Origin of the sequence: Pigmentiphaga sp. (assembly GCF_033795525.1) — a bacterium.
GTDB lineage: Bacteria > Pseudomonadota > Gammaproteobacteria > Burkholderiales > Burkholderiaceae_B > Pigmentiphaga.
Map to the genome: position 1 here is coordinate 1 of NZ_JARYGM010000010.1, position 56,310 is coordinate 56,310.

General features: G+C 64.4%; 53 protein-coding genes, 1 other RNA gene and 1 pseudogene (1 of these 55 only partly in view). 35 read left to right on the forward strand and 20 right to left on the reverse strand.

Annotated features, from left to right (window positions below; all coding sequences use genetic code 11):
• A pseudogene (locus tag QHC78_RS17560) lies at positions 1–465 on the reverse strand (transposase); the annotation flags it as partial.
• Between QHC78_RS17560 and QHC78_RS17565 the strand changes: the two are divergent.
• Together QHC78_RS17565 and QHC78_RS17570 are read left to right on the forward strand one after the other, a co-directional pair.
• Complete coding sequence (locus QHC78_RS17565; protein ID WP_319746843.1) at positions 453–1,409, forward strand: DUF4238 domain-containing protein; 957 nt, start codon at positions 453–455, stop codon at positions 1,407–1,409. The pseudogene QHC78_RS17560 and the gene QHC78_RS17565 sit on opposite strands and share 13 nt — an antisense overlap.
• Positions 1,410–1,412: 3 nt before the next feature.
• Positions 1,413–2,408 carry a DUF4238 domain-containing protein gene (locus tag QHC78_RS17570; protein ID WP_319746845.1) on the forward strand — a complete coding sequence of 332 codons (996 nt, stop codon included), beginning with the start codon at positions 1,413–1,415 and terminating at the stop codon, positions 2,406–2,408.
• Positions 2,409–2,662: 254 nt separating this feature from the next.
• Here QHC78_RS17570 and QHC78_RS17575 read toward each other — a convergent pair whose 3' ends face one another.
• Positions 2,663–3,763: an NAD(P)-dependent alcohol dehydrogenase gene (locus tag QHC78_RS17575; protein ID WP_319746848.1), complete on the reverse strand. Its 1,101-nt coding sequence runs from the start codon at positions 3,761–3,763 to the stop codon at positions 2,663–2,665.
• A gap of 290 nt (positions 3,764–4,053) precedes the next feature.
• Here QHC78_RS17575 and QHC78_RS17580 point away from each other — a divergent pair, with 290 nt between their 5' ends.
• A complete protein-coding gene (locus QHC78_RS17580) occupies positions 4,054–4,830 on the forward strand; it encodes a ferredoxin--NADP reductase (protein ID WP_319746850.1) in 777 nt (258 codons plus the stop codon).
• A gap of 89 nt (positions 4,831–4,919) precedes the next feature.
• Here the strand turns inward: QHC78_RS17580 and QHC78_RS17585 are convergent, their stop codons facing one another.
• Positions 4,920–5,408 carry an SRPBCC family protein gene (locus QHC78_RS17585; RefSeq protein ID WP_319746852.1) on the reverse strand — a complete coding sequence of 163 codons (489 nt, stop codon included), beginning with the start codon at positions 5,406–5,408 and terminating at the stop codon, positions 4,920–4,922.
• Positions 5,409–5,465: 57 nt separating this feature from the next.
• Complete coding sequence (locus QHC78_RS17590; RefSeq protein ID WP_319746854.1) at positions 5,466–7,436, reverse strand: APC family permease; 1,971 nt, start codon at positions 7,434–7,436, stop codon at positions 5,466–5,468.
• Positions 7,437–7,635: 199 nt separating this feature from the next.
• Here QHC78_RS17590 and QHC78_RS17595 point away from each other — a divergent pair, with 199 nt between their 5' ends.
• The 10 genes from QHC78_RS17595 to edd all read left to right on the forward strand — a co-directional run bounded on the left by QHC78_RS17595 (position 7,636) and on the right by edd (position 19,365).
• Positions 7,636–8,025, forward strand: coding sequence for a Rid family detoxifying hydrolase (locus QHC78_RS17595; protein ID WP_319746856.1), 390 nt, complete (start codon positions 7,636–7,638; stop codon positions 8,023–8,025).
• A gap of 69 nt (positions 8,026–8,094) precedes the next feature.
• Positions 8,095–10,101, forward strand: a complete 2,007-nt coding sequence (recG, locus tag QHC78_RS17600) for an ATP-dependent DNA helicase RecG (RefSeq protein WP_413816486.1) — start codon at positions 8,095–8,097, stop codon at positions 10,099–10,101.
• Between the two features lie 13 nt (positions 10,102–10,114).
• Positions 10,115–11,059 (forward strand): LysR substrate-binding domain-containing protein, encoded by a 945-nt coding sequence (locus QHC78_RS17605; RefSeq protein WP_319746858.1) that lies wholly within the window; start codon positions 10,115–10,117, stop codon positions 11,057–11,059.
• 96 nt (positions 11,060–11,155) lie between these two features.
• Positions 11,156–11,698 (forward strand): Dps family protein, encoded by a 543-nt coding sequence (locus tag QHC78_RS17610; RefSeq protein ID WP_319746861.1) that lies wholly within the window; start codon positions 11,156–11,158, stop codon positions 11,696–11,698.
• A 212-nt stretch (positions 11,699–11,910) separates the two neighbouring features.
• Positions 11,911–13,545, forward strand: coding sequence for a benzoate-CoA ligase family protein (locus QHC78_RS17615; RefSeq protein ID WP_319746863.1), 1,635 nt, complete (start codon positions 11,911–11,913; stop codon positions 13,543–13,545).
• Between the two features lie 82 nt (positions 13,546–13,627).
• Entirely contained in the window at positions 13,628–14,512 is an 885-nt protein-coding gene (gene ubiA, locus QHC78_RS17620; RefSeq protein WP_319746864.1) for a 4-hydroxybenzoate octaprenyltransferase, read from the forward strand.
• 61 nt (positions 14,513–14,573) lie between these two features.
• On the forward strand, positions 14,574–15,272 hold the full coding sequence (locus tag QHC78_RS17625) for a YggS family pyridoxal phosphate-dependent enzyme (protein ID WP_319746867.1): 699 nt from the start codon (positions 14,574–14,576) through the stop codon (positions 15,270–15,272).
• 41 nt (positions 15,273–15,313) lie between these two features.
• Positions 15,314–16,144: a pyrroline-5-carboxylate reductase gene (proC, locus tag QHC78_RS17630; protein WP_319746870.1), complete on the forward strand. Its 831-nt coding sequence runs from the start codon at positions 15,314–15,316 to the stop codon at positions 16,142–16,144.
• A complete protein-coding gene (locus tag QHC78_RS17635) occupies positions 16,128–17,357 on the forward strand; it encodes an MFS transporter (protein ID WP_319746872.1) in 1,230 nt (409 codons plus the stop codon). The genes proC and QHC78_RS17635 overlap by 17 nt, the downstream gene beginning before the upstream one ends.
• A gap of 136 nt (positions 17,358–17,493) precedes the next feature.
• On the forward strand, positions 17,494–19,365 hold the full coding sequence (gene edd, locus QHC78_RS17640; protein WP_319746873.1) for a phosphogluconate dehydratase: 1,872 nt from the start codon (positions 17,494–17,496) through the stop codon (positions 19,363–19,365).
• Positions 19,366–19,376: 11 nt separating this feature from the next.
• Here the strand turns inward: edd and QHC78_RS17645 are convergent, their stop codons facing one another.
• Together QHC78_RS17645 and QHC78_RS17650 are read right to left on the reverse strand one after the other, a co-directional pair.
• Positions 19,377–20,669, reverse strand: coding sequence for an NCS2 family permease (locus QHC78_RS17645; protein ID WP_319746874.1), 1,293 nt, complete (start codon positions 20,667–20,669; stop codon positions 19,377–19,379).
• A 342-nt stretch (positions 20,670–21,011) separates the two neighbouring features.
• The gene (locus tag QHC78_RS17650; protein ID WP_319746875.1) at positions 21,012–21,350 is read right to left on the reverse strand and encodes a BON domain-containing protein; all 339 of its coding nucleotides are present in this window, start codon (positions 21,348–21,350) and stop codon (positions 21,012–21,014) included.
• A 284-nt stretch (positions 21,351–21,634) separates the two neighbouring features.
• On the opposite strand from QHC78_RS17650, the gene QHC78_RS17655 reads away from it, so the two are divergent.
• On the forward strand, positions 21,635–22,492 hold the full coding sequence (locus QHC78_RS17655; RefSeq protein WP_319746876.1) for a 23S rRNA (adenine(2030)-N(6))-methyltransferase RlmJ: 858 nt from the start codon (positions 21,635–21,637) through the stop codon (positions 22,490–22,492).
• 40 nt (positions 22,493–22,532) lie between these two features.
• On the opposite strand, the gene QHC78_RS17660 is transcribed toward QHC78_RS17655, so the two are convergent.
• Positions 22,533–22,988 (reverse strand): carboxymuconolactone decarboxylase family protein, encoded by a 456-nt coding sequence (locus tag QHC78_RS17660; RefSeq protein WP_319746877.1) that lies wholly within the window; start codon positions 22,986–22,988, stop codon positions 22,533–22,535.
• 182 nt (positions 22,989–23,170) lie between these two features.
• Between QHC78_RS17660 and QHC78_RS17665 the strand changes: the two genes are divergently transcribed.
• Positions 23,171–23,854, forward strand: a complete 684-nt coding sequence (locus QHC78_RS17665) for a GntR family transcriptional regulator (protein WP_319746878.1) — start codon at positions 23,171–23,173, stop codon at positions 23,852–23,854.
• Positions 23,855–23,910: 56 nt separating this feature from the next.
• On the opposite strand, the gene ahpF is transcribed toward QHC78_RS17665, so the two are convergent.
• The gene (ahpF, locus tag QHC78_RS17670) at positions 23,911–25,500 is read right to left on the reverse strand and encodes an alkyl hydroperoxide reductase subunit F (RefSeq protein WP_319746879.1); all 1,590 of its coding nucleotides are present in this window, start codon (positions 25,498–25,500) and stop codon (positions 23,911–23,913) included.
• Positions 25,501–25,653: 153 nt separating this feature from the next.
• Complete coding sequence (ahpC, locus tag QHC78_RS17675; protein ID WP_319746881.1) at positions 25,654–26,217, reverse strand: alkyl hydroperoxide reductase subunit C; 564 nt, start codon at positions 26,215–26,217, stop codon at positions 25,654–25,656.
• Positions 26,218–26,559: 342 nt separating this feature from the next.
• Between ahpC and QHC78_RS17680 the strand changes: the two genes are divergently transcribed.
• Together QHC78_RS17680 and QHC78_RS17685 are read left to right on the forward strand one after the other, a co-directional pair.
• Entirely contained in the window at positions 26,560–26,805 is a 246-nt protein-coding gene (locus tag QHC78_RS17680; RefSeq protein ID WP_319746884.1) for a hypothetical protein, read from the forward strand.
• Between the two features lie 65 nt (positions 26,806–26,870).
• Positions 26,871–27,410, forward strand: coding sequence for a DUF4142 domain-containing protein (locus tag QHC78_RS17685; protein ID WP_319746885.1), 540 nt, complete (start codon positions 26,871–26,873; stop codon positions 27,408–27,410).
• 9 nt (positions 27,411–27,419) lie between these two features.
• On the opposite strand, the gene QHC78_RS17690 is transcribed toward QHC78_RS17685, so the two are convergent.
• The 9 genes from QHC78_RS17690 to QHC78_RS17730 form a co-directional block, all read right to left on the reverse strand.
• Complete coding sequence (locus tag QHC78_RS17690; protein ID WP_319746888.1) at positions 27,420–27,974, reverse strand: methylated-DNA--[protein]-cysteine S-methyltransferase; 555 nt, start codon at positions 27,972–27,974, stop codon at positions 27,420–27,422.
• Between the two features lie 54 nt (positions 27,975–28,028).
• Positions 28,029–28,949 (reverse strand): catechol 1,2-dioxygenase, encoded by a 921-nt coding sequence (gene catA / locus QHC78_RS17695; RefSeq protein WP_319746890.1) that lies wholly within the window; start codon positions 28,947–28,949, stop codon positions 28,029–28,031.
• A gap of 285 nt (positions 28,950–29,234) precedes the next feature.
• Positions 29,235–29,561 (reverse strand): ArsR/SmtB family transcription factor, encoded by a 327-nt coding sequence (locus QHC78_RS17700; RefSeq protein ID WP_319746892.1) that lies wholly within the window; start codon positions 29,559–29,561, stop codon positions 29,235–29,237.
• On the reverse strand, positions 29,539–30,063 hold the full coding sequence (locus QHC78_RS17705) for an SRPBCC family protein (RefSeq protein ID WP_319746894.1): 525 nt from the start codon (positions 30,061–30,063) through the stop codon (positions 29,539–29,541). Before QHC78_RS17705 ends, QHC78_RS17700 begins: the two co-directional genes overlap by 23 nt.
• A gap of 162 nt (positions 30,064–30,225) precedes the next feature.
• Positions 30,226–30,648: a transfer-messenger RNA gene (gene ssrA, locus QHC78_RS17710) on the reverse strand.
• Positions 30,649–30,755: 107 nt separating this feature from the next.
• On the reverse strand, positions 30,756–31,421 hold the full coding sequence (gene gph / locus QHC78_RS17715; RefSeq protein WP_319746896.1) for a phosphoglycolate phosphatase: 666 nt from the start codon (positions 31,419–31,421) through the stop codon (positions 30,756–30,758).
• A complete protein-coding gene (gene ubiG / locus QHC78_RS17720; protein ID WP_319746898.1) occupies positions 31,418–32,146 on the reverse strand; it encodes a bifunctional 2-polyprenyl-6-hydroxyphenol methylase/3-demethylubiquinol 3-O-methyltransferase UbiG in 729 nt (242 codons plus the stop codon). The genes gph and ubiG overlap by 4 nt, the downstream gene beginning before the upstream one ends.
• Positions 32,147–32,254: 108 nt before the next feature.
• Positions 32,255–32,896: an outer membrane protein OmpA gene (ompA, locus tag QHC78_RS17725; RefSeq protein WP_319746900.1), complete on the reverse strand. Its 642-nt coding sequence runs from the start codon at positions 32,894–32,896 to the stop codon at positions 32,255–32,257.
• 98 nt (positions 32,897–32,994) lie between these two features.
• Complete coding sequence (locus QHC78_RS17730; RefSeq protein WP_319746902.1) at positions 32,995–34,347, reverse strand: TRZ/ATZ family hydrolase; 1,353 nt, start codon at positions 34,345–34,347, stop codon at positions 32,995–32,997.
• 199 nt (positions 34,348–34,546) lie between these two features.
• Here QHC78_RS17730 and gyrA point away from each other — a divergent pair, with 199 nt between their 5' ends.
• The 5 genes from gyrA to aroA are packed head-to-tail and all read left to right on the forward strand — an operon-like array spanning position 34,547 to position 41,667.
• Positions 34,547–37,180 (forward strand): DNA gyrase subunit A, encoded by a 2,634-nt coding sequence (gyrA, locus tag QHC78_RS17735; protein WP_319746905.1) that lies wholly within the window; start codon positions 34,547–34,549, stop codon positions 37,178–37,180.
• 12 nt (positions 37,181–37,192) lie between these two features.
• Positions 37,193–38,323 (forward strand): 3-phosphoserine/phosphohydroxythreonine transaminase, encoded by a 1,131-nt coding sequence (gene serC, locus QHC78_RS17740; protein WP_319746906.1) that lies wholly within the window; start codon positions 37,193–37,195, stop codon positions 38,321–38,323.
• Positions 38,316–39,398 (forward strand): prephenate dehydratase, encoded by a 1,083-nt coding sequence (pheA, locus tag QHC78_RS17745; protein WP_319746908.1) that lies wholly within the window; start codon positions 38,316–38,318, stop codon positions 39,396–39,398. The genes serC and pheA overlap by 8 nt, the downstream gene beginning before the upstream one ends.
• 14 nt (positions 39,399–39,412) lie before the next feature.
• Positions 39,413–40,330: a prephenate dehydrogenase gene (locus QHC78_RS17750; protein WP_319746910.1), complete on the forward strand. Its 918-nt coding sequence runs from the start codon at positions 39,413–39,415 to the stop codon at positions 40,328–40,330.
• A 5-nt stretch (positions 40,331–40,335) separates the two neighbouring features.
• Positions 40,336–41,667, forward strand: a complete 1,332-nt coding sequence (aroA, locus tag QHC78_RS17755) for a 3-phosphoshikimate 1-carboxyvinyltransferase (RefSeq protein ID WP_319746912.1) — start codon at positions 40,336–40,338, stop codon at positions 41,665–41,667.
• Here the strand turns inward: aroA and QHC78_RS17760 are convergent.
• A complete protein-coding gene (locus tag QHC78_RS17760; protein ID WP_319746913.1) occupies positions 41,643–41,867 on the reverse strand; it encodes a DUF2061 domain-containing protein in 225 nt (74 codons plus the stop codon). The two genes, aroA and QHC78_RS17760, sit on opposite strands and share 25 nt — an antisense overlap.
• Before the next feature lie 103 nt (positions 41,868–41,970).
• On the opposite strand from QHC78_RS17760, the gene cmk reads away from it, so the two are divergent.
• From cmk to cysM, 9 genes are all read left to right on the forward strand, one after another.
• The gene (gene cmk / locus QHC78_RS17765; RefSeq protein WP_319746915.1) at positions 41,971–42,648 is read left to right on the forward strand and encodes a (d)CMP kinase; all 678 of its coding nucleotides are present in this window, start codon (positions 41,971–41,973) and stop codon (positions 42,646–42,648) included.
• Positions 42,649–42,786: 138 nt separating this feature from the next.
• Positions 42,787–44,496 (forward strand): 30S ribosomal protein S1, encoded by a 1,710-nt coding sequence (gene rpsA / locus QHC78_RS17770; protein ID WP_319746918.1) that lies wholly within the window; start codon positions 42,787–42,789, stop codon positions 44,494–44,496.
• A 135-nt stretch (positions 44,497–44,631) separates the two neighbouring features.
• A complete protein-coding gene (locus tag QHC78_RS17775) occupies positions 44,632–44,934 on the forward strand; it encodes an integration host factor subunit beta (RefSeq protein WP_319747037.1) in 303 nt (100 codons plus the stop codon).
• Between the two features lie 150 nt (positions 44,935–45,084).
• Positions 45,085–45,402, forward strand: coding sequence for a LapA family protein (locus QHC78_RS17780; RefSeq protein WP_319746921.1), 318 nt, complete (start codon positions 45,085–45,087; stop codon positions 45,400–45,402).
• Positions 45,403–45,415: 13 nt separating this feature from the next.
• Positions 45,416–46,690, forward strand: a complete 1,275-nt coding sequence (gene lapB, locus QHC78_RS17785; protein WP_319746923.1) for a lipopolysaccharide assembly protein LapB — start codon at positions 45,416–45,418, stop codon at positions 46,688–46,690.
• A 171-nt stretch (positions 46,691–46,861) separates the two neighbouring features.
• A complete protein-coding gene (rfaE1, locus tag QHC78_RS17790; protein WP_413816487.1) occupies positions 46,862–47,809 on the forward strand; it encodes a D-glycero-beta-D-manno-heptose-7-phosphate kinase in 948 nt (315 codons plus the stop codon).
• A gap of 15 nt (positions 47,810–47,824) precedes the next feature.
• Positions 47,825–48,814 carry an ADP-glyceromanno-heptose 6-epimerase gene (rfaD, locus tag QHC78_RS17795; RefSeq protein WP_319746927.1) on the forward strand — a complete coding sequence of 330 codons (990 nt, stop codon included), beginning with the start codon at positions 47,825–47,827 and terminating at the stop codon, positions 48,812–48,814.
• Between the two features lie 151 nt (positions 48,815–48,965).
• Positions 48,966–49,361 carry a ComEA family DNA-binding protein gene (locus QHC78_RS17800; protein ID WP_319746929.1) on the forward strand — a complete coding sequence of 132 codons (396 nt, stop codon included), beginning with the start codon at positions 48,966–48,968 and terminating at the stop codon, positions 49,359–49,361.
• Between the two features lie 29 nt (positions 49,362–49,390).
• Positions 49,391–50,296 carry a cysteine synthase CysM gene (cysM, locus tag QHC78_RS17805; RefSeq protein ID WP_319746932.1) on the forward strand — a complete coding sequence of 302 codons (906 nt, stop codon included), beginning with the start codon at positions 49,391–49,393 and terminating at the stop codon, positions 50,294–50,296.
• Here the strand turns inward: cysM and mltB are convergent.
• Positions 50,269–51,549 carry a lytic murein transglycosylase B gene (gene mltB, locus QHC78_RS17810; RefSeq protein ID WP_319746935.1) on the reverse strand — a complete coding sequence of 427 codons (1,281 nt, stop codon included), beginning with the start codon at positions 51,547–51,549 and terminating at the stop codon, positions 50,269–50,271. The genes cysM and mltB overlap by 28 nt on opposite strands.
• Before the next feature lie 84 nt (positions 51,550–51,633).
• Between mltB and QHC78_RS17815 the strand changes: the two genes are divergently transcribed.
• The 4 genes from QHC78_RS17815 to QHC78_RS17830 all read left to right on the forward strand — a co-directional run.
• Positions 51,634–52,554 carry a histone deacetylase family protein gene (locus QHC78_RS17815; protein WP_319746937.1) on the forward strand — a complete coding sequence of 307 codons (921 nt, stop codon included), beginning with the start codon at positions 51,634–51,636 and terminating at the stop codon, positions 52,552–52,554.
• 197 nt (positions 52,555–52,751) lie between these two features.
• Complete coding sequence (locus tag QHC78_RS17820; RefSeq protein WP_319746939.1) at positions 52,752–53,501, forward strand: electron transfer flavoprotein subunit beta/FixA family protein; 750 nt, start codon at positions 52,752–52,754, stop codon at positions 53,499–53,501.
• A gap of 2 nt (positions 53,502–53,503) precedes the next feature.
• Positions 53,504–54,433, forward strand: coding sequence for an electron transfer flavoprotein subunit alpha/FixB family protein (locus QHC78_RS17825; protein WP_319746941.1), 930 nt, complete (start codon positions 53,504–53,506; stop codon positions 54,431–54,433).
• A gap of 140 nt (positions 54,434–54,573) precedes the next feature.
• Positions 54,574–56,310: the 5' portion of an acyl-CoA dehydrogenase gene (locus QHC78_RS17830; RefSeq protein ID WP_319746943.1), read on the forward strand. The gene runs 60 nt beyond the window's last position; the window shows 1,737 of its 1,797 coding nt (coding positions 1–1,737); the start codon lies at positions 54,574–54,576; its stop codon lies off the right edge, out of view.

Consider the following 56,310-nt stretch of genomic DNA (forward strand, 5'->3'; position numbering starts at 1 on the left):
ATATGCTGATCCGCCGATACCCATACCGGGGATACTGCGCCGAGAGCGCCTTCATCCTCGCCACCACCGGCGCGTCCTTGTGTGCCTTGGTAGGCTCGTAGCGCAACCCCGAACGGGATACTTCATATAGCGTACAGGCTCGGCGCTGGGATACCCCCAGCGAGCAAGCCAGCCGGGCCTGCTCCTGCCGAACCTGTACGCTCACCACTTTCGGCGGCTGACCTCCTTCATCACCTCGATCTCCAGGTCCCGCTCGACTAGCAGCTTGCGCAGTCGTGCGTTCTCGGCCTCGACTTCCTTGAGCCGGCGCACTTCGTCCACGCCAAACTCCCCGAACCGCTTGCGCCAGCCGTAGATGCTCTGCTCGCTCACCCCGTGCCGCTTGGCCACATCGGCCACCGGGTCCCGGTCGGCCTCACGCAGTATCCGCACAATCTGCTCTTCGCTGTACCTTGCCTTCTTCATCTCGCTTCCTTCTCGCGTCGGAAGCTATTTTCTCAAACACCGTGTGGCGCGAATTTCTCAGAGCAGGTCACCACCAGCATCTGTACACCCGCCTGATTGGCCAGGAAGAAACGGACGAGTTCGAACGATGGCTTGCCCAGGAGTTTGAACACCCTGCTACAGAAGCCATACGACGGGCAGTCAATGATGAGCGGATGACCGCGGAACATTGGAAGGCCCTGATCCGTTTCACCGTTGCTCAGGATGTACGCACCCCAGCGAATTTGATGGACTTCTTGGCCAGACAGCAGGAGACTCTACCTGCACTCATGAACGAGACCCTTGAGAACTCCGTCAGAGATCTCGAAGAAGCAGTCAGGACTGGTACCAGGCTTCCGACGCCAGAACCCGATCCTTCGGGCGCCTTTCCAGTCAAGGTCATCACCGAAAAGAATCCGAATGGGGATGGAACCATCCGAACCGAAATAGTCGTTGGAAGAAGCCTCTGGCTGTGGAGCCTACGGCACCTCTTGACCGAAACGATCAAGAAGGTCCCAGATAACCGTTGGACTATCGTTCGCGCACCAGGCGACATCTCATGGCCGACGACCGACCAACCCGTCGTCAAGCTCAGATACATGAGTGCTGATAACTACACCTATGGCGGAGGCTGGGGGGTTCCCAAGTGCGATATTTTCATGCCGCTCAGCCCCAAACATCTGCTACACAACTTCGTAGGTCGAAGAAGTTGGCCGAGAGGCACGGTGCTCGATGTAGCCACTGCGCAGCAGATCCGAAGGATCATCATTGGACATGCCCACCGCTACGTTTTCGACAAAGAGGAAAGCGATGTTCCTCTTATCCTCCTCAGAAGGGTGAGCCTGGCCGACTACCAGCAAGAACAGGCCACTTGGAAAAACTGGCATCGAGAGCAGAGTGAGGCCGAGATGGATTTTTCGAGATAGAAAATGACACAGAAGAAAAGACACCATTTCGTTCCTAAAGCCTACCTCAAAGCGTTCTGCGACAATGCAGGACGGCTGCTCGTCTATCGGAAGGACAAGCCCGACGAGCCCCTACGGGTTGCACCAGACGCGACGCAGTTCCAGGGGTATTACTACTCCCAACCAACACCAGACGGCGGTGTGGACAACAATACCTTGGAGGACTTCTTCTCTGAGATAGAAAGCGACTGGCCGCAGATTGTCGCTAAACTCCATCGAAGGGAGAATGTCAACAATAGCTTGGAAGCCATCTTTCAATTCATGGCTTTGCAGCGGGCCCGAGTCCCAGCGAGCCGCGATGCTATCGAAGCAGCGCTCGCTTCGACTGTCAAAGCTACGATGAAGACCATGCTGGCTGCGGGCGCCCTTCCTCCCCCACCGAAGGGGCTTGAAAACCTCCCTGACCTAGTTAAGGTAGCCATTGATCCGCACCAAAGCATCCATGCCATGGGGACGATCATTCAAGGTATGGGCCCGATCTTTGACAAGATCGGCCTGGTAGCAATCCACAACGCAACGTCACGCGCGTTCTTGACGAGCGACAACCCCGTTGCATGGTTTGACCCATCCCAGCCCTTCGAAAACCAGCTCCCATACACGCTGAGTCCGGATGGGCCAATTACGCTTCAGTTTCCAATTAGCCCGACCCTGCTTTTGCTTGGAGGCACTCAGTACCAAGAGGCCTATGCAGCTAAAGGACTCCTACACGGTGATGCCCCTGACGACACGTGGGTGGAGCACGTCAACGCTCAAACATGCAGGTTTGGGTACAACGCCGTGATCTCACAAGGTCCGGGCCAAGAGTATCTGATTAAACAATTTGCCGAAGTCTCACCCGTGCATCAGGCTGTCTTGGTGCCATCCATCAACGGAGCCGTGTTGCATCGGCAGGTGTTCGGGCCGCGTACACCTAAGCCAAAATGGCGCACGGAGCCTCAAGCGGGGCCAAGGGCGTCCTGATAGTCTGCCCCCATAAACACCCAAGCAATAGTAGGAATTTTTCACTGCCAACTTTTCGGCAAAGTCATGCTTGATTCCGTTCCAATAGGAAAATTTATGCCTTAACGCGCCTGACGCTCATAAGGCACCGCCCTCAGGAACTAACCTTACCGACCGGCAAAGTTATGCCTTACTCCCCGGCAAACTTATGCTTAACGCCACAAACAAGGCGCTGCGTAGCCACACGCAGCGCCTTGTGTTGTTTTTGCGCCCGCTCAATGGGGCTTGATCGCCACCTTCAGGACGTTGTCTCGCTGGTGGCCAAACAGGTCGTAGGCCGCGACGATGTCATCGAGCTTGAACTGGTGCGTCACCAGGGGCCCCAAGTCAAGGCGTCCCGATTCCAGGACGTTGATCAGACGGCGCATGCGTTCCTTGCCGCCCGGGCAAAGCGCGGTATTGATCTTGTGGTCGCCAAGCCCGGCGGCAAACGCCGAGAGCGGAATCGTCAAGTCCTCGGAATAGACGCCCAGGCTGGAAAGCGTGCCTCCCGGCTTGAGTACGCGCAGGGCGGACTCGAACGTCGATTGGGTGCCCAGCGCCTCGATCGAGGCGTCCACGCCGCGGCCACCCGTGAGCTTCATGATTTCGCCGATGACGTCGCATTCCTTGAAGTTGAGCGTGACGTCCGCCCCCATCTGGCGCGCGATGTCGAGCCTGTGCGCGTTTCCGTCGACGGCGATGATGGTGGTTGCACCCAATAGCCGTGCGCCGGCCGTGGCGCACAGGCCGATGGGACCCTGGGCGAAGACGGCAATGGTGTCGCCAATCCGGATGTTGGCGTTTTCCGCGCCCTTGAATCCCGTCGACATGATGTCGGGGCACATGAGTACCTGCTCGTCGGTCAAGCCGTCAGGAATGGGCGCGAGGTTGGCCTGAGCATCGGGAACCAGCACGTACTCGGCCTGCGTGCCGTCGATCATATTCCCGAAGCGCCATCCTGCCGTGGCCTTATAGCCGTGGCAGCCGCAAAGTCCCTGCGGCACCAGGTAGCTCCCATCCTGCGAGGGCACGCCGTCTTGCGCCGCGTACGAATTGAAGTTGGGGCAGATCGCCCCGGCGACGACACGTTGCCCTTCCTGGTAGCCGCTCACGGCGCTCCCGAGCCTCTCGATGACGCCCACCGGCTCGTGTCCCACCGTCAGGCCCGGAGCCACGGGATATTCGCCTTTCAGGATGTGTATGTCCGTGCCGCAGATGGTCGTGGTCGTGATGCGCACGAGTGCATCGTTGGGTCCGACCTCGGGTATGGCCTTGTCCGCGATCTCGATACGGCCAGGGGCGACGAATACGGCGGCTTTCATCATGGCGGTCATCGTTTGGGCTCCCGAAGGGACGAGACACCGCGCTTGCGGGCTGCCGCCAGCATGGCACGCGACGTACCTCCGTAGTTTGAGCGATCTGTGCCATGTGCAACGATTTGCACCGGTGAATCTACCGTGCGTTCTCATCCATCCGCGGGAATAAGCTTAAAACGCCCATTCATAACCCGCCGCGATTTTCGCCGTACTGCCCGCTAATCCGCATAAAATCTAGGGTTTACGTTCTGAAGTCAGGTCACGGTTTGGTAAACTGGCCCGACTACCTAGATGGGATGCTTTAGGCTATGGCCGCTTTCAACACCGAACGCGTTACGAGCGTTCACCACTGGAACGACACGCTTTTCAGCTTCAGGACCACGCGCGATCCCGCGCTGCGGTTCCATAACGGCCACTTCGTCATGATCGGCCTGGAAGTCGACGGCAAGCCGCTCATGCGCGCCTACAGCATCGCCAGCGCCAACTACGAAGAGCACCTTGAGTTCCTCAGCATCAAGGTGCCCAACGGTCCGCTCACGTCGCGCCTGCAGCATCTGAAAGAAGGCGATTCCATCCTGGTCAGCCGCAAGCCCGTCGGCACGCTGGTCGTGGACGACCTGCTGCCGGGCAAGAACCTCTATCTGTTCGGCACCGGCACTGGCCTCGCCCCGTTCATGAGCATCATCAAGGATCCCGAGGTATACGAGCGCTTCGAGAAGGTGGTGCTGGTGCACGGCGTGCGCTGGATCAGCGAACTGGCCTACGCCGACTACATCAGCAACGAATTGCCGAACAACGAATACTTCGGCGACATGGTGCGCGATAAGCTCGTCTACTATCCCACCGTCACGCGCGAGCCGTTCCGCAACCAGGGCCGGATCACGGAATTGCTGACCAGCGGCAAGCTGGCTTCCGACGTTGGCCTGCCGCCCGTCAATCCCGAGCATGACCGGGCCATGCTGTGCGGCAGCCCCCATATGCTGGCCGATGTCAGCGCCATTCTGGACGGGCTGGGGTTCAAGGTGTCCGAGGCTACTGGCCACGCCGGCGACTACGTGGTCGAGCGCGCGTTCGTCGAGAAGTAACCAATTCGCCCACCGGCTGCGCCGGGAAAATGGAAACGGGGCCAACGGGGCCCCGTTTTCATGTCGGCTGGCTGCGGCGCCAGGCTGCCTCAGTGCAGCAGCTTGCCCGATTCGGCCAGTTCGCGGATACGCTGGACGGTATCCATGTCGGCCGCGATGTAGGCCTGTTTGCGCAGGTTGACCACCGTTTCGTCGAGGTCGCTGTGGCCTTCCGCCAGGTCCAGTTCATAGATGAAGCGCAGGAACAAGGCTTCCGGCTCGGGTTCCTCGATACGCACGGTGGCGGTACTGCGCGGCCACAGCTCCGTCGCCGAGGCCAGGACGCTCACTTCTTCCATCGGGATCAGGGTGACTTCGTCGTGGACCTGGAAGGGGCCGAAATCCAGCACACGCTTGAGCACGGTCTGGCCGGCGTGGACCATTTCGTCCTCGATGACGCAACTCTCCAGACCCATGACGAATTCGGTGGGCTGGTGGGCCCGTATGAAAAGCCCGCGCCAGATCTGCTCGCGGGTGAGCGGCGTCAACAGCGGGACCAGCGGGTCGTTGATCTGGATGAGGTGTTCGAATCGAAGCATGGGCAGGCGGTTCCTTGGGCCATGTGGGCGGCCAGCTGTAAGGATACCGCGCCCGGCCTAGTCGATCAGCATCGGTAGCACCATCAATTGCTGGCCGTTGATATGCATGCGCCGCTGCAAGGAATTGATGGCCTGGTTGTGCAGCAGGCGGGTGATGAAGTTCTCGCGCTTGAACACCAGTTTGCTGGCGAACACGATGGTGTTCGGATATTCCTGTAGGACTTCGGTTATCAGTTTTTCAAGGGTCTGCACGGCGTCGGTGCCGAATCCCAGTCTGCTGGTGGCCGCCATGCCGTAGCTGTTGCAGAAGCGCTCGAAGAACTTGAGCGAGGTCGTGGCCTGGAGCTTCATCGCCTCCATCGCTTCCTGGCCGCCGTAGACCTGCGCGTCCACGGTCCGGGCGTTGATGAAGACAAAATTCTTGAAGTGGTCGGGAAACATGCGCTGTACCCACAGCAGCGCATGCAGGCCCCCGCCGCGGCTCGATCCGACCAGGAACGCAGCGGTGGGCGCCTGGGGATCGAGCGAGGGTGGAGAACAGTCCGAGCCGAAGGTCTGGTTCGCGAAGATATCGTCGATCAGCGCGATGCGACGCCGGATTTCCCGGTAATGCGCGCGGATGCCCAGGCAGATGACGATCAGCACGCTGGTAATGAGCAGGGTGGCCCAGCCGCCCTCGAAGAATTTTTCGACGACCGTCACGATCAGGATGGAGCTGGTGATGGCGAGCGCCACCAGGGACAATGCCAATCTCCGGCGCCAGTGCTTTTTATGGGTGGGCTTGTGGCGGTTGCGGATCCAGTACCGTGAGAGTCCCGCCAGCGACAGCGTGAAGGTCAGGAATACGTTGATCGAATACAGCACCACCAGCACCGATACGTTACCCCCTGTCAGCAGAAGGATGGCGAAGGCCGCGATGCCCATCAGCAATATGCCGTTTTCCGTGACCAGGCGATTCGACAGGTAGCGGAAGCGGTGCGGCATCCAGGAATCGGCCGCCATGTTGGACAGTACCGACGGGCCGCCCAGGAATCCCGTATTGGCGGCGACGAACAGCAGGCCGGCCTCGAAGGCCAGCACGATGGTCAGCGCCGCGAACAGATTGCCGTCGTTGAATCCCATTTCCGCCAGCACGTTGCCAAAGACCACTGCATTCAAGGTCTGGCCTTCTACCGGCACCGCGTTCCACAGCAGGTAGAGCAGGATGATCCCGCCGGCGGTGAATGCCAGGCTCGTGGCCATGAGCAGCATGGTCAGCTTGCCGGTATGGACGACCGGTTCGGCCAGGCGGTCGACGTTGTTCGACACTGCTTCGATCCCGGTGTAGGTGCCGCCGCCCAGCGAATAGGCTTTCAGGAACACCGCCAGTACGACGAACCATCCGGCCTCTTGCGAGAAGTCCCGTACTTCGCGCAGCGTATCGGGAATCAGCAGGGGCAAGCCCTCGGCGTGGGCGAAGATGCCCCATGCGATCAGCGCGGCGTGCGTGACGACGAAGCCCGCGAAGATAGGCAACAGCACCTTGATGCTTTCTTTGGCGCCGCGCAGGTTGAGCCACAGCAACACGACCACCATGAAGCAGGCGGTCCACAGTTTGAACGGCTGCCAGTGCGTGGGCAGCAGGGAAAACAGTGCATCGGTGCCGCTGGCGACCGAAATGGCAATGGTCAGGACGTAGTCGACGATCAGGGCCGAGCCCGATACCAGGCCGGCGGTGGGGCCGAGCAGGGCAGTTGAGACCCGATAGCCGCCGCCACCGGTCGGGAACAGTTCGATGACCTGGTTGTAGGCCAGCGCCACGACAAAGACCGTGATGGCCGTGGCGATGGCCAGGAACAGCGCCAGATGCGTGTGGGTGCCGAGGGCCCGGAAGGCTTCTTCGGGGCCATACGAAGACGACGACAGGCCGTCCGCCCCCAGTCCGACCCAGGCCAGGAAAGCCGCAAGAGCGATGGAGTGCCGGGTGTCGGGCGACAGCGGATCGCGGGCCTTGCCCAGCAGCCGCTCGCGCCATGAGGATGCTTTCATTCAGAGGGTTCCTGCTGCTTGTTTCTTCGTTCTGCGGCGCGCAGCGTACGCTTACCCGGCAAATCGTGCTTTGAAACCCATTCTAGCAACAAGGGAAATTGTTACCCCTTCCCGCGGCTCGCCACTATTGCAATCGAATTTCTGATAGCTTTACACGCAGGGGCGCGGGCTGGCGTCCAACCGAGACCACGAGGCAAGCATGAGCAAGCACATCATCCATACCGACGCCGCGCCCGCGGCCGTCGGTCCTTATTCCCAGGCGGTGGCGGTGCCGGCCGCGGGCCGCACCGTTTATTTGTCGGGCCAGATAGGCCTGGTGCCGGCCACCGGCGAACTGGAGACCTCCAGCTTCGAAGCCCAGGTCCGGCAGGCCTTTGCCAACATGGAAGCGGTGGTGCGGGAGGCGGGCGGCACGCCGGAGCAGATCGTCAAGCTCACGCTGTTCCTCACCGACCTGTCCCGCTTTGGCACGGTCAACGAGATCATGGCGCAGCGGATTCCCCAGCCGTTTCCGGCGCGTTCCACGGTAGGCGTGGCGGCCTTGCCGAAGGGCGCCGAGTTCGAAGTCGAGGCCGTATTGGTCGTCTGATCGCCGGAGACCATGGTTTTGCGAGCCGTCGCGCCCGACGATGCCGAGCTGACGCCGCAGCAGCGCAAGATGCGCAAGCTGGGCCTGCGCGGTCCCGAGGATCTGATCCTGCACCTGCCCATCCGCTACGAGGATGAGACGCGGTTGACGCCCATCGGCCAACTGCTGCCCGGCATGTGGGCGCAGGTCGAAGGCGTCGTGACGCGATCCGAGGTGACCTATCGGCCGCGGCGGCAATTGATCGTCGCCATCCAGGACGACACCGGCGAGCTGAGCCTGCGTTTCCTGAACTTCTATCCCAGCCAGCAGAAACAACTGGCCGAGGGGAGGCGGATACGTGCGCGCGGCGAGGCACGGGGCGGTTTTTTCGGCATGGAGATGGTGCATCCGCGGACCACCGTCGCGGATGACGATACGCCGTTGCCGGATCGCTTGACGCCCGTCTACCCGACGACCGAAGGCCTGCCGCAGACGACCTTGCGCAAGGCCATCGCCCAGGCGCTGGAGCAGGCGGACCTGCGCGATACCTTGCCGCCCGGGCTTTTGCAGCGCTACGGACTCATGCCGTTCGAGCAAGCCGTGCGCCTGCTGCACGCACCGCCGCCCGAGGTCGAGACTCAGTCATTGATGGACCGTGCCCACCCGGCATGGCTGCGCATCAAGTTCGACGAGCTGCTGGCCCAGCAGTTGTCGCTGGCCCGGGCGCGTGCGGCGCGGCTGGAAAAGCGGGCTCCACCGCTGGCTCGTTCGACGGCGCGCGATGGGTTGGTGGCTCGCCTGCTGCTGGCGCTGCCCTTCGAGCTGACGGGCGCGCAACAACGCGTGCGCGAGGAAATCGCTGGCGATCTTGCGCGGCCGCATCCCATGCAGCGCCTGCTGCAGGGCGACGTAGGCAGTGGCAAGACCGTCGTGGCCGCGTTGGCCGCCGCCCAGGCCATCGACAATGGGTTCCAGGCGGCGCTGATGGCGCCTACCGAGATTCTTGCCGAGCAGCATTTCCGCAAGCTGGTGGATTGGCTGGAGCCGTTGTCGGTGAAAGTGGCCTGGCTGACCGGCAGCCTGACGGCGAAGGCGCGCCGGGAGGCCGTGGCCATGATAGAAAGCGGCGAGGCGCAATTGGCGGTAGGGACCCAGGCACTGATCCAGCAGCATGTGCAGTTCGCGCGCCTGGGCTTGTCCATTGTCGATGAACAGCATCGCTTCGGCGTCGGCCAGCGCCTGGCGCTGCGCAACAAAGGCGGCGGGGACGAAATCTTCCCTCACCAGCTGATGATGTCCGCCACGCCCATTCCCCGCACGCTGGCCATGACCTTCTTTGCCGATTTGGACGTATCGGTCATCGACGAACTGCCCCCCGGGCGTGTCCCGGTCATTACCAAGCTCCTGTCGGATACGCGGCGCGACGAAGTGGTGGCCCGCATACGCGCAGCGGTGAAGACCGGCCGCCAGGTGTACTGGGTCTGTCCTCTGGTCGAGGAGAGCGAGACGCTGGAGCTGCAGACGGCGGTCGATACCTTCGAGGCGCTGCGCCAAGCGTTGCCGGAACTGCGCGTCGGGCTCGTGCACGGGCGGCTGCCCACGTCCGAAAAGGCCGCCGTGATGCAGGCATTCAAGGACGGCGAGCTGGACCTGCTTGTCGCCACGACGGTCATCGAGGTGGGCGTGGACGTTCCCAACGCCTCGCTCATGGTGATCGAGCATGCCGAGCGCTTCGGCTTGGCGCAGCTGCACCAGTTGCGCGGGCGCGTTGGCCGTGGAGCGGCCGAGTCGGTGTGCGTCCTGTTGTACCAGGCGCCTTTGTCGCAGGTGGCCAAGGCGCGGCTGCGGACGATGCATGAAACCACCGATGGCTTCGAGATCGCGCGTCGCGACCTCGAGCTGCGCGGCCCCGGGGAGTTCCTGGGCGTGCGGCAGTCCGGGCTCGCGCTGATGCGCTTTGCCGACCTGGAGCAGGACCTCGGGATTGCCGAGCAGGCGCACGAAGCGGCAGCCGAATTGCAGGCGCATGCTGCGGACGTCGTATCGGACCACCTGGCGCGTTGGATGCGCGGGCGGGAAGACTTCCTCAAAGCTTGAAGAGAGGCGACTCATGACACTGACAGAACTGAAGTACATCGTGGCGGTGGCCCGCGAGCGGCATTTCGGCCGGGCAGCCGAGGCATGTTTCGTCAGCCAGCCCACGCTGTCGGTGGCCATACGCAAGCTGGAAGACGAGCTTGGCGTGACCTTGTTCGAGCGCGGCGGCACGGAGGTGGGCGTCACGCCCATCGGCCAGCGCATCGTCGCTCAGGCCCAGAAGGTCCTGGAAGAAAGCGCGAACCTGAAGGAGATCGCCAAACAGGGCCACGATCCCTTGTCCGGTGCATTGAGGCTGGGCGTGATCTACACCATCGGCCCCTACCTGCTCCCGCAGCTCGTGCCGAAACTGCTCGAGATCGCCCCGCAGATGCCGCTGTTGCTGCAGGAGTACTTCACTGTCAGGCTGCTGGAGCTGCTGCGGCAGGGCGAGATCGACTGTGCCATCATGGCGCTGCCGCTTCCGGACGCCGGCTTGGCGATACAGCCGTTGTACGACGAACCCTTCGTGGTGGCTGTGCCCAAGGACCATCCCCTGGCCAGACGCGGCAAGGTCGATGCCGAAGAGCTCAAGAGCGAGACGATGCTGCTGCTGGGCAGCGGGCATTGCTTCAGGGACCAGGTGCTGGAGGTATGTCCGGAACTGTCGCGCTTTTCGGCGACCAACGAGGGCATACAACGAACCTTCGAGGGGTCTTCGCTGGAAACCATCCGGCACATGGTCGCATCCGGCATAGGCATCACCGTGCTCCCCATATCCTCGGTGCCTGTCCAGCCCGACGAACGGGACCTGTTGCGCTATATCCCGTTCGAAGAACCGGTGCCCGACAGGCGCGTGGTGCTCGCGTGGCGCAAGAGCTTTCCGCGCACCGCCGCTATCGAGACACTCATCACCGCGATCCAGGCGTGCAGCCTGAATGGCGTGACCATGATCCACCAGGCCGAACAGGCGGACTGAGGCAAGGCAGTACCCGGGATGCGCTTGTAATGTCGCGATTCATCCCGATCTAGTATTCTGTGATTGTGGTTCCGACCTTGAAAGGGAGATATGGCAATGGCAAAGAAAGCAAGCCCCAAGAAAAACGGAAGCAGTGCAGGCACGGGTGCCGTTCGTTCGACGACGGGCGCCCCACGCATCGATATCGGCATCTCGGACAAAGACCGCGCCGCGGTGGCGGGAGGTTTGTCCAAGCTGCTGGCCGATACCTACACGCTCTACCTCATGACGCACAACTTCCACTGGAACGTGACGGGGCCGATGTTCAACACCCTGCATGCAATGTTCATGACCCAGTACACCGAGTTGTGGAACTCCATCGACGACGTGGCCGAGCGCATCCGTGCCCTCGGCCACTTTGCTCCGGGCACCTACCGCGAATTCGCCAAGCTCAGTACCGTGAGCGAACCGGCCGACGTGCCCGAGGCGCTGGAAATGGTGCGCCAGCTGGTCGTGGGGCACGAAGGGGTCGCCAAGACCGCGCGTTCCATCCTGAAAGTGGCTGACGCCGCGAGCGACGAGCCTACGGCCGACCTGCTGACTCAGCGCCTGGAATACCACGAAAAAACGGCCTGGATGCTGCGCAGCCTGCTGCAGTAGACCGCTTCTTCGTTGGCCGGGGCGGGACTTGCGCCGCCCTGAGCCGGCCTGTCCAGAGATCCCTGCATTGCCGCGGCGATGCAGGGATTTTTTTCTTTCTGGCTCGGGGCAGTGAGTTCAAAAATTATTTGAAGTTTAAAAATTTTAGGCTAAATTAATCTCGATCACACTGCTGCGCGGCCGTGCGGACCGCCCACTGCTGGAGAGGAACCATGGAACGCTCGGGACATCTCGATACGTTTGCGCGAGACCATCTTCCGCCCCCCGAAGCCTGGCCGGATTTCCTGCTCGATCACCCCGCCGTTCGCTATCCCGCGCGGTTCAATTGCGCTGCAGAATTGGTCGATGGGGCGGTAGCGGCAGGACACGGCGACCGGCCAGCCATCCAGACTTTCATCGATGGCAAGCTGACAGTCATCCGCTACCGTGAGTTGCAGGAGCGGGTCGACCGCCTGGCCCGGGTCCTGACGGAGGACATGGGACTGGTGGCGGGCAACCGGGTATTGCTGCGCGGGCCGAACAACCCTGCTATGGCCGTGGCCCTGCTGGCGACCATCAAAGCCGGCATGGTAGCGGTCCCGACCATGCCGCTGCTGCGCGCCGCCGAGCTCAAGCCCATCCTCGACAGGGCCCAGGTAAGGGCCGCGCTGTGCGACGTGCGCCTGCGCGACGAGCTGGAGGCCTGCATGCGGGAAGGGGCATGGCATTGCCCGACGTTGGCTCAGGTCCGGTTCTTCAACGATGATGGTCCGGAGTCGCTGGAAAGCCTTGCCCGGAACAAACCGGTGCCTTTTTCGCCGTGCGACACGGCGTCCGACGATGTCTGCCTGATCGCTTTCACCAGCGGCACTACCGGCAGTCCGAAAGGCTGCATGCACTTCCATCGTGACGTGCTGGCCATGTGCGATCTGTTCCCCCGCTATATTCTGGAGGCGCGGCCCGACGATATCTTCTGCGGCACGCCCCCGCTGGCTTTTACCTTCGGATTGGGAGGAATGCTGTGCTTTCCCTTGCGGGTAGGGGCCTCGACGGTCCTGGCCGAGAAGCTGACGCCTGCGGCACTGCTGGAAACGATCCAGGCGACGCGCGCAACGATCGTGTTCACGGCGCCGACCTTCTATCGCCAAATGGCGGCTCTGGCCGATGGCTACGACATATCCAGCGTGCGTCATGCGGTATCGGCCGGCGAGGCGCTGCCTGATGCGACACGGCAAAGCTGGAAGCAGGCCACCGGGGTCGAGATGACCGACGGTATAGGCAGCACGGAAATGATCCATATTTTCATTTCCAGTGCCGGCGACCAGGTCCGCCGCGGCGCCATCGGCAAGGTCGTACCGGGCTACGAAGTGCGGATCGTCGACGACGAAATGCGCCCGGTGCCTCCCGGGACGATAGGCAAGCTGGCCGTGCGCGGCCCGACGGGGTGCAAATACCTGGCAGACGAGAGACAGGCGAATGTCGTCCAGCAGGGGTGGAACCTGACCGGCGACTCTTTCGTGATGGACGAGGACGGCTATCTCTATTACCAGGCCCGCACGGACGATATGATCATTTCCGCCGGCTACAACATCGCCGGCCCCGAGGTGGAAAGCGCGCTGCTGCAGCACGAGGCCGTGGCCGAGTGCGGGGTGGTGGGCGTGCCCGACGAGGAGCGCGGGCAGGTCGTGACCGCATTCGTGGTGCTGCGCCCTGGCGTGCAGGCTGGCGAAGCGCTCGCCAAGGTGCTGCAGGAGCACGTCAAGCAAACCATCGCGCCTTACAAATATCCACGCGTGATCCGTTTCGTCGACGCGTTGCCGCGCACCGAGACCGGCAAGCTCAAGCGTTTCGCGCTGCGGTCCCTCTAGCATTCCCGGGCGGTACCGCGGGAGCGCCAGGGCGGGAGTGCCGGCGGCACCCTGCTTGCCGCCTCCTTGCTACCATATGGGGATGAACCGCTCGCTGCCCCTGACGCTCTCCCAACGCCTGTCGCTCTATGCCCGCCTGGTGCGGATCGACAAGCCCATAGGCATACTGCTGCTGGTGTGGCCCACGCTATGGGCATTGTGGGCCGCGAGCAATGGCCGGCCCTCGTGGTATTTCGTCTTCGCGTTCGTGGTGGGCACGGCCTTGATGCGTTCGGCCGGATGCGCGATCAACGATTACTTCGACCGCGATGTCGACCTGCATGTCGAGCGTACCCGGGACCGGGTGCTGACCTCCGGACTGATCACGCCGGGCGAGGCCGTGGGCGTGGCGATCGCGCTGGCCTTGGTGTCGTTCCTGTTGATCCTGCCCATGAATACCTTGGTCTGGGCCTTGTCTGTGGTTGCCGTTTTCCTGGCCGCCAGCTATCCCAAGTTCAAGCGCTTTTTTGCCATTCCCCAAGCGTACCTGGGCATTGCCTTCGGCTTCGGCATTCCCATGGCCTACGCGGCGGTGCTGGAAACGGTTCCGCTGGAAGGCTGGATCATGCTGGCGGCCAACATCTTCTGGGCGGTGGCCTATGACACCGAATATGCCATGGTCGACCGGCCCGACGACCTCAAGCTGGGCCTGCGTACCTCGGCGATTACGTTCGGAAAATGGGACGTCGTGGCGGTGGGGCTGTGCTATGCCGCCACGTTGGCGCTGCTGGGCGCGGTGGGCGCCATGCTGGACTACGGCTGGGCCTTTGCCGCCGGACTGGCCGGCGCAGCGGCCGTGGCCGTGCGCCACCTGTGGTGGATACGGAACCGGGACCGGGCCGCGTGCTTCCGGGCGTTCCTGCACAACACCTGGTTCGGGTTCGCGGTATTCGCGGGTATCTTCGTCCAGACTACGCTGCTCAACTAGGGCGCGGCCTGCGGGCTTGCCGACGTGCCGGCCTATATAATCGTCGCTTTGTGCCGCCGCCATGTCGTCCATCGCCGACAACATAGACACCGTCCGCCGCCGCATAGAACGCGCCGCCCAGGCCTGCGGCCGGGACCCCGGCGGCATCGCGCTGCTGGCGGTATCCAAGACCTTTCCGCCGGAGGCGGTCCGGCAGGCTCATCGTGCCGGGCAGCGCGCATTCGGCGAAAGCTACGTGCAGGAAGCCGTGGCCAAGCTGGCCGCGCTGGAAGACCTGCGCGGCGATTCGGAATGGCACTTCATCGGTCCCCTGCAGAGCAACAAGGCCCGGCTCGTTGCCATGCACTTCGACTGGGTCCATAGCATCGACCGGCTCAAGATTGCCCAGCGCTTGTCCGACCACCGGCCTGCGGGCATGGCCGACCTGCAATTGTGCATACAGGTCAATATCGACGCCCAGCCCACCAAAAGCGGCGTGGCGCCCGGGGAAGCCCTCGCGCTCGCGACGTCCATCCAGGGCTTGCCCCGGGTGCGCCTGCGCGGACTCATGTGCATCCCGGCGCCGCAGCAGGACCCGGCGCGTCAACGGGAGGTATTCGCGCGGCTGGCCACGCTGCTGCAAGACCTCAACCGCGCCGGAATGGACCTGGATACGCTGTCCATGGGCATGTCGGACGACCTGGAGGCCGCCGTGGCGGCCGGCGCCTCTATCGTCAGGGTCGGCACCGCCATTTTCGGCGCCCGCGATTACTCCTCCTGAACGAGCCAGCCCGGCCGTCCCGGCTTTCCTTTGGAACTGTCATGAACCCAGAACTCTCGATTGCATTCATCGGTGGCGGCAATATGGCCGCCGCCCTCATTTCGGGCCTCGCGGGCAAGTTCTGCCCCATGGGCAACATCCACGTCGTGGAAGTGAACGACACCCTGCGCCAGTCATGGGCAGAGCGCGGAGCGACGGTGGCGGCCGGCCCTGACGAGATCTTGTCGCGCTGCAAGGTCTGGGTCTACGCGGTCAAGCCGCAGGTCATGAAAGAGGTGGCCGCCGCGACCCGGCCGTGGCTCAAGGACAGTCTGGTCATCAGCATCGCCGCGGGCATCCGGGCGGCGGACCTGGCTCGGTGGCTGGGGGCGGAAGGCAGCGCCTGGCCGCGTATCGTGCGCTGCATGCCCAATACGCCGGCGCTGATCGGCCAAGGAATTACCGGCTTGGCAGCGCTCGACGGCGTGGGCCAGGATGACCGGGCCTTGGCTGAATCCGTGCTGAAAGCCGTGGGAGAAACTGTCTGGGTCGAGCGCGAGTCCGATCTGGACGGCGTGACCGCCTTGTCGGGCAGCGGGCCGGCCTACGTGTTCCTGTTCCTCGAGGCCTTGGTCGAAGGGGGGCGGGCCGTGGGCCTGGATGCCGGCCAATCGCGTGCTCTGGCGCTGGCCACGCTGGCCGGCGCTACCCGCCTCGCGGCATCCTCCTCCGAACCGCCTGAAGTGCTGCGCGAACGCGTGACCTCGAAGGGGGGCACCACCGCGGCTGCCCTCGATGTCCTGGCACAGGCCGGGTTCAGGCAAACCGTGGTGCGTGCCATGCAGGCTGCCGCTCATCGTGCTCAAGAGATGGGCGATGAGTTCGGAAAGTAACCCGGAGCCGCCCGGTTCCGTTGCACGCCATCCTCCCTTTGTTCTTTTCTGGTTCGGCCGGGTCATGTCGACCCTGTCTTTCCAGATGCTGTCCGTGGCGGTGGGATGGCAGGTCTATGAGATCACGGGCAGCGCTTTCGACCTGGGGCTGGTGGGCCTGGCGCAGTTCGTGCCCATGGTCCTGCTGACTTTCGTCGTCGGCCATGTGGCGGACCGCTACGACCGGCGGGCCATCGCCAGCATTTGCATGGCAGTGGAATCACTGGCGGCCGGCGTATTGGCCATCGGTACGTTGCAGGGATGGTTGACGCGCGATGCCATTCTTGCGCTGGTGGCGCTGGGTGGTGCGGCCCGGGCCTTCGAGTCTCCGACCATGGCGGCGCTGGTGCAGGGAGTCGTCCCGCGCGCCCTCATTCCCCAGGCGGCGGCCTGGTCCACGTCCGCCACCCAGACGGCCCATATTCTCGGTCCTGCCCTGGGCGGCTTGCTTTACGGGCTGGGGTCGATGACAGCCTATGTCGTGGCCTGCGCGTTCTTTTGCATCGGAGCGGTACTCGTGGCGTTCATCCGTACCGAACGCAGCGTTCCGACGCGCGAGCCGGTTACGCTCAAGTCCGTGTTCTCCGGGATCGCCTTCATCCGCAGCCGTCCCGTCATACTGGGAACGTTGTCGCTCGACCTGTTCGCCGTGCTCCTGGGAGGCGCCACTGCGCTGTTGCCCATCTACGCACGCGACATCCTGCATACCGGGCCGTGGGGGTTGGGGTTGCTGCGGACCTCGCCGGCCCTCGGGGCGCTGGCCATGTCGGTAGTCCTGGCGCATTTCCCCGTCCAGCGGAACGTGGGGCGGGTCTTGTTCGCTTCCCTGGGCGTCTTCGGATTGGCAACCGTCGTTTTCGGATTATCGACGCACTTGGGGCTATCGATGGCGGCGTTGTTCGTGCTGGGTGCGGCCGATGTCATCAGCGTGGTGATCCGTTTCACGCTGGTCCAGTTGCAGACCCCGGCCGAGATGCTGGGACGGGTGAGCGCGGTGAACTCCCTGTTCGTGGGGACATCGAACCAGTTGGGCGAGTTCGAGTCGGGCGTGACGGCCGCGCTGTTCGGCGTGGTGCCCGCGGTACTGATCGGGGGTGCCGGCACGATCGCGGTTGCGTTGCTGTGGATGGTATTGTTTCCTCAACTGCGCCGGCTGAAAACGCTCGAGGGCTAGGCCGTGCCGCGCCGGGGCTGCGACGCGCGCCGCCGGCGGGCAGGCTCGATATTTGCGTCACGGGCCGGTCCGCGGCCGCGGCATGCGACGTTCCATGACGCGGCAACATCTTGCCTGGATTCGGAGGAAGCACGTCATGTCTTTGCATCCTGTAGTGCAGGAAGTCACGGATCGCATCATCGCGCGCGGCGGGGAGCGGCGGCGCCTATGGCTGGAGGAAACGCGCGGCCGGGCCGGGTCCCGGGTCCAGCGCGGCCAGCTCTCGTGTACCAACCTGGCCCATGGTTTTGCCGCCATGCCGGAGCGGGCCAAGGTCCTCCTGAAAGTCCTGGAGCGGCCCAACGTGGCCATTGTGTCGGCCTACAACGACATGCTGTCGGCCCACCAGCCGTTCGCCGAATTTCCCCCCTGGCTCAAGGAAGCCGCGCTTGAAGTGGGCGCCACGGCCCAGTTCGCGGGCGGAGTACCGGCCATGTGCGACGGCGTGACCCAGGGCCAGGAAGGCATGGAGCTATCGCTGTTCTCGCGCGACGTCATTGCAATGGCCACCGCCGTGGCGCTGTCGCACCAGATGTTCGATGCGGCACTCTACCTTGGCATATGCGACAAGATCGTGCCGGGCCTGGTCATCGGCGCATTGGCATTCGGTCACCTGCCCGCGGTCTTCGTGCCCGGCGGCCCCATGACGACGGGGGTGGCCAACGACGAGAAGGGGCGGATCCGGCAACTGTACGCCGAAGGCAAGGTCGGCCACGAAGAATTGCTGGAGGCGGAAAGCCGTGCCTACCATGGCCCGGGAACCTGCACCTTCTACGGTACGGCCAATTCCAACCAGATGCTGATGGAGTTCATGGGGCTGCATCTGCCGGGCGCCTCGTTCGTCAATCCCTATACCCCGCTGCGTGAAGCCCTAACGCGCGAGGCGGCGCGGCACGCGGTATCGCTGTGGCACGGTGGCGGCCGCTACACGCCGATATGCGACGTGCTGGACGAAAAAGCCTTTGTCAACGGGATCGTCGGGCTCATGGCGACTGGCGGGTCCACCAACCACACCATGCACCTGGTGGCCATGGCAAGGGCGGCGCGCATTGAACTGAACTGGGACGATTTCGAGGATTTGTCCAAAGTCGTGCCGCTGCTGGCCCGCGTCTATCCCAACGGCAAGGCCGATGTGAACGGATTCCGGGATGCCGGCGGCCTGCAATTCGTCATTCGCCAGCTGCGCCAGGGCAATCTGCTGCACGAGGATGTGAACACTATTGTGGGTCGCGGGCTGGATGCCTATTGCCGTGAGCCTTATCTGCGCGATGGGACGCTCGCCTGGCGAGAGGGGGCCGAGGCGTCCCGGGACGAAAGCATCGTCCGGCCCATCGACAGGCCGTTTTCTCCCAATGGCGGGCTACGCGTGCTGACCGGCAATATCGGACGCTCGGTCATCAAGATTTCGGCGGTGGCCCCGGAACACCAGGTGGTGGAAGCGCCGGCCATCGTCTTCAACGACCAGGACGAAGTGCTGGAGGCTTTCCGGCGCGGCGAGCTGGAGCGCGATTTCGTTGCCGTCGTGCCGTGGCAAGGGCCGGCAGCCAACGGCATGCCGGAGCTGCACAAACTGACGCCGACGCTTTCCGTATTGCAGGGGCGGGGGTTCAAGGTCGCCTTGGTGACCGATGGCCGGATGTCGGGTGCATCGGGCAAGGTGCCGGCCGCCATCCACGTTACGCCGGAGGCGCTCAAGGGGGGAGCGATCGGGCGCGTGCGAACCGGGGATCGGGTGCGGTTGGACACGGTGCGCGGCGTGCTGGAAGTGCAGGCAGACCTCGACGCCCGCCCGCCCGCGTCCCTGCCTGATTTGCGTCCGCATCATCGCGGCGTGGGCCGGGACCTGTTCGGGAACCTGCGCAAGTCGGTCAGCAGCGCCGAGCAGGGCGCCTGCACGTTGTTTGCCGATGAGGACGATACGCAGGTCGCCAAGGCGGCCCCGGAATCTAGCGAGGCCGCCCGGAACTGACCGGTGGGCTGTCAGCCGCCGGCCGTGAAAGTGAAGCGGATCACGAACAGAATGGCGATGAGCCATGCGGCGGGATGGATTTCCCGGACCCGCCCGGAGCAGGCCTTGAGTACCACGTAGCTGATGAAGCCGAAAGCGAGCCCGGTCGCAATCGAATAAGTGAAGGGCATGGCCAGGGCCGTCAACGCGGCGGGAATGGCCTCCGTCACATCGTCCCATTTGATGTCGATCAACTCGCGCATCATTAGACCGGCCACATAGAGCAGGGCGGGCGCGGTCGCGTAGGCCGGCACCGAACCGGCCAGCGGCGAGATGAACAACGCTGCCAGGAACAGCAGGCCGACCACCAGCGCCGTCAGGCCGGTGCGGCCGCCCGCCTGCACGCCCGAGGCGCTTTCGATGTAGGCGGTGGTGCTGCTGGTGCCCAGCAGCGAGCCCGCCGTGATGGCGGTACTGTCGGCGAACAAGGCGCGGCCGATGCGGTTCTTGCCTTCGGCCAGCAGGCCGGCGCGCTTGGCGACGCCCATCAGGGTGCCGGTGGCATCGAACACCTCGACCAGCACGAATACCAGCACGACATGCAGGAAGCCTGCGTGCAGCGCCCCGAGGATATCGAGCTGCAGGAAAGTCGGAGCAAGAGACGGCGGCGTCGAGAGGATGCCCTGGAATTGATTGATGCCCACCACCATGCTCAGCACGGTGACGATCAGGATGCCCAGCAGGATGGCGCCGCGGACCTTGAGCGCGTCCAGCACGGCAATGATGAAAAAGCCGGCTATTGCCAGCAGCGCTTCGGGCTTGTGGAGGTCTCCCAGCGTCACCAGCGTGGCCGGGCTGGCCACGACGATGCCTGCGCTGCTGAGCGCGATGATCGCGAGGAACAGGCCAATACCCGCCGCGATGGCGCTGCGCAGCGAGGGTGCAATGCCGGCGATCAGCCAGGCGCGCACGCCGGTAACCGTCAACAATATGAAAATCAGGCCCGAAATAAAGACCGCGCCGAGCGCCTGTTGCCAGGTAAAGCCCAGGCCGGCTACGACCGTAAAGGCAAAGAAGGCGTTCAGGCCCATGCCCGGGGCCATCCCGATGGGGTAGTTGGCCACGAAGGCCATCATCAGCGAGCCGATCGCCGCCGCCAGGCACGTAGCGGCGAATACCGCACCCCGGTCCATTCCCGTCGTGGACAAGATCTGGGGGTTGACGAAAATGATGTAGGACATGGTCAGGAAGGTCGTGATTCCTGCCAGCAGTTCGGTACGGGTATTGGTGCCGTGGTCGCGGAGTTTGAATAGGCGCTCTAGCATGGTGGCTTCCAGATCGGGTGGACGATGGCGGGAAGCCATGCGAAGCGGCCGGTCCGTCCGCGTTATGGTTGCGGTTCTGCGCGGTCCGGAATCTCGGCTCGTCGACGGCCTGCTTCCCCCAGGCGCATATTAGGGGCCGGACCGCAAAATGAAAAGCCAAGGTTGGGGGTATTCGCCGGGGGGAACACAAGCGACGTCCGTTCGTTCTATCCATCCAGGCGGCTGCCGGTACTGGTGGAAGAGAAGAGTGCGGCGTGCCGTCAAGCCGTGCGTAGCTTGGCCGCCCAGAGGGGTCGCCTGGCCCGCGTCGCCTGTACGGGACCCGGGCCAGGGGGACAAAGGTTAGCGCTGGGGTTGCTGTTTGAGCTGGATGTCGTTCTTGACGTCCTGGACGCCATCGATGCCGCGAGCGACGCGGACGGCGGAGTCGATCTGTGCTTCGTCGTCTGCCGTGCCGGCCAGCTGGACGACGCCATTGACCGTCGTGACCTTGATGCTCAGGGACTGGGTCGCCTGTTCTTTGAGCAGGGCAGCCTTGACCTTGGTGGTGATCATCGCGTCGCCGGCGAACTCGCCCGCCGACCGTTTCGGGCTGGGATTGGCGGATTCGGCCATGGCCATCGGCGCAGCGGCGGCGCAGGCAGCGACCATGGCAGCGATCATCAATTTGCGTGTGGTCATCGATCTCTCCTGGAATCGGCCTACCCGCGGCAGCGCGGGGACGGTTGCGGCAAGCTGCAACCGGCCTGGCCGGACGCGTCCAACATACGAGGACGCTTCCGGCGATGTCAAAGCTGGGTCGCTGCCGGCTGTGAGCATTTGTAATGGCGGCCCGGCGCTGGCCGCCGGAGTATGCCCGCCGGTGGTGCATGCCGTCACGTTTGCAAGGGATGCGTGGCACTTGTAACGGGCACCCGCGCCACACCGGACGGCGCGCCTACAATGGGCGGTCTTCTGGAAATGCCATGTTCAGTTATCGTCACGCCTTCCACGCCGGCAACCATGCCGACGTGCTCAAACATCTCGTGCTGGTGCAGCTGCTGCGTTATTTTGCGCAGAAGGACTCGCCGTACTGGTACATCGACACCCATGCCGGAGCCGGTGCATATGCGCTGGACGGAGACTGGGCCGGCAAGACCGCCGAATTCGAAAGCGGCATCGCGCGGCTCTGGACGCGGGACGACCTGCCGGCCATCGTGGCCGATTACGTGGAAGAGATCGTTGCTTTCAACCAGGACGAGTTTCTGCGCTACTACCCCGGCTCGCCTTTTCTTGCCGCGCGCGCCATGCGGGACAGGGACCGTCTGCGGCTGTTCGAGTTGCATCCGACCGAGATCGAGGTGTTGCGCAGCAATTTCCGTGGGCAAGGCAAGGATGAAGCGCGCCGCACCATGATTTACGCCGCGGACGGTTTCGAAGGGCTGAAGGCGTTGTTGCCGCCGCCCACTCGCCGCGGCATCGTCCTGATCGATCCTTCCTACGAGGACAAGCGCGACTACGCCCGGGTGGTGGAATGCCTGGGCGAAGCCCTGAAGCGGTTCGCCACCGGTTGCTACGCCGTCTGGTATCCGCAGGTCTCGCGGCGCGAGTCGCAGCAATTGGCCGGCAGGCTGGCTCGTGTCCCGGCCCGCAGCTGGCTCCACGTGACCTTGACCGTGCGCAAACCGTCAAGCGACGGGCTGGGCCTGCATGGCAGCGGCATGTTCATCGTCAACCCCCCATGGGTGCTGGAGGCCGCCCTGAAAGACGCCATGCCGTGGCTCACCCGCGTCCTGGCCCAGGATGCCGCGGCTGCTTTCTCGCTCGATGGCCGGCAGGCCTAGCGCCGTGCCGGCGTGAGGCGAGGATTGCGCCGCGCGGCGATCAACCCTTGTTCTGCGTTTCCTGCTTGGCTTCGTGGTCGGCGATGTTCGCCAGCAGTTCGGCTCCCCGGTTGGCCGCCGACAGTCCGCGGAACAGGAAGCACAGGCTGACGACGGCCTGCATTTCTTCCCACGTCGCACCGGCGCGGCGGGCGGCGATACCGTGCAGCACGGCCGCATCGCTCATGTCCATGAGCAGCATGCCGAACAACATCAGCTGCGCGGTTTTCACGTCGAAGCAGTTCGGATACATCGCGTGCTCGCGCATTTTTTCCTGCAGGTCCACCAGGGTCGGGTCCAGCGCGCCGGTGACCGAGAGCCGGGCCTCGATCCGGGGCGGCACGAAACCTATCAGTTCCTGGTAGATCGCCGCACGTTCGTCGAGCGTCTGCTCGGTGTCGGCGTAGGGGCCGATGCGGGCATCGACGATGGCGCGGTCTATGCGTTTGGGCAGCATGGAGGTCCTCCGGTTGTGGATTTTCGTTTATATTTATTTAAATCGATTTTATAGTCAATATCGATTTTCCTCGGGCAGGGCCGGGAGAGCGGTTTTCAGGCCCGGACAGCACCGGTTCTTTGCCGGCGCAACGGCGTGGCGGCGTCTCGTCTAGCATGGCGGTTCTTTGGTACCAGGCCCCTATGAGTACATCTCTTACCTCTCAGCTCACGCAATCCTTGCGCGAAGAATTGCTCAACGGCACCTTCAAGCCGGGGCAGCAGCTGCGGCTGAACCAGCTCAGCCAGCAGCTCAACGTCAGCCTGAGCCCCTTGCGAGAGGCGCTGTCGCGGCTCACCGCGGAAGGTCTGGTCATCGCCCAGGACCAGCGGGGCTACCAGGTTGCGCCGGTTTCCGTCCGCAACCACAAGGAAATCACCGGCCTGCGCACCATGCTGGAGCCGTATGCGCTGAAGATGGCAATGGCAAACGGCGGAGAGGAGTGGGAAGTCGCGGTGATCGCCGCCCATCATCGCCTGCAGCAGGTCGAGAAACGTGCGGCCTCGGATCCGGAAGCCTTGGTCGAATGGGAGGCGCGCCACCGCGATTTCCATATGACCCTGATCGGCGGCGGACAGATGCCGGTGCTTGCCCAGTTCTGCGAGAAGCTGCTGGCGTTTTCGGACCGCTATCGGCGTATTTTTCTGCGCGAACGACCGTTCGACCGCGACATTCCGGACGAACACGAGGCCATCCTTGCCGCCACCCTGAAGCGGGACGAGAACCGCGCCTGTGAATTGCTCGGCCAGCACATCGAACGGACGGCGGCCAATATCGCGGTCCTGCTCGAACAATGGGAGTCGGGCACGGACGACGCGGCGGCCTGAAAAGAAAAGGGCCCGGAGCGAACTCCGGACCCCGCACCGCCAACCCAGCAAGGGACTCAGGCGGGTACCGCCACTGTTTCCTGCGTTTCGGTTTCCACCGACGAGCGGATCAGGTAGTCGAAGGCGCTGAGCGCGGCCTTCGAGCCTTCGCCCGTGGCGATGATGATCTGCTTGTACGGCACGGTCGTCACGTCGCCCGCTGCGAAGACGCCGGGCACGGACGTCTGGCCCTTGGCATCGACCTCGATTTCGCCGTGCTTGCTCAAAGCCACCGTACCCTTCAGCCACTCGGTGTTGGGAACCAGGCCGATCTGCACGAAGACGCCTTCCAGCTCGAGGTGCCGGACTTCGCCCGACTGCCTATCCTTGTAGCTCAAGCCATTGACCTTCTTGCCGTCGCCAGTGATCTCGGTGGTTTGCGCCTGGGTGATGACGGTGACGTTGGGCAGGCTGTACAGCTTGCGTTGCAGGACCGCGTCGGCCCGCAATTCACCCGCGTATTCCAGCAGCGTCACGTGCTGCACCAGGCCGGCCAGGTCGATGGCCGCTTCGACGCCGGAGTTGCCGCCGCCGATCACCGCCACGCGCTTGCCCTTGAACAGCGGGCCGTCGCAGTGCGGGCAATAGGCCACGCCATGATTGCGATACTCGCGTTCCCCAGGTACGTTGACTTCGCGCCAGCGGGCACCGGTGGCCAGGATGACCGAACGGCTCTTGAGCACGGCACCATTGGCCAGCCGGACCTCGATCTGCTTGGCGCCCGGCACGAGCGCCTCGGCCCGCTGCACGTTCATGATGTCTACGTCATAGGCCTTGACGTGCTCTTCCAGCGCAGCAGCGAAGCGGGGCCCTTCGGTTTCCTTGACGGAAATGAAGTTCTCGATCGCCAGCGTGTCCAGCACCTGGCCGCCGAAACGCTCGGCCACGACTCCGGTACGCACGCCCTTGCGTGCCGCATAGATGGCAGCTGCTGCGCCCGCCGGACCGCCGCCCACGATCAGTACGTCGTACGGTTCACGCGCGTTGAGCTTTTCCGCATCGCGCTGGCCGGCATTGCTGTCGAGCTTGGCAAGGAATTCCTCCACGCTCATCCGGCCCTGGCCGAATACTTCGCCGTTGAGGTAGACCGTCGGCACCGCCATGACCTGGCGTTCCTCGACTTCGTTCTGGAACAGCGCACCGTCGATCGTCACCTGGCGGATGCGCGGATTGAGCAGCGACATCACGTTCAGTGCCTGGACCACCTCGGGGCAGTTCTGGCAGGACAGCGAGACGTAGGTTTCGAACGAGAAATCGCCGTCCAGGTTCTTGATCTGCTCGATCACTTCGGGTTCGAGCTTGATCGGGTGGCCGCCGGCCTGGAGCAGGGCCAGGACCAGCGACGTGAATTCATGGCCCAGGGGAATCGCGGCAAAGCGGATGCCGAGGTCCTCTCCGGGGCGGTTGATGGCAAAGGACGGCTTGCGCTTGTCGTCGTCGCGTCGCTCGATCAGCGTGATGCGGTCCGACAAGCCGGCAATCTCCCTGAGAAGTTCGGCCATTTCACGCGACTTCTCGCCATCGTCGATGGACGCGACGATCTCGATCGGCTGCGTGATCTTTTCCAAATAGGCTTGCAACTGGTTCTTGAGATTGGCGTCCAACATAGTTATTCCCTTGGTTCCGTAGCTTGTGTTTTTCGGAAGATGCCCGGGCCGCTTGTGGCGTCCCGGGCGTACTGCCTGTTGATATTTTTCTGCTTGACTGCGATGTCCCGGATGGCAGCCCGTGTGGGGCCGCCACCGTGAGGCGCCCGGCGCTTAGATCTTGCCGACGAGGTCCAGCGAAGGAGCCAGCGTCTTCTCGCCTTCCTTCCACTTGGCGGGGCAGACTTCGCCCGGGTGGTTGGCGACGTAGATGGCGGCCTTGACCTTGCGCAGCAGTTCCTTGGCGTCGCGGCCGACGCCTTCGGCGGTCACTTCCACGGCCTGGATCACGCCCTGCGGGTCGATGATGAAGGTACCGCGGTCAGCCAGGCCCTGGCCTTCGCGCAGCACTTGGAAGTTGGTGGCCAGTTCCCAGGTGGGATCGCCGATCATCGTGTACTTGATCTTGCCGATGGCGGGCGAGGTGTCGTGCCAAGCCTTGTGCGAGAAGTGGGTGTCGGTCGACACCGAGTACACCTCAACGCCCAGCTTCTGGAACTCAGCGTAGTTGTCGGCCAGGTCTTCCAGCTCGGTCGGGCACACGAACGTGAAGTCGGCGGGATAGAAAACCACCACGGCCCACTTGCCCTTCAGCGTCTGGTCGCTGACCTCGATGAACTTGCCGTCCTTATAGGCGTTCGCTTTGAAAGGCTTGATAGGGGTATTGACTAGAGACATTGCAGTTTCCTCTCTTGCTGGGTTGAAAAGACGTATATGAATGGTATACGTCACTGGATAATTGATCAAATTGATTGATTTTATATCGCTAATGGATAAAGTCTATCGACTATCGTAGAGTCGATATGCTTCAGGAACGTTGCGGTGACTTCCCCCGGTCGCGTACCGGAGAAGGCACGCGAGGCGCCGTCTTCGACCGGCGTGATGCTATCGCAAGGATATGGGGGCAGAAGGCCTACCCACAAGCGGTGTTGCAGTTGGAAGGCGTGCGGAACCGCCACCCACTTCGGGACCGGGGCTTGCTGAGGTCAGGGCTCCAATCAGCCGATAAGCGAGTACATCATGACGTCAAGGAAGCAGGACGAAAAATTGCGCCCGTCGGATCAGCAGGGTGTGGGGCAGCTCTCATCCCTGCCCGAGGGCAAGGGCGCGTCCAAGGACACGCCGCCCTCCCAACGTGCCGAGCACAAGCCGGCTACCCGCTATGACGGATCGCCGCAGCCCGATCCTCGGCAGGACAAGCCGGGGTTGAGCGCGCCGCAGGACGATACGCCATGGAAGCTGGAAAAACGCGAGGGACCGAAGTAAGCCCTGGGGATCCCCTGGGTATGCCGCTTGCTGAGGTTTCGACGTCAACATTAGAGGAGATAGCCATGCATAAACTGCAGACCGCCGTATTGGCCGTGGCCCTGGCGTTCGGCGCCGGTTCCGTCAGCGCTGCCGAGCTGGCCCGCAAGGATGCGCGTTTCATCCAGGAAGCCGCGGAAAGCGGCCAGTTGGAAATTGCCGCCAGCCAGATCGCCGAGCGCAACGCTTCCCACCCGGATGTGAAAGCCTTCGCCAAGATGATGGTGGATGACCACACCAAGGTGGACAGCGAATTGAAGACCCTGGCGGCCAGCAAGAACGTCCAGCTGCCTGCCGAACCCACGCGTAAGGTGCGGTCGGCATTGACCGACCTGCAAAAGCAGACCGGCGCGGAGTTCGACCAGGAGTATGCGGACGACATCGCCGTCGATGCGCACGAGGACGCCGTCGAGCTGTTCGAGGAAGCCGCCAAGGATGCCGAGGACGCGGACGTGAAGGCTTTCGCGGCAAAGACGCTGCCCAGCCTCCAGCAGCACTTGGCCAAGGGCAAGGAACTTCAGAGCCTGGTCAAATCTACCCGCGAAAACGCGAAGATGAAGCGCTGATCCGGGAAGCTAGAAGAGGGCAGCCTGGCGGCTGGCGTTTCGCGACGCCAGCCGCACGCCTTCGTGCTCCAGCAACCAGACCTTCCGGTGCAGGCCCCCGCCGTAGCCGGTCAGGCTGGCGTCGGCGCCAATGACGCGATGGCAGGGGATGACGATGCTGACCGGATTGGCGCCGTTGGCCAACCCGACGGCCCGCACGGCATTGGGACGCCCGATGCGCCGGGCCAATTCCGAGTAGCTGATTGTCTGGCCCAGCGGGATGCGGCGCAGTTCGGCCCACACTTCGCGTTGGAACGGCGTGCCGCCCGTGGCGACTTCGAGATCGTCGATGGCGCCGAGCTCGCCCGCGATGTAGGCGTCGAGCCGGCTGCGGGCCGGGCTCCTCGCGGTCCGGTCCTGCAAGACGCATGGGGCCTTGCCGTATTGCTGCCGCAATAGCTGCAGCATGCGCGGCTCGCAATCTGCCCAGTCCACGCAGCGAAGGCGGCCGTGGTCGTCGGTCAGGATCAGCATGTCCCCCACCGGGGTGGGGGAGCGTTCGACGAACAGCGTCAGGGCGGTCATGGTAGATGGTGTACTCGCAGGTCCTGCGAGTGTAGCGCCGCCCGTACCGCGCGGTCAGGCCGCTGCGCGATGGCGGTCGACTTCGGCAGGCGGGATGCCGGCCTTTTCGGCGTTGAGCCGGAAATCGAAATCGATGGACGCATACGGCTTCTGCAGGCCCAGCCCTTCCAGCTTTTTCGGGTCGGAGACGCGCTCGATGGGGGGCACCAGGCCTTCGCGGCTGGCAAAGGCAAAGTCGTCCCAGAGATATTCGTCGCCGTCGATATTGATCTGGGTCGTGAGTTTGCGATGCCCCGGTGCCGAGACGAAAAAGTGGATGTGGGCGGGCCGCCGGCCGTGGCGGCCCAGCAAATCGAGCAGGCGCTGCGTGGTGCCGTTGGGGGGGCAGCCATAGCCGGCCGGTACAATGCTGCGGAACTGGTAGCGGCCGTCGGCATCGGTGATGATGGTGCGGCGCAGATGGAAGTCCGGCTGCGTCTTATCGAAGAAAGAGTAGTTGCCCATCAGGTTGGCATGCCAGACTTCGACCTTGGCACCGGGTAGCGGCGTGCCGTGGCTGTCGTACACCGTACCCTGCATCAGCAGCACTTCCCCTTGGTCGACTTCGCTACCATCGTCCAGGCGTGCATAGCCCACGCTTTCCGGGGCACCCGCGACATACAACGGGCCCTCGATGGTGCGCGGCGTACCGCCCGTGATTCCCGCCTTGGCTTCGGCTTCGTCCGCCCGGATATCGATGAACCGCTCCAGCCCGAGCCCGGCGGCGAGCAGGCCGATTTCCTGCGTGGCGCCGGATTCGGCGATGTATTCGAGTCCTTTCCAGATCTCGGTGGGGCTAAGGTCGAGGTCCTCGATGGCCTTGAACAGGTCGCTCAACAGGCGGACGACCACCTCTTGCACGCGCGGGTTGGCATCGGCGGTTGCGGTATCGACGATGAAGCCGCGAACCAGTTTGTCTATTTCTGCATGAGTCATGTCTCTGCTCCCGAGAAGGATAAAGGCCGCCCTGGCCCATGGCGGCTTGGCCGCGCACCGCGGTCATCGATATGTTTTTGGTATGAATGCCGGGCGGGTTTGTGCTATGGCTAGCGTAACGGCCTGGAATATTGGCGTCCAAGACCATTTATGTCTGCATTTCATACCTTCCAGGTATGAATTCACGCGCCTCGTTGCCACGACGCGGTGGTGGCCGGCCGCGGCCAAGTGCGCTGGCTGCCGGTCCGAGGCCTGGCTTCACGCCGGCACGCCGCCGGCCCCGCATTACGATTTCACGAGGTCGCGCAGGCGTGCCAGTGCACGGTCCCAACCAGCCGCCATGGCGTCCAGGAAGGCCCGCGCGTCATCGAGCCGGTCGCGGTCCACTGCATAGAGAACTTCGCGGCCGCGCCGTTCATGCACGACCAGGCCTGCCGTTTCCAAGACCTGAAGATGCTTGACGATAGCCTGGCGGCTGATCGGCTGCCCATCGGACAAGGCCGTGGCCGTGAGCGCGCCCGCCGCGACCAGCCGGGTTACCAGCGCCAGCCTGTTGCGGTCGCCGAGCGCCGCAAACAGGCGGGCGGGATCATGCTCGCGCTTGTTCGACATACCGCTTGATGTTGTCTACCTGAGCCGCCCAGCCGCCGTCGTTCATCCGGAAAGCGCGCTCGCGCCGGTGCGCCGGTACGTGCTCGAACCCGGATTCGGTGACCGTCAGGCGCGTGCCTTCGTCGACGGCTTCCAAAGTGAATTCGACCAGCGTGGTCGGCTCGTGTTCCGGATCGCAGTCGGCGTCGATGCCGTAGGGAATCCAGCGGAAGCTGAAATAGCGGGGCGCTTCCATGCGCTCGACGGTGCAAAAGACCATGTTGGGCGAGGGCGGCCGGACGGGGCGGGGGTCGATCCCGATGGATTGCTGGTAACGGAGTAGTGCGCCTTCATCGATGGGGTGCTCGAATGTGCCGGTAACGGTCTGCCCCGGAGCGAAAGGCTGGTCCAGCCTGACGCCGAACCATAGCCTGAATTCGTCGATGTCGGTGAGCGCCTGCCACACCCGCTGGACGGACGTGCGCAATATGAGCTGTTTTTCGATACGGTCGGGCATGGTCATGGCCTCTTGATTAGCAACCGCCAGGTTGCACTATAGGGGAAAGGCTGGCCCGATGCAACCAGACGGTTGCATTGCTCGACCGCATCGGGGGCGAGAGATGCCGGTTCGCGGCGGGACGCCGGCAAAGAAAAAGGGCCCGGAAGATCCGAGCCCTTGGGGTACTGGTGGAGCCGGCGGGAATTGAACCCGCGTCCGGAAGCCCTCTACAGACAGTTCTACATGTGTAGTCGATTTATTTCGATTTAACCGCGGGCTTAGCCAACCGACAGGCCGGCACGCGGCGATTCACGTAGTTTAAACATGGACCGTGTGACCCCAGCCCATGCCGATTCCTTGTAAATGACGCTGCTGCGGTTCAGGATGCGGACTGTTTCGGGGAGTATGGCCCTACGCAGGGATCCTTAGGAAGGTTGCCCTTCCTCCGCCTGGCCCAAGGACAGACCAGTGCAGCGGCTCACCGTTTAAGCGGCGAGAGCGAAACGCTCGTCGTTGGCGTTTATTTGCGTTCCAGTGGTTTTACGAGCTTACTGGTGCTCGACATGCCCTGTGCTGCTTCGCGACCCCCGTCGAATCCGGTTCGGCCCCGTAAGGAGGATTGTATCGCATATGGTGGCATCGTCCCTGCTTTCAAGGGCCAGGAACGAAGTTATTCCTGGCTGCACCGCCCGCGCGCCACAATGGAGGAGCGGATGCTAGGCGGGCAGCAGCCGGCGTATCGCGGGCAGAAGCTCGGGCACGGATGTCACGATGCTATCGGCCTCCCAGGCTTCCACGGGGGTGCCGTCGCCGCAATAGCCGTAGGCGGTAGCGATGGTTTTCATGCCGGCGGCCTTACCGGCGATGATATCGCGTTGGTCGTCGCCTACGTAGAGGCACTGGGCAGGCGGAACGCCGGCCAGGCGCGCGGCATGTAAAAGCGGTTCGGGGTGGGGTTTGGAGTACGCGGTGGTGTCGCCGCAGACCACGACCGCGCTGTGCTGTTCCAGCGCCAGGTGCCGTACCAGCGGCGTGGTGAAGCGCGTCGCCTTGTTGGTGACGATGCCCCATGACCAGCCACCCTCGACCAGGTCGGCCAGTAGTGCTTCGACCCCTGGGAACAGCACGGTATGCACAGCAATGTTGGCCGCGTAGTCGTCCAGGAACTGTTGTCGGGCTTCTTCGTAGCCGGGCGACTCCGGGGTGATGCCGAGCGCCACGCGCAGCAGCCCCCGGGCCCCGTGGGACGCCACCGGGCGCAATTGCTCGTAGGGCAGGGGGGCTTGGCCGCGCCTGATGCGTTGTTGGTTGGCCGCGGCTGCCAGGTCGGGCGCCGTATCGGCCAGGGTGCCGTCGAAATCGAAAAGAACCAGCGGTTTCATGGGTTGCGGGCGGTGGCCACCAGATAGTTGACGCTGCTGTCGTTGCTCAGACGATACGTCTTGGTTAGCGGGTTGTATTCCAGTCCCTTGATTGCCACGGGTTCGAGGCCGCCGCGCCGCGCGGCGCCCAGGAGCTCACTGGGACGGATGAAGTGCTCGTAGCTGTGGGTGCCCCGGGGCACCAGGCCCAATATGTATTCGGCGCCCAGAATGGCAAACAAAAACGATTTGGGGTTGCGGTTCAGGGTCGAGAAAAACACGTGCCCGCCGGGTTTGACCAGCGTGGCGCAGGCACGGATGACCGATTCCGGATCGGGAACGTGTTCCAGCAATTCCATGCAGGTGACGATATCGAACGACGCCGGCTGTTCCGCTGCCAGCTGTTCTACGCTGATATTGCGATATTCGACCTTTATGCCCGATTCCAGGCTATGGAGTTTGGCGACTTTCAGGGATTTTTCGGCAAGATCGATGCCGGTGACCGTCGCACCTCGTGCTGCCATGCTTTCCGCCAATATCCCGCCGCCGCAGCCGACGTCCAGCACGGTTTTATTTCCGAGCCCGTGCACGACCTGGCTGATCCATTCCAGCCGCAGCGGATTAATGGCATGCAGTGGTTTGAACTCGCTTTCGGGGTCCCACCAGCGCGACGCCAGAGCACTGAATTTGGCCAGTTCGGCTTCGTCCGCGTTGACGTGCCGGGATTCTTGGGCAGTGGTCGTCATGAGTAAGCTCCAAATGAAAAACCCCGCAGTCACTACCTGCGGGGTTTCAAGCCAGCGGTATCCCGAAGAATACCGCTGGAAACCGACTGGAAAACCAGCGGGTGCTGCTTAGCGGTTACGCGTACCGACGACTTCGACTTCCACGCGGCGGTTCTTGGCACGGCCGGCAGCGGTCTTGTTATCGGCGACGGGTTGCGTTTCGCCCTTGCCTTCCGTGTAAACACGGTTGGCTTCGATACCCTTGCTGACCAGGTAGGCCTTGACGGCTTCGGCGCGGCGGACCGACAGGCGCTGGTTGTAGGCGGTGGTACCGATGGAGTCGGTATGGCCCACGGCGATCACGACCTCGAGGTTGATGTTACGGATCTGAGCGACCAGTTCATCCAGCTTGGCCTTCGCTTCGGGCTTGACCACAGCCTTGTCGAAATCGAAGAAGGCGTCAGCCGAGTAGGTAACCTTTTCGCTGACCGGGACGGGCGCGGGCGCCGGAGCCGGGGCGGGAGCGGGGGCAGGAGCCGGAGCGGCAGCAGGAGCGGCAACCTTCAGCGCGCCGTCGCAGGACGGGTCAGCGGTGGCAGGGGTCCAGAAGCCATTGCGCCAGCACAGGCCGGTTGCGTTCTTTACTTGAACGCCATAAGCGGATTGCCAGTTGTCGTTGACTTTACCGGTTTGCGCGGAGGCCACGCCCGAGGCCGTTACGGCAGCGAAGGCGAGCGCCAGAGAGATTCCAATTTTGGAGCGTTTGTTCATGTTTCTCCTCTTAGCCTGAAATGAAACTCGCAGCGAACCCCCGCCGCAACATGGATATACATGTCCAGTATAGCATTGCGGGTGTTCTCTCATGCCACCTACTCCTGGTAGAAGTAAGTGTTTGTGCCAGAAATCACACCGGATGCACGCAAGCGCCACTGCGATATCCGCGACATTATCCTTTCGAGATCGCTTTTTGACGGGGATTTGGTTAGTTGTAGTTTTTTTGCAACTGACTCGCCGTTTACCCACACTTCGTCTATGTCCTCGCGCCCGGCTGCATAGACCACGTGCGACACCGGGTCAAATACAGGTGAAAGCCTTGCGCTGTCGAGCTTGATCGCCACGAGGTCGGCACATTTGCCTGTTTCGATCGACCCGATCTCGCCGTCCCACCCCAAGGCCTTCGCGCCGCCCAGAGTCGCTGCGTAAAGCGCCCGATGCGCCGGCAGGGCGCACGCATCGCCGCTGGCTCCCTTTGCCAGCAAGGCGGCCAGGCGCAGCTCGGACAGCATGTCGAGCCGGTTGTTGCTGGCCGCGCCATCGGTGCCGATGCCGACATTGACGCCCGCCGCCTGCAGCTGCGCTACCGGGGCGAGCCCGCTGGCCAGTTTGAGATTGGAGGCGGGGCAGTGGGCGACGCTGGCGCCGTGCGAAGCCAGCAGCTCGATGTCCATGGCGTCGAGATGCACGCCGTGGACGGCGATGAGGCGCGGCGACAGCAGGCCCAGCCCGGCCAGCCGCTCCGTCGGCCGCATGCCGCTGCTGACGACGGCTTCTTCGACTTCCTGCTGTGTTTCCTGCAAATGGATGGCGATAGGAAGGTCGGCCTCTTCGGCCATTGCCGCGAGCCGCCTCAGCATATCGTCGCCCACTGTGTAGGGGGCGTGCGGCGCCAGCATGAAGCGCAACCCGGGCTCGCCGCGGTATTTCTCGTGGGCGGCCAGCGCCTGCGACAGCAGGCTTTCAGCCGAGGGGCCGCCCGGCATCTCGAAGACCGAGCCGCCGACTACGGCGCGTATGCCGATGGACAGCGCGGCGCGCGCGACGTCGTCGGGATGGAAATACATGTCGGCGCAGCAAGTCGTGCCGCCCGCCAGCATCTCCGCGAAAGCGAGCGCGCTGCCGTCATAGACGAAATCGGGGGATAGCAGCCGGCTCTCCAGTGGCCAGATGCGCTCGCGCAGCCAGGTCATGAGCGGCAGGTCGTCGCCGGCGCCGCGCAGCAGGCTCATTGCGGCATGGGTATGCAGGTTGACGAAGCCGGGCAGCAGCGCGCAGCCGGGCAGCGGGCGTACCTGGGCATCGGGATGGCGGGCCCGTAATTCCGCGTGCGGGGCGAGATCCAGAATGCGTCCCCGGCCCACGGCAACGCCGTGGCCCGGGAGCGCCCCTTGAGACGGGGCGACGGGAATGACCCAATCGGGCAACAGCAGCGTGTTGGATGCCATGTGTCGGGTGCGGGGAACGGGGTGGGTGTATTACAGCATGGCGACGGGGCGGGTGCTAAACTCTTTAGCTTCGTCCGAAGCTCGTTCGGCGGGGTATTTTCCCCCGCGGATCCGCGCCTGCAGGCCGTCTCGTTCCCTCTCGGGCCGGGCGTGCCGTGCGGTCGCGGGGCGCGACAACACCTCTTGATGCAGCTTGCCCATGGATTCCTTCGCCAAGGAAACACTACCGATCTCTCTTGAAGAAGAGATGCGCCGCAGCTATCTCGATTACGCCATGAGCGTGATCGTGGGCCGCGCGCTTCCCGACGTCCGGGACGGTCTCAAGCCGGTGCACCGGCGCGTGCTGTACGCCATGCACGAACTCAACAACGACTGGAACCGCGCGTACAAGAAGTCCGCCCGTATCGTCGGCGACGTCATCGGTAAGTACCACCCCCACGGCGACCAGGCGGTGTACGACACCATCGTGCGCATGGCGCAGCCGTTCTCGTTGCGCTACATGCTCGTCGACGGCCAGGGCAACTTCGGCTCGGTCGACGGCGACGGCGCCGCGGCCATGCGCTATACCGAGATCCGCCTGGCCAAGATCGCGCACGAGCTGCTGGCCGACATCGACCAGGAAACCGTCGACTTCGGCCCCAACTACGACGGCAGCGAGAAAGAACCGCTGTTGCTGCCCACGCGATTGCCCAACCTGCTGGTCAACGGCAGCTCGGGCATCGCGGTGGGCATGGCGACCAACATTCCGCCGCACAACCTGGCCGAGGTGGTGGACGGCTGTCTGTATTGCCTGCGCAATCCCGAGTGCACCGTCGACGAGCTGATCGAGATCATCCCCGCGCCGGACTTCCCCACCGGGGGCATCATCTACGGCATGTCGGGCGTGCGGGAGGGCTATCGCACGGGACGGGGCCGGGTGGTCATGCGCGCCAAGACCCATTTCGAGGACGTCGACAAGAATGGCCGGCAGGCCATCGTCGTCGACGAGATCCCGTACCAGGTCAACAAGCGGTCGCTGCTCGAGCGGATCGCCGAGCTGGTCAACGAAAAGAAAATGGAGGGCATCTCCGACATCCGCGACGAGTCCGACAAGGACGGCATGCGGGTCGTGATCGAGCTCAAGCGCGGCGAAGTGCCCGAGGTCGTCCTCAACAATCTGTACAAGAATACCCAGCTGCAGGACACCTTCGGGATGAACCTGGTGGCATTGGTCGACGGCCAGCCGCGCTTGCTGAACCTCAAGCACATGGTCGAGTACTTCCTGGCGCATCGCCGCGAAGTGGTGACCCGCCGCACCGTGTTCCAGCTGCGCAAGGCGCGCGAGCGCGGCCACGTGCTCGAGGGCCTGGCGGTGGCGCTGGCCAATATCGACGACTTCATCGCCATCATCAAGGCGGCGCCCACGCCACCCATCGCGCGCCAGGAATTGATGGCGCGGGCCTGGGATTCCTCGCTGGTGCGGGAGATGCTGTCGCGAGCCGAAACCGAGACGGCCGGTGGCCGCGAGGCTTTCCGGCCCGAGGGTCTTCCGGCCGGTTACGGCATGCAGCAAGACGGTCTCTACCGCCTGAGCGAAACGCAGGCGCAGGAAATCCTGAACATGCGGCTGCAGCGCCTGACCGGCCTGGAGCAGGACAAGATCGTAGGCGAGTACAAGGACGTGATGGCCAACATCGCCGACCTGCTCGACATCCTGGCCAAGCCCGAGCGCGTCACCACGATCATCGGCGACGAACTCTCGGCCATCAAGGCGGAGTTCGGCACCGACGCCAAGGATACGCGCCGCTCGCACATCGAGCTGAATGCGACCGAGCTCGACACAGAAGATCTGATCACGCCCACCGATATGGTCGTGACGCTTTCCCATTCGGGCTATATCAAGAGCCAGCCGTTGTCCGAATACCGCGCCCAGAAACGCGGAGGCCGGGGCAAGCAGGCTACGGCGACCAAGGAAGACGACTGGATCGACCAGTTGTTCATTGCCAATACGCACGATTCCATCCTGTGCTTTAGCAACCGCGGCCGGGTGTACTGGCTCAAGGTCTGGGAGGTTCCGCAAGGTACGCGAACCTCGCGCGGCAAGCCCATCGTCAACATGTTCCCGCTGTCCGAAGGCGAGAAAATCACGGTAGTGCTGACCGTCAAGGCGTACAGCGAAGATCAGTACGTATTCATGGCCACGGCCAAAGGCACGGTCAAGAAGACGCCCCTATCGGACTTCTCGAACCCGCGCAAGGCGGGCATCATCGCGGTCGACCTGGACGAGGGCGATTACCTGATCGGTGCGTCGCTCACCGACGGCAAGCACGACGTGATGCTGTTCTCCGACGCCGGCAAGGCGGTGCGCTTCGACGAGAACGACGTACGTCCCATGGGCCGCACCGCGCGCGGCGTGCGCGGCATGATGCTGGAAGAATCGCATACGGTGATCGCGCTGCTGGTGGCCGAAAACGAAAGCCAGAGCGTGCTGACCGCCACCGAGAACGGCTACGGCAAGCGCACGCCCATCGGCGAGTACACCCGCCATGGGCGCGGCACCAAAGGCATGATCGCCATCCAGACCACCGAGCGCAATGGCAAGGTGGTGGGCGCCGTCCTGGTGGATCCGGCAGACGAAATCATGTTGATCACCACGGGCGGCGTGCTGGTTCGTACGCGCGTGAGCGAAATCCGCGAAATGGGACGTGCCACGCAAGGCGTCACGCTGATCAACGTCGACGAAGGCACGCGCCTGTCTGGTGTCCAGCGGGTGGTGGAGTCCGATACCGAAGAGCCCGGGGACAACGGCGACGAGGCCGCACCCGAGGCTCCTTCTTCCAGCGAGACGGAATAAACGGCAGCAGCAATGAAGCGACCCTACAACTTCTCGGCCGGCCCGGCCGTCTTGCCCGAGGCCGTCTTGCAGCAGGCAGCCGCCGAAATGCTGGACTGGCACGGCAGCGGCATGTCGGTCATGGAAATGAGCCATCGCGGCAAGCAGTTCGAGCAGATCTGCGACGAGGCCGAGGCCGACCTGCGCGAGCTGCTCGACGTGCCGCAGGACTATGCGGTGCTGTTCCTGCAGGGCGGCGGGCTGGGCGAAAACGCCATCGTGCCGATGAACCTGATCGGCCGTCGCGAGGCGCATGCCGCTGATTTCGTATTGAGCGGGTCGTGGTCGGTCAAGTCATACAAGGAAGCCCAGCGCTATGGCGATATCGCGGTAGCCGCCACGGCCGAGCAGCCGGCCGAACTGGATGGCTCGCAGCAAGGTCCGTGGACCTACATGCCGGACCCCATGTCGTGGAAGGTGCGGCCGCAAGCCAGCTACGTGCACCTGTGCAGCAACGAGACGATAGGCGGTGTCGAGTTCATGGACTGGCCCGATCCGGCCGAGCTGGGCGTGCCGCAGGCGGTGCTTACGGTGGACGCGTCTTCGCACATCCTGTCACGTCCCATGGACGTGAAGCGGGCCGGACTGGTCTATGCCGGCGCGCAGAAGAACATCGGGCCGGCCGGCCTGACGATCGTCATTGTCAGAAAGGATCTGCTGGGCAGTGCGCTGCCCATCTGCCCCTCCGCGTTCGACTATGCGCTCGTCGCCGAGAACCGCTCTCGCTTCAATACGCCGCCCACCTATGCGATCTACGTCGCCGGGCTGGTTTTCAAGTGGCTCAAGCAGCAGGGCGGGGTAACCGGGATGGAGTCGCGCAACAAGGCCAAGGCCCGGTTGCTGTACGACTACCTCGATACGACGGACTTCTACCGCAACCCCGTGCACCGTCCGGTCCGTTCGCGTATGAACGTGCCCTTCATGCTGCATGACGAATCGCTGAATGGGGAGTTCCTGCAGGCCGCCGAGCGTTCCGGTTTGCTCCAGCTGAAGGGGCACAAGAGCGTAGGCGGCATGCGGGCGTCCATTTATAACGCCATGCCGTTCGAAGGCGTGCAGGCGCTGGTGGACTTCATGAAGGAATTCGAGCGCAGCCATGGATGACGATCTGCAGAAGAAGCTCGCGCCGTTGCGCGAGCGCATCGATGCCATCGACACGCAGGTGCTGGAGCTGCTGTCCGAGCGCGCGCGTACGGCCCAGGCAGTAGGGCAGGCCAAGGAGCACCATGCAGGTGCCGTGTTCCGGCCCGAGCGCGAGGCGCAGATCATCCGCCGCCTGCAAGAGTTGAACGGGGGTCCGCTGCCGCCTCAGGCGCTGTCGGCGATATGGACCGAGATCATGTCGGCGTGCCGCGCGCTGGAGCAGCCGGCGCGCGTGGCCTACCTCGGTCCGCAAGGCACCTATTCGGAGCTGGCCGTGCTTGCGCATTTCGGCCATTCGGTCGAGCCGGTTTCGTGCGGGACGATCGATGAGGTATTCCGCTCGGTAGAGACGCGGCGCGCGGACTTCGGCATCGTGCCGCTGGAAAACTCCAACGAAGGCGCGGTCAACCGCACGCTCGACCTGCTGCTGACCTCCCCGGTGAAAGTGCTGGGCGAAAGGTCGGTCCCGGTCGTGCAATGCCTGATGACCCGGAGCGGCACGCTGGACGGCGTCACCGTCATTCGTTCGCACCCGCAGTCGCTGGCGCAGTGCCAGGGATGGCTGTCGGATCATCATCCCGAACTGGCGCGGGCGTCCGCGGCCAGCAACGCCGAGGCGGCACGCCTGGCCTCGGAGGATCCGACCGTGGCGGCGATCGCCAGCGAGCAGGCGGCCGAGCGCTGGGAGCTCAAGATCGTCGCGGCGGGCATTCAGGACGACCCCCACAACCGTACTCGTTTCCTCGCCATCGGCCACCTCGAGACCACGCCCTCGGGACGCGACAAGACCAGCCTCATCCTGGCAGTGCCCAACGAGGCCGGAGCGGTCTACCGCATGCTGGCGCCCCTGGCCGAAAACGGGGTGTCGATGACCCGGTTCGAATCCCGCCCGGCCCGCACCGGCCAGTGGGAATACTATTTCTACGTGGATATCGAAGGCCACAGGGACGATCCGAAGGTCGCCAAGGCGCTGGCTGCGCTGCAGGCCCGCGTGGCTTTCTTCAAGGTGCTGGGGTCGTACCCGGTAGCGCCTTGAGCGGGTCGGGATCGATGACGCCTGTCCATACGGCCGGCGCCGCACGCCCGCTGGTGCCGGTGCTGGCCGTCGTGGGCGTGGGCCTGATCGGCGGCTCGTTCGCCGCGGCGTTGCGGCGTGCGGGCCAGGTCGGCGAGGTCTGGGGCGTCGGGCGCCAGCGCGCGTCGCTGGAGCAGGCATGCCGGCTGGGCCTCGTGGACCGCGCCGTGGGCATCGAGGAAGCTGCCCGTGCCGATCTCATCCTGATGGCAGTGCCGGTCGGCGCCACCCGGCAGACGCTGGAGGCCTTGGCCCCGCATCTTGCCGGCCACGCCGTCGTCACGGACGCTGGCAGCACCAAGGCCGATGTGGTGACGGCGGCCCGCGAGGTGCTGGGGCCGCGCATCGCGCAGTTCGTGCCTGGCCATCCTATTGCCGGCAGCGAGCGCAGCGGCCCGGCGGCTGCTTTTCCCGAGCTGTACGAGGGCCGCACCGTCATTCTTACCCCGTTGGCCGAGAACGCCGCGCCGTCGGTGCAACTGGTCGAACGGGCGTGGCAGTACTGCGGCGCCGTAGTTCGCAGCATGGAGGCGGACGAGCACGATACGGTGCTGGCTTCGGTCAGCCATGTGCCGCACTTGCTCGCGTTCGCCTACATGGCCCAGGTCCTGGGTGCGGGCGATGCGGCGTTGCGGCTCGACCTGGCCGGCAGCGGTTTTCGGGATTTCACGCGCATCGCGGGCGGCTCGGCCGACATGTGGCGCGATATCTTCCTGGCAAACCGTGACGCGATCATGCGCGAGACCACCGCGGTACGGAACGCCCTGGACGAGTTCGAGCGCGTGATCCGTCAGGCCGACGGGGACGCGCTGCGGGCCATGTTGCAATCGGTGTCGCAGGCCCGGCGCGGCTGGCGCGCAGGCCAGCCTGAAACTCCCGATACGAACGAATGAGCGCCATGACTGACGACCCTCGCCATCCTCCCTATCTGGACCTGGCTCCCGCACGCAGCGCCAGCGGCACGGTGGGCCTGCCCGGGTCCAAGAGCATCTCGAACCGGGTGCTGCTGCTGTCGGCGCTGGCCGAAGGTACGACCCGCCTGACAGGGCTGCTCGATTCGGACGATACCCGCGTCATGCTGGCGGCCTTGCGCAAGCTGGGGGTCTCGATAGCTCCCGGTGCCCGGGCCGATGAAGTGCTGGTGGAGGGGAGCGGCCGGTTTCGCACGGATCAGGCCGATTTGTTCATGGGCAACGCAGGCACGGCGATCCGGCCGCTCACGGCAGCCCTGGCGATGCTGGGCGGCAACTACTCGCTGCACGGTGTTCCGCGCATGCACGAGCGGCCCATCGGCGATCTGGTCGATGCGCTGCGCATGCTCGGGGCGCAGGTGGCCTACCAGGCCAAGGAAGGTTATCCGCCTCTGTCGATAGGCCGCGGACAGCTGGATCTGACCCGGCCGGTCAAGGTCAACGGTTCGGTGTCCAGCCAGTTCCTGACGGCGCTGCTGCTGGCAGCGCCGCTTGCGACCCGGGCCGCCGGCCGCGACTTCGTCATCGAGGTCGAGGGCGAGCTGATTTCCAAGCCCTATGTCGACATGACGCTGAACCTGATGCGCCGCTTCGGCGTGACGGTGGCGCGCGACGACTGGCGCCGGTTCTTGGTGCCGGCGCACTCAGTCTACCGTTCGCCGGGACACATGCCGGTCGAGGGCGATGCCTCGTCGGCATCCTATTTCCTCGCCCTGGGGGCCATCGGCGGCGGGCCGGTGCGCGTCACCGGAGTGGGGCGCGACAGCATCCAGGGGGACGTGGCCTTCGCCGAGACGCTTCGAGCCATGGGAGCGCGGGTGGAGATGGGGCTGGACTGGATCGAGACTCAGGGCGCCCGGGTGGCGGATGGGGAGCGGCTGAAATCGTTTGACGCCGATTTCAACTTGATTCCGGACGCGGCGATGACCGCCGCCGTGCTAGCCTTGTATGCGGACGGTCCGTGCCGGCTGCGCAATATCGGCAGTTGGCGCGTGAAGGAAACCGATCGCATCCATGCCATGCAGACCGAGCTGTCCAAGCTGGGCGCGGGTGTTCAGGCAACGTCCGACAGCCTGACCGTGACGCCGCCACCGGCATGGAAGCCGGCGGAAATCGCCACCTGGGACGACCACCGCATGGCCATGTGCTTCTCGCTGGCAGCCTTCGGCCCGGTGGGACTGCGCATCCTCGACCCCGGCTGTGTCAGCAAGACCTTCCCCACCTACTTCGACGTCTATGCCGGGCTGGTAGGGAGCTGAGCCGGGACGGCGGCCGGAACTGCAGTTTCCCTATGCTTGCGGCCTTCCCAGAACTTGTCGAAGAAATAGTGGACCACCGTATTGACGGCCGGTTCGATGAAGGTCACCGCACCGCTTATGGCGATGCTCCCGGTAATAATGTAGGCGACGCTGAAAGAGGTGACTAGGTGCAGGCCGCCGAAGGTCAAGGTCTTTGCCATCGCCGAGCTCCTTGGGCTGGGTTATTGAGAATTATTATCATTTTGCCCGGGCTTGAGGCTTGATCCAAATTGATCGTTTAAATGTCTTTAATAGGTTGCGTAAATGAGTAGAGTGCCAGCTCCCATGATTGCGATCGACGGCCCCACCGCCTCCGGCAAGGGTACGATTGCGGCGCGGGTCGCCGGCATGCTGGGCTGGCATCTGCTCGATAGCGGTGCCTTATATCGCCTGACGGCCCTGGCGTGCCTGCAGCAGGGGATCGCGCCGGACGATGCGGAACGGGCGGCGGCTGCTGCTACCGCGCTGGACGTGCAGTTCGAGCCCGGCAGCGTACGGATGGGAGGACGCGATGTAAGCGCCGACATCCGCCGCGAGGAGGTCGGCAATTTTGCTTCGCAGGTTGCAGCGCTGGCGCCGGTACGCACCGCGCTGCTCGACCGCCAGCGGGCGTTTCGCCGTCTTCCCGGCCTGGTGGCCGATGGACGTGACATGGGGACGGTTGTTTTTCCCGATGCCGACCTCAAGATATTCCTGGTGGCGAGCGTCGAGGCGCGCGCCGAACGGCGCTATAAACAGTTGATCGAAAAGGGTTTTTCGGCTAACCTCTTAACCCTTTTGCGCGATCTGGAAGCGCGCGATGCGCGCGATACGCAGCGGGCGAACGCGCCCCTGGCTGCCGCGTCCGATGCCCTGGTGCTCGATTCTTCCCACCTCACGATAGACCAGACGGTGGGGCAGGTCATGGACTGGTGGCGCGAGCGATCGGCGTCGCGGGCGTGAATGCGTCCTAGCAAGCCATTCAGAGCAAGCAATTCAGGCCCTCAGCAATGAGGTTTAGCAACTCCACCGATTGGTGCGGTGTCAGGTCGAATGTCTCGACCGCCCCCATGAGGTGCGTAACCCGGTAACACATCAACAATGTCTTCGGTTTCCCAAGCACCTGCCGGCGAAGAAAGCTTTGCCGCCCTGTTCGAAGAAAGCATCAAGCGCCAGGAAATGAAATCCGGCGAAGTCATCACCGCCGAGGTGGTGCGCATCGACCATAACTTCGTCGTGGTCAATGCCGGCCTGAAGTCCGAGGCCTTGATCCCCATCGAGGAATTCCTCGACGACAAGGGCGAGCTCGAAGTCTCCGAAGGCGATTTCGTCTCGGTCGCCATCGACGCGCTCGAGAACGGCTACGGCGACACCGTGCTGTCGCGCGACCGCGCCAAGCGCCTGGCTGCCTGGCTGCAGCTCGAGAAAGCCCTCGAGTCCGGCGACCTGGTCACCGGCACCATCACCGGCAAGGTCAAGGGCGGCCTGACAGTCATGACCAACGCGATCCGTGCCTTCCTGCCCGGCTCGCTCGTCGACCTGCGTCCCGTCAAGGACACCACCCCGTACGAAGGCAAGACCCTCGAATTCAAGGTCATCAAGCTCGACCGCAAGCGCAACAACGTGGTGTTGTCGCGCCGCGCCGTGCTCGAGGCCAACATGGGCGAAGAGCGCCAGAAGCTGCTCGAGACCCTGCACGAAGGCGCGATCGTCAACGGCGTCGTCAAGAACATCACCGACTACGGTGCGTTCGTCGACCTCGGCGGCATCGACGGCCTGCTGCACATCACCGACCTGGCATGGCGCCGCGTGCGTCATCCCTCGGAAGTCTTGTCCGTCGGCCAGGAAATCCAGGCCAAGGTCCTCAAGTTCGACCAGGAAAAGAACCGCGTCTCGCTGGGCGTCAAGCAACTGGGCGAAGATCCGTGGGTCGGCCTGGCTCGCCGCTATCCGCAGGGCACCCGTCTGTTCGGCAAGGTCACCAATCTGACCGACTACGGTGCGTTCGTCGAAGTGGAAGCCGGCATCGAAGGCCTGGTGCACGTCTCCGAAATGGACTGGACCAACAAGAACGTCGATCCCAAGAAGGTCGTTACCCTGGGCGACGAGGTCGAGGTCATGGTGCTCGAGATCGACGAGGACCGTCGCCGTATCTCGCTGGGCATGAAGCAGTGCCGTCCCAATCCGTGGGAAGAGTTCTCGATCAACCACAAGCGTGGCGACAAGGTCCGCGGCGCCATCAAGTCGATCACCGACTTCGGCGTGTTCGTCGGCCTGCCCGGCGGCATCGACGGCCTGGTCCACCTGTCCGACCTGTCCTGGAGCGAGTCCGGCGAGGAAGCCGTGCGCAACTTCAAGAAGGGCGACGAGGTCGAGGCCGTGGTGCTCGGCATCGATACCGAGAAGGAACGCATCTCGCTGGGCATCAAGCAGCTGGAAGGCGATCCGTTCAACAACTTCGTGGCCACCCATGACAAGGGTGCCGTCGTCCAGGGCACCGTGAAGTCGGTCGAGGCCAAGGGCGCGGTCGTGACCCTGTCGGTCGACGTCGAAGGCTACCTGCGCGCTTCCGAGATCTCCTCGGGCCGCGTCGAAGACGCCACGACGGTGCTGAAGGCAGGCGACAACATCGATGCCATGATCCTGAACATCGATCGCAAGACGCGTTCGATCCAGCTCTCGATCAAGGCCAAGGACAACGCCGAGACGGCCGAGGCCATCCAGCGCATGTCCGATGCCAGCGCTTCGTCGGGTACGACCAACTTGGGCGCGCTGCTCAAGGCCAAGCTCGACCAGCGCGAAAATAGCTGATCACCCCCTACGCGCTGACGCGCGCCCCCCTCGAAGGGGGGCGGTACTGGCGGACCGGCAAAACCGGATCCGCCGTGCCCTGGGGAGGCTTACCAAGTTGCCCGGTACGGCGTTCTAAGAGGTTCCATGAACTCCATGACGAAGTCCGAGTTGATCGCCCGATTGGCTGCCCGGTATCCGCAACTGGTTGCCAAGGACGCGGACTACGCCGTCAAGACCATTCTCGACGCCATGGCCCAATCGTTGTCCGAGGGCCAGCGCATCGAGATCCGGGGTTTTGGCAGCTTTTCGCTGTCCAAGCGGCCGCCGCGCATCGGGCGCAATCCCAAGTCCGGTGAAAAAGTGCTGGTGCCCGAGAAACGGGTGCCGCACTTCAAGGCCGGCAAGGAATTGCGCGAGCGGGTCGACACCCATGCGCATGAACCTTCCGGGAACTGACTCCCGGCCCTATCGTCGGCCGGTATCGACTGCCCCGCCAGCCGCCAGGCTCGCGGGGCTTTTTAGTTATGCGTCGCCGGGCCGGCGCCGGGCGCGCACCGCTAGGCCTTCCTCTACAATTGATCCAATTTTCCCACCTGGAGCATCGACATGCGATATCTCGTCTGGGCGCTGAGGCTGGTCGTATTCGTTGTAGTCCTGCTGTTCGCGCTCAAGAATACCGACCGGGTGAACGTCTATTTCTTCGCGGACCATCTCATCAGCGAAGTGCCGTTGATCGTCGTCATGCTGGCCAGTTTCGTGTTGGGAGCCATATTCGGTCTGCTGCTGACCGTGCCCGGCGTCATGCGCCGCCGCCGGGAAATCGCCGCGCTCAGGCGCGAGCTCGAATTGGTCAAGGCAGGGCAGGCAACGACGTCGACCGATGCACCGCCTCCGCCTGATGTGCTTCCCATGACTCCCCTGTAAGGCATAGACGGACGTGGATTTCGAACCCTGGTGGCTGATCGCTATCCCATTGCTGTTCGGCCTGGGCTGGGTGGCGGCGCGGGTGGACATCCGGCAGATGCTCTCCGAGCATCGGAGTCTGCCGGACTCCTACTTCCGCGGGCTCAACTTCCTGCTGAACGAGCAGCATGACCGTGCCATCGATGCGTTCATCGAAGTGGCCAAGCTCGACCCGGAAACCATAGAGCTGCACTTCGCGCTGGGCAGCCTGTTCCGGCGCCGAGGCGAGATCGAGCGGGCCATACGCGTGCACCAGAACCTCCTTCAGCGCGCCGACCTGCCGGACAACCAGCGGGAGCAGGCCTTGCATGCGCTGGCCCAGGACTACCTGCGGGCCGGCATGCTGGACCGCGCGGAGGCTGCCTTCGATCAGTTGAAAGGAACCCGCTTCGCCCCGGACGCCTTGCGCGCCCTGGTGCGCATCCACGAGACCGAGCGCGATTGGCCCCAGGCCATCCAGGCGGTCCAGGCCTTGCAGGGTCTCATCGACGAACCGGTGCCGCAGGCGGTCCATTTCCATTGCGAGGAAGCGGCCGCGGCATTGGCTGCGGGCGATACCGAGGCCGCCCACGCGGCGCTGGATGCGGCGACGCACGCGTCGGTCCAGGCTCACCGCGGCAGCGATGATGCGCCGCATGTGCGCATCGCGATGATGCGCGCCGATCTGGCCAAGCGCGAAGGAGACCTGCGGGCGCAGCGGCTGCACCTGGAGTCCATCCTGGCCGCTCATCCCGAGTACGCGGGCTTGGTGGCCGAGCAATTCCTTGCGAACCACGAGGCCCGCGGCACCATCAACGAAGGGCTGGAGAAGCTGGAAGCCCACTACGCCCGCTATCCGTCCCTCGATCTGTTCAATGCCATATTCCAGGCGCTGCGCCGGCAGCGCGGCTTGGCGCAGGCGTGGAATTTCGCCCGCGCCGCGCTGCAACGCAATCCGTCCCTGCTCGGCCTGGACCGTTTGCTCGAGGCCCAGGTCTCGGGCGAGAAAGCGGCGCAATCCACGGCCGCTCAGCAGGCCTCGGCCAATGTCGTCACGTTGAACAATCCGCAGGCCGACGCCGCCTCTCCCTGGACGCCCGCCGACGACGCCGTGCTGATGCGCAGCCTGATCCACAAGCATACCCAGCGCCTTGACCGCTATGCCTGCCGGGCCTGCGGTTTCAAGGCCAAGCGGTTTCATTGGCAGTGCCCCGGCTGCAACGCCTGGGAAACCTATGCACCGAAACGATTGGAAGAACTGGATGGATAGAGTGGCTTCCCCCTATGCGCCGACGTGCGCTCAGGAAGCGATGCGAGGAGACCGGCGCAGCCGGCTGCGCCGCATCCCGGACCGTAGTCGTGTCGTCCTGCCAGCAGGCATGGCTTCCTTTTCGGCCGCCTATGGCCGGCGGTCGGGGAGCGGCGCATGAACACCGCGATGATGGCAGGGTTCCCTACGGATCAGCAACGCGCGGCGGCGCGCGTGCTGGTAGTGGGGGACGTGATGCTGGACCGTTATTGGTTCGGGGAGGTGCATCGCATTTCGCCCGAGGCGCCCGTGCCGGTGGTGCGGGTGTCGCGCAGCGAGGACCGGCTGGGCGGCGCGGCCAATGTGGCGCGTAATGCCGCGGCGCTGGGTGCGCACGTGACGCTGGTGGGCGTAGTGGGCGACGACGATTCCGGGCGGGCTATCGGGCGTCTGTGCCAGGACGAGGGCGTGACGGCCGACCTGGTCGCCGATCCGGCGGTGCCCACGACCATGAAGATGCGTGTCCTCGGCCGCCAGCAGCAGCTGCTGCGAGTGGATTTCGAACAGCAGCCTTCGCCGGGCGTGCTGGCCGAGTTGACGGCGCGGGTGGCCGTGCACATTGCCGACCATGACGTGATTGTGCTGTCCGACTATGCCAAGGGTGTGCTGGACCAGGTGCAGGATGTGATCGCACTGGCGCGCGCCCGGGGCGCGGTCGTGCTGGTCGACCCCAAGGGGGACGACTACAGCCGCTACCGGGGCGCTACGCTCGTGACTCCCAACCAGTCCGAAATGCGCGAGGCGGTAGGCCGCTGGCGCGACGAGGCCCAATTGACCGAGCGCGCGCAGCACCTGCGGGAGGCGCTCGACCTCGAGGCCTTGCTGGTGACCCGCTCCGAGCTGGGCATGACGCTGTACACCGACGCGGGCCGGGATCACGTGGAAGCGCAGGCGCGGGAAGTGTTCGACGTCTCGGGCGCCGGCGATACCGTGATCGCGACGCTGGCCGTCATGCGTGCGACGGGACTGGATCTGCATACGGCCATGAGATGGGCCAACCTGGCGGGCGGCATCGTCGTCGGCAAGCTGGGAACATCGATCGTCACGCCGGCCGAGTTGCGCGCCGGCCTGGCGATCTAGAACGAGGTATTTGCCATGATCATCGTAACGGGAGCCGCTGGCTTCATCGGCAGCAATCTGGTCAAGGGGCTCAATGGTCGCGGCGAACGCGACATCATTGCGGTCGATGACTTGCAGGAAGGCGACAAGTTCGTGAACCTGGCCGATTGCGATATTGCCGACTACCTGGACAAGAACGATTTCCGCCAACGGGTGGCGAACGGCAGCCTGCCCAAGGTAGAGGCCATCCTGCACCAGGGCGCCTGCTCGGATACCACCGAGCGCAACGGCCAGTACATGATGGACAACAATTACCGGGTCACGCTCGAGCTGTTCGAGTACGCGCAGCGCGCGCGGATTCCGTTGCTCTACGCCTCGTCGGCCGCCGTCTATGGCGCCGGTCCGAACTACGTCGAGGATCCGCGCAATGAAAAGCCGCTGAATGTCTACGGCTATTCCAAGTTCCTTTTCGACCAGGTCCTGCGGCGCCGGCTGGGCACGCTGGCTGCGCCGGTCGTGGGCCTGCGCTACTTCAACGTCTATGGGCCGCGTGAACAGCACAAGGGCCGGATGGCGTCGGTGGCCTTCCACAATATGAACCAGTTCCTCCGCGAAGGGCATGTGCGCCTGTTCGGCGGATGGGACGGCTACGGCGACGGCCAGCAGCAGCGTGATTTCATCTCGGTCCACGACGTGGTCGAGGTCAATCTTCACTTCCTGGGCCGGCCGGTCGCCGGTGTGTTCAATTGCGGAACCGGCCGGGCCCAGCCCTTCAACGACGTGGCGATGGCGGTCGTCAACACGCTGCGCGAAGAAAGGGGCGAGCCCGCCTTGCCGCTGCAAGACCTGGTTGCCCAGGGCCTGATCCGCTACATGGACTTCCCCGACGATCTCAAAGGCCGCTACCAGAGCTATACCCAGGCCGACACCACGCAGCTGCGCGCCGCAGGCTTCACGGCAGCGATGCGGGACGTGCAGACCGGAGTATCGGAATACGTCCGCGAGCTGCGCGGCATGACGGCCTGACCGGCGCGGTCTACGCGTTTTCCCGCTCGGACCGCCCGCCGCCCGCGGCGACACGAGACGGGTTCCAGGGATCAAGCTTGGCGCTGTCCTTGCCAAGCAAGGGCACGATGCGGCCAGCCGGCCGCTCGCGACTTTCCTTCGGAGCCCAGCCATGAATCCATTCCTCGATCCCACCCTGGCCGAACCCGATCCCCGGCCCGTCCGCTGGCATGGCGCCCGCCGCTGCGCAGGCCGCTTCGCGGTCGTCGCGGGCCTGGGGCTCGGCGCCTTGGCCAGCGCGCAGGCCGTGGACGTCAACACCGCGACGCAGGGTCAGATGGAGTCCATACGCGGCATTGGTCCCAAGACGGCCGCCACCATCGTCCAAGAGCGCCGGCAAGGCGGTCCGTTCCTGTCGTTCGACGACCTCGCCGAGCGTGTCCGCGGTTTGGGCTCCAAGCGATTGCAAAGCTTGCGGGCGGCCGGGCTGACGCTCGAGCGCGGGGGCAAGGATGCGCCGCCCGTCATGGTCAATATGCCCCCACGCAGTAAGGGTAAAGAGAACTAAACCGTATCGGCTGGATTATGATGGGGCGCATGAAAAGCTATCCCACCATCGAACAGACCATAGGCAATACGCCCCTGGTCCGGCTCCAGCGTATTCCGGGCGAGCAGAACGCCGCGCGCGGCAATGTCCTCCTCGGAAAGCTGGAAGGCTCCAATCCAGCCGGTTCGGTCAAGGACCGCCCCGCGCTTTCGATGATCGCCCGGGCCGAGGCGCGTGGCGAGATCAAGCCGGGCGACACCTTGATCGAAGCCACCAGTGGCAATACCGGCATCGCCCTGGCGCTGGTTGCAGCCATCCGCGGCTACCGCATGGTCCTGATCATGCCCGATAACCTCTCCATGGAGCGCCGCGCCGCGATGACGGCCTACGGCGCGGAGCTGATCCTGACCCCCGCCTCGCAGGGCGGCATGGAGTATGCGCGCGACCTTGCCATGAAGATGCAGGCCGAGGGCAAGGGCAAGGTGCTGGATCAATTCGCCAATCCCGACAATCCGTTGGCGCACGTCGAGACCACCGGTCCGGAAATCTGGCGCGATACCGATGGACAGGTCACCCACTTCGTCAGCGCGATGGGTACGACCGGGACGATCATGGGGGTGTCGCGCTACCTGAAGGGCCGCAACCCGGCCATCCAGGTCATCGGCGCGCAGCCTACGGAAGGTTCGCAGATCCCCGGCATACGAAAGTGGCCCGAGGCTTACCTTCCCAAGATCTACGATCCATCGGCAGTGGACCGCCTGGAATATGTCACCCAGACTGAGGCCGAGGTCATGGCCCGCCGCCTCGCCGCCGAGGAAGGCATTTTCGGCGGTATTTCGTCGGCGGGCGCGCTGGTTGCGGCGTTGCGAATCGCCGAAACCGTCAGCAACGCCACTATCGTGTTCATCGTCTGCGACCGGGGCGATCGCTACCTGTCCACCGGCGTGTTCAACTGACTCATGTTGCCGGCCATCCGGGTCCGGCGCTCCAGTTCCTGCGCCAGGTCGGCGACCGACGTGGCGTAGAAATAGCTGCGGTTATATTCGGTCAGCGCAAAGAAGTTGGGAGCGGCCACTCGGTACTCGGTGTTGCCGGTCGCGCCGTCGTAGAGATCGATGACTCCCAGAGGCCACCCGGTCCAGCTTTCCGGCAGGTCGGCCACGGGCCGTGCCCGCGCGCCCGCAGCCTCCAGCTGAGACCAGTTCAGCGTGGGCTTCAGGCCTCCGTCGACCAATGCCGCCGGCTCGCCTGGCAGGTGCACCGGCAGGAAGACCGGCTGGCCACGTTGCCATCCGTGCTCGACCAGGAAGTTGGCCACCGAGACAATGGCATCGGAAGGGCTGGCAAGCAGGTCGATGCGGCCGTCGCCATCGCCGTCCACTGCGAACTGGCGCAGGCTGCCCGGCATGAATTGCGGCAAGCCGATGGCGCCGGCATATGAGCCTTTTACCGTTAACGGATCGGTGCCGGTTTCCTTGCACCAGGTCAGGAAATGGGCCAACTGTTCGCGGAAGAACGGACCACGGTCGCTTCGGGCGCCCGCGGGATAGTCGAACGCCAGGGTAGTAAGCGCGTCGATGACGCGGAAATTCCCGGTAACGCGGCCGTAGAAGGTTTCGACGCCGATGATACTGACGATGATCGATGCCGGCACTCCGTAGCGGGCCTCGGCCTGCGCGAGCACGGGGGCGTATTCCTGCTGGAAGGCGATGCCTTCCCGGATCCGGCGGCTTTCGACAAAGCGTGCCCGGTATCGAGGCCAACTGCGGACGGTCGGCGAGGCCGGGGGCAGCACCAGCCGTGCGACCGTCCCGGAGTATCTGGCCTGCTCGAGCACGGCCGCCACTTCGACCGGATCCAGGCCCCGGCCCGCCATCTCGGCAATGAAGGCGTCCTTGGCTCTTGCTGCTGCGGGCGGCGCCGGAGCGGCCTGCGCGGCGCCTGCGGGCGCCGGGCCCGGGGCTACCTCTGAGCCGGCCGCCGCCGCTGAACCCGGTGCCACGGCTGAGCCGCCCGCCCCGCGCACCACCGCAGGTGCCGACGCGGCGGATGCTTCGGCGCCTTGCGTGGCCGCAGGCCCCGGTGCCGCCGGCATGCCCGTGCCGGCCGTGGGCCGGTTCGAGGCGCAGCCGCTAAGGGCCAGCGCGGCCAGGCCGACAGCCATCGTGCCGGTGCGAAAATACGTGGGGAAGCGGCGTTGCAATTTCACGCGTAACATTTCCAGGAGCGATATCGATAGCGTGATGCTGCCGACTGTTCGGCCGCGATGCAAGTCGGGCGCATAATGGAGGCCATGGCTACGCTTTACTTCACGCACCCGGCGTGCAGGCAGCATGAGATGGGCGACGGGCATCCCGAATGCCCGGAGCGGCTCGATGCGATCTCCGACCAGTTGCTGGCGTCGGGCGTGGCGGCGCACCTGCTGCAGCGCGAGGCCCCGCGGGCTGCGCAAGAGGCCCTGTTGCGCGTCCATACCCCGGAGTATCTGGAGTCGCTGGTCGAACGCGCGCCGGTCCGAGGGTATGCCGAACTCGATCCCGATACCGCCATGAACCCGCATACGTATGCGGCTTCCCTGCATGCCGCGGGGGCCGCGATCGCGGCGGTCGACGCGGTGCTGGCCGGAGAGGGCGAAGCCGCATTCTGCGCCGTCCGCCCGCCCGGTCACCATGCGTGCCCGGACCGGGCCATGGGATTCTGCTTCCTGAGCAACGTCGCGATCGCCGCGCGCCACGCGATGGCCCATCATGGCCTGGCCCGCGTCGCCGTCATCGATTTCGACGTGCACCATGGCAACGGCACCGAGGAAGCGCTCGCGGGGGACGATCGGGTGCTGATGTGCGGGTTCTTCCAGCACCCGTTCTATCCGTTCTGCGGTGCGAGTCCGTGGGCCGGCAACATGCTGAACGAACCGGTGCCGGCCTATACCGAGGGGGCGGCGATACGCGAGCTGGTGGCCGGCAAATGGCTGCCTGCGCTAGAGCGATTCCGGCCTCAACTGGTCCTTGTTTCTGCGGGATTCGATGCGCACCGCGAAGACGATCTGGGCCGCATGGGCCTGGTCGAGGCCGACTTCGCCTGGATCACCGCGCAGCTGAGCGAGCTGGCCCGCCGCCATGGGGCCCCGGTAGTGAGCTGCCTGGAGGGAGGCTACAACCTTTCCGCGCTGGGGCGCAGCGTCACGGCGCACATACGTGCCCTGGCGGGGATTTGATGCGCGCGGTGTCGGTATTTACCCGTACTTTCTCCCGGGGAGGGAGAGGTGCCGATTACCTATAATCGAAAGGTTTACTGTCTGGCGCGCGGAGTCGCGGCATGCTTGCGCGGTCCTGTCTATCTGCGGTCTGTCTGCTCTGTCCTGCGCCGGTTCGCCCCAGGCGCAGCCGGTTCACTTAAAACGAGGTTGCATACATGAAGGTGTTAGTGCCAGTCAAACGAGTGGTTGACTACAACGTGAAAGTCCGGGTGAAGTCGGACCAGACGGGCGTGGACATCGCGAATGTGAAGATGTCGATGAACCCGTTCGACGAAATCGCGGTGGAAGAGGCGGTGCGCTTGAAAGAGAAAGGCGCAGCCAGCGAGATCGTGGCGGTGTCGTGCGGCGTGCCGCAGTGCCAGGAAACCCTGCGCACGGCGATGGCCATCGGAGCGGACCGGGCCGTGCTGGTCGAGACGCAGGAAGAGCTGCAGCCGCTGGCGGTGGCCAAGCTGCTCAAGGCGATCGTGGACAAGGAGCAGCCGCAGCTGGTGATCCTGGGCAAGCAGGCCATCGATGACGATGCCAACCAGACCGGCCAGATGCTGGCCGCGCTGCTCGATTGGCCGCAGGCGACCTTCGCCAGCAAGGTGGAGATCGGCGAGGGCAAGGCCACGGTCACGCGCGAGGTCGACGGCGGGCTCGAGACGGTGTCGCTGGCGCTGCCGGCCATCGTGACGACGGACCTGCGCCTGAATGAGCCGCGCTATGTCACGCTGCCTAACATCATGAAGGCCAAGAAAAAGCCGCTCGAGACGCTCAAGCCCGAAGAGCTCGGGGTGGACGTCACGCCGCGCCTGAAGACGCTGAAGGTAAGCGAGCCTCCCGCGCGCAAGGCGGGTGTGAAGGTGGCCGACGTGGCCGAGCTGGTCGACAAACTGAAGAACGAAGCGAAGGTGGTGTGAACATGGCGATACTGGTCGTAGCAGAACATGACAATGCGCACCTGCGCGGCGCGACGCTGAATACGATCGCGGCGGCCCAGCGCCTGGGCGGCGAGGTGCACGTGCTGGTGGCCGGTGCCGGCGTCGATGGCGCGGCGCAGGCGGCGGCCCAGGTCGCGGGGGTGGCCAAGGTGCTCGCGGCCGATGGGCCCGCGCTGGCCGAAGGGCTGGCCGAGAACGTCGCGGCACAGGTGCTGGCCGTGGCCCAGGGCTACAGCCACATCCTTTTCCCGGCTACGGCCTACGGCAAGAACGTGGCGCCGCGGGTGGCGGCCAAGCTGGATGTGGCGCAGATCTCCGATATCGTGGCGATCGCTGCCGAAGATACGTTCGAGCGGCCGATCTACGCGGGCAACGCCATTGCCACGGTGCAGTCGGCCGATGCGGTCAAGGTGATCACGGTGCGTACGACGGCGTTCGATGCCGTGGCGGCTGCCGGAGGCTCGGCGGCGGTCGAGAAGGTGACCGCCGTGGGCGACAGCGGCAAGTCGTCGTTCGTGGGTAGGGAAGTCGCCAAGAGCGACCGCCCCGAGTTGACGGCCGCCAAGGCCGTGGTGTCGGGCGGGCGCGGCATGGGCAGCGCCGAGAACTTCAAGCTGCTCGAGCCGCTGGCCGACAAGCTGGGGGCAGCCATGGGCGCTTCGCGCGCGGCCGTCGACGCCGGCTACGCACCCAACGATTGGCAGGTGGGGCAGACCGGCAAGATCGTCGCGCCCCAGCTGTACGTTGCCGTGGGTATCTCCGGGGCGATCCAGCATCTGGCCGGCATGAAGGACTCCAAGGTCATCGTGGCGATCAACAAGGATGCCGAGGCGCCCATTTTCGGCGTGGCCGACTACGGGCTCGTGGCCGACTTGTTCACCGCTGTGCCGGAACTGAGCAAGGCGCTTTAACGCCTGGCGGCCACCCGCGCTGCGGGTGGCCGCCAGCGGCAGGGCCGACCCCCGCCGCCACACTCCTTCAGGGCCGGCGGCCGGCCTTGCCGCAGGGCCGGCTGCACGGGCCATCGATGTCAACCTGGTTGGAGGTTTGCATGGCTTACGTGGCTCCATTGCGTGACATCCGGTTCGTGCTCGACGAACTGGCCGGCCTGGACAAAGTGCAGCAGCTGCCCGGTTGCGAGGAAATCGGGCGCGAGGTCGTCGATGCGGTGCTGGAGGAGAATGCCCGGCTGCTCGAAGAGGTCGTGGCGCCGCTCAATCGCCGCGGCGACCTGGAGCCGCCCGCCTGGCGCGACGGCGTGGTCACCGTGACTCCCGGCTTTGGGGAAGCGTTCCGCAGTTTCGTCCAGGGCGGCTGGCAAGGCTTGCAGCACCCCGTTGCCTTCGGCGGCCAGGGACTGCCCAAGCTGGTGGCCACCCCCTGCATGGAAAACCTGAACGCGGCCTGCCTGGCATTCGCGCTGTGTCCTTTGCTGACCGATGGCGCCATTGAAGTCCTGCTGACCGCCGGTACCGAAGAGCAGAAACGGCGGTTCATTCCGCCCATGATCGATGGTTCCTGGACGGGAACCATGAATCTTACCGAGCCACAGGCCGGATCCGACCTCTCGCTGGTGCGCACCCGGGCGGTGCCCCAGGAAGACGGCACCTACCGCCTGTACGGACAGAAAATCTTCATTACGTATGGCGAGCATGACATGGCGCAGAACATCGTGCACATGGTGCTGGCTCGCCTGCCGGATGCGCCGGAGGGCGTGAAAGGGCTGTCGCTGTTCGCCGTGCCCAAGTTCCTCGTCAACGAGGACGGCTCGCTGGGCAAGCGTAACGATGTCTGGTGCGCGTCCATCGAACACAAGCTGGGCATCAAGGCCAGTCCGACCGCCGTGCTGATGTATGGCGACGGCAAGGGGGAGGTTGGCGAGGGCGCGATCGGCTATCTGGTGGGAGACGCCCACCGTGGCCTGGAAACCATGTTCATCATGATGAACGCGGCGCGCTTTGCTGTCGGGCTGCAGGGCGTCGCGATAGCCGGACGCGCCTATCGCCAGGCCGCGGACTATGCCAGGGAGCGGGTCCAGAGCCGGGCGGTGGTGGGGGCTAGCGGTCCCGTCGCCATCGTCCATCACCCCGATGTGCGCCGCATGCTGCTAACCATGCGCACCTTGACCGAGGCGGCACGTGCCATTGCCTACGTCGCAGCGGGCGCGCACGACTTTGCCGCGCGTCACCCCGATGCCGACACACGGCGCCGCAACATGGCTTTCTATGAATACATGGTGCCCATCGTCAAGGGCTTCTCTACCGAGGTCGCGATCGAGGTCGCCTCGTTGGGCATACAGGTGCATGGCGGAATGGGGTTCATCGAAGAAACCGGGGTCGCCCAGCATTACCGCGATGCACGCATCTTGTCGATCTACGAGGGCACGACAGCCATCCAGGCCAACGATCTGGTGGGACGCAAGACGGCCCGCGATGGCGCAGCGGTAGCCTTCGCGATCATGGGCCATATGCGCCAGACGCTGGCGGACCTGGACGCGGACGGTTCCCTGGAGGCTATGCGCGGCCAGCTCGCCCATGCGATAGACGCCTACGAGGACGTGGTGCGTTTCGTGGTGGAACGCTACCGTGAGGCGCTGCCGGAGGTCTACGCCGGCAGCGTGCCGTATCTCATGCTGGCAGGATTCACGCATGGGGGATGGCAGATGGCCCGGGCCGCGCTGGCGTGCCGTCGCCGGATCGCCAAAGGAGAGGTCGACGCGTTCTACCCGGCTAAGCTGGCGTCGGCGCAGTTCTATTGCGCCCATCTCCTGCCGCGCGTGGAGGCCCTG

Coding starts and splice junctions, on each gene's coding strand:
- QHC78_RS17665 (WP_319746878.1), top strand. CDS start 23,171: ATGAGTACATCTCTTACCTCTCAGCTCACGCAATCCTTGCGCGAAGAA.
- QHC78_RS17800 (WP_319746929.1), top strand. CDS start 48,966: ATGAATCCATTCCTCGATCCCACCCTGGCCGAACCCGATCCCCGGCCC.
- QHC78_RS17625 (WP_319746867.1), top strand. CDS start 14,574: ATGTCGTCCATCGCCGACAACATAGACACCGTCCGCCGCCGCATAGAA.
- QHC78_RS17655 (WP_319746876.1), top strand. CDS start 21,635: ATGTTCAGTTATCGTCACGCCTTCCACGCCGGCAACCATGCCGACGTG.
- QHC78_RS17615 (WP_319746863.1), top strand. CDS start 11,911: ATGGAACGCTCGGGACATCTCGATACGTTTGCGCGAGACCATCTTCCG.
- pheA (WP_319746908.1), top strand. CDS start 38,316: ATGGATGACGATCTGCAGAAGAAGCTCGCGCCGTTGCGCGAGCGCATC.
- aroA (WP_319746912.1), top strand. CDS start 40,336: ATGACTGACGACCCTCGCCATCCTCCCTATCTGGACCTGGCTCCCGCA.
- recG (WP_413816486.1), top strand. CDS start 8,095: ATGCGCAAGCTGGGCCTGCGCGGTCCCGAGGATCTGATCCTGCACCTG.
- proC (WP_319746870.1), top strand. CDS start 15,314: ATGAACCCAGAACTCTCGATTGCATTCATCGGTGGCGGCAATATGGCC.
- cmk (WP_319746915.1), top strand. CDS start 41,971: ATGAGTAGAGTGCCAGCTCCCATGATTGCGATCGACGGCCCCACCGCC.
- QHC78_RS17775 (WP_319747037.1), top strand. CDS start 44,632: ATGACGAAGTCCGAGTTGATCGCCCGATTGGCTGCCCGGTATCCGCAA.
- QHC78_RS17650 (WP_319746875.1), bottom strand. CDS start 21,350: ATGACCACACGCAAATTGATGATCGCTGCCATGGTCGCTGCCTGCGCC.
- ompA (WP_319746900.1), bottom strand. CDS start 32,896: ATGAACAAACGCTCCAAAATTGGAATCTCTCTGGCGCTCGCCTTCGCT.
- QHC78_RS17780 (WP_319746921.1), top strand. CDS start 45,085: ATGCGATATCTCGTCTGGGCGCTGAGGCTGGTCGTATTCGTTGTAGTC.
- QHC78_RS17730 (WP_319746902.1), bottom strand. CDS start 34,347: ATGGCATCCAACACGCTGCTGTTGCCCGATTGGGTCATTCCCGTCGCC.
- QHC78_RS17705 (WP_319746894.1), bottom strand. CDS start 30,063: ATGACCATGCCCGACCGTATCGAAAAACAGCTCATATTGCGCACGTCC.
- serC (WP_319746906.1), top strand. CDS start 37,193: ATGAAGCGACCCTACAACTTCTCGGCCGGCCCGGCCGTCTTGCCCGAG.
- ubiG (WP_319746898.1), bottom strand. CDS start 32,146: ATGACGACCACTGCCCAAGAATCCCGGCACGTCAACGCGGACGAAGCC.
- QHC78_RS17680 (WP_319746884.1), top strand. CDS start 26,560: ATGACGTCAAGGAAGCAGGACGAAAAATTGCGCCCGTCGGATCAGCAG.
- QHC78_RS17685 (WP_319746885.1), top strand. CDS start 26,871: ATGCATAAACTGCAGACCGCCGTATTGGCCGTGGCCCTGGCGTTCGGC.
- catA (WP_319746890.1), bottom strand. CDS start 28,949: ATGACTCATGCAGAAATAGACAAACTGGTTCGCGGCTTCATCGTCGAT.
- QHC78_RS17700 (WP_319746892.1), bottom strand. CDS start 29,561: ATGTCGAACAAGCGCGAGCATGATCCCGCCCGCCTGTTTGCGGCGCTC.
- edd (WP_319746873.1), top strand. CDS start 17,494: ATGTCTTTGCATCCTGTAGTGCAGGAAGTCACGGATCGCATCATCGCG.
- QHC78_RS17660 (WP_319746877.1), bottom strand. CDS start 22,988: ATGCTGCCCAAACGCATAGACCGCGCCATCGTCGATGCCCGCATCGGC.
- QHC78_RS17825 (WP_319746941.1), top strand. CDS start 53,504: ATGGCGATACTGGTCGTAGCAGAACATGACAATGCGCACCTGCGCGGC.
- QHC78_RS17590 (WP_319746854.1), bottom strand. CDS start 7,436: ATGAAAGCATCCTCATGGCGCGAGCGGCTGCTGGGCAAGGCCCGCGAT.
- ubiA (WP_319746864.1), top strand. CDS start 13,628: ATGAACCGCTCGCTGCCCCTGACGCTCTCCCAACGCCTGTCGCTCTAT.
- QHC78_RS17815 (WP_319746937.1), top strand. CDS start 51,634: ATGGCTACGCTTTACTTCACGCACCCGGCGTGCAGGCAGCATGAGATG.
- QHC78_RS17645 (WP_319746874.1), bottom strand. CDS start 20,669: ATGCTAGAGCGCCTATTCAAACTCCGCGACCACGGCACCAATACCCGT.
- QHC78_RS17750 (WP_319746910.1), top strand. CDS start 39,413: ATGACGCCTGTCCATACGGCCGGCGCCGCACGCCCGCTGGTGCCGGTG.
- QHC78_RS17570 (WP_319746845.1), top strand. CDS start 1,413: ATGACACAGAAGAAAAGACACCATTTCGTTCCTAAAGCCTACCTCAAA.
- rfaD (WP_319746927.1), top strand. CDS start 47,825: ATGATCATCGTAACGGGAGCCGCTGGCTTCATCGGCAGCAATCTGGTC.
- QHC78_RS17760 (WP_319746913.1), bottom strand. CDS start 41,867: ATGGCAAAGACCTTGACCTTCGGCGGCCTGCACCTAGTCACCTCTTTC.
- gph (WP_319746896.1), bottom strand. CDS start 31,421: ATGAAACCGCTGGTTCTTTTCGATTTCGACGGCACCCTGGCCGATACG.
- QHC78_RS17595 (WP_319746856.1), top strand. CDS start 7,636: ATGAGCAAGCACATCATCCATACCGACGCCGCGCCCGCGGCCGTCGGT.
- QHC78_RS17580 (WP_319746850.1), top strand. CDS start 4,054: ATGGCCGCTTTCAACACCGAACGCGTTACGAGCGTTCACCACTGGAAC.
- QHC78_RS17635 (WP_319746872.1), top strand. CDS start 16,128: ATGAGTTCGGAAAGTAACCCGGAGCCGCCCGGTTCCGTTGCACGCCAT.
- QHC78_RS17575 (WP_319746848.1), bottom strand. CDS start 3,763: ATGACCGCCATGATGAAAGCCGCCGTATTCGTCGCCCCTGGCCGTATC.
- QHC78_RS17690 (WP_319746888.1), bottom strand. CDS start 27,974: ATGACCGCCCTGACGCTGTTCGTCGAACGCTCCCCCACCCCGGTGGGG.
- rpsA (WP_319746918.1), top strand. CDS start 42,787: ATGTCTTCGGTTTCCCAAGCACCTGCCGGCGAAGAAAGCTTTGCCGCC.
- QHC78_RS17820 (WP_319746939.1), top strand. CDS start 52,752: ATGAAGGTGTTAGTGCCAGTCAAACGAGTGGTTGACTACAACGTGAAA.
- rfaE1 (WP_413816487.1), top strand. CDS start 46,862: ATGGCAGGGTTCCCTACGGATCAGCAACGCGCGGCGGCGCGCGTGCTG.
- QHC78_RS17610 (WP_319746861.1), top strand. CDS start 11,156: ATGGCAAAGAAAGCAAGCCCCAAGAAAAACGGAAGCAGTGCAGGCACG.
- QHC78_RS17605 (WP_319746858.1), top strand. CDS start 10,115: ATGACACTGACAGAACTGAAGTACATCGTGGCGGTGGCCCGCGAGCGG.
- cysM (WP_319746932.1), top strand. CDS start 49,391: ATGAAAAGCTATCCCACCATCGAACAGACCATAGGCAATACGCCCCTG.
- ahpF (WP_319746879.1), bottom strand. CDS start 25,500: ATGTTGGACGCCAATCTCAAGAACCAGTTGCAAGCCTATTTGGAAAAG.
- QHC78_RS17585 (WP_319746852.1), bottom strand. CDS start 5,408: ATGCTTCGATTCGAACACCTCATCCAGATCAACGACCCGCTGGTCCCG.
- ahpC (WP_319746881.1), bottom strand. CDS start 26,217: ATGTCTCTAGTCAATACCCCTATCAAGCCTTTCAAAGCGAACGCCTAT.
- gyrA (WP_319746905.1), top strand. CDS start 34,547: ATGGATTCCTTCGCCAAGGAAACACTACCGATCTCTCTTGAAGAAGAG.